This is a genomic window from Arthrobacter sp. Ld5 (assembly GCF_051172775.1).
Taxonomy (GTDB): domain Bacteria; phylum Actinomycetota; class Actinomycetes; order Actinomycetales; family Micrococcaceae; genus Arthrobacter_D.
This window is the reverse complement of sequence record NZ_JBPKBO010000021.1, coordinates 55,959-113,629: the sequence shown is the minus strand read 5'-3', so window position 1 is coordinate 113,629 and position 57,671 is coordinate 55,959. Positions and strand designations below refer to the sequence as shown.

The following is a 57,671-nucleotide window of genomic DNA, read 5'->3' as shown; positions in this document are numbered from 1 at the left end:
TACCTGCTGAAGTCCGCGGAACCGGGTGCGGACGGCCAGCCGGTGCCGGTGGACCAGGCGGGCTACTTCGACCACGTGCCGGGCGGTGTGGCCCAGGACTTCCGGCGGACGGCCGTGGCGATGCTCGAGTCCGTGGGCATCTCCGTCGAGTTCAGCCACCACGAGGCGGGTCCCGGGCAGAACGAGATCGACCTGCGGTACGCCGATGCACTGCAGACCGCCGACAACATCATGACGTTCCGCACCATCATCAAGGAGGTCGCCCTGACCTCCGACAGCTACGCGACCTTCATGCCGAAGCCCTTCTCGGAGCACCCCGGGTCCGGGATGCACACGCACTTCTCGCTGTTCGAGGGCGACGCGAACGCCTTCTACGAGGCCGGGGCCGAGTTCCAGCTGTCGAAGACCGCACGTCAGTTCATCGCGGGCATCCTCCGGCACGCCCCCGAGTTCACCGCCGTGACCAACCAGTTCGTCAACTCCTTCAAGCGGCTCTGGGGCGGCGGCGAGGCGCCCAGCTACCTGTCCTGGGGCCACAACAACCGCTCCGCCCTGGTCCGCGTGCCCCTCTACAAGCCCAACAAGGGCCAGTCGGCACGCATCGAGTACCGCGGGATCGACTCCGCCAGCAACCCCTACCTCGCGTACTCGGTCCTCCTGGGAGCGGGGCTGAAGGGCATCGAGGAGGGCTACGACCTGCCGCCGGCCGCCGAGGACGACGTCTGGAGCCTGACGGGGGCGGAGCGCCGGGCCATGGGGCACGACCCGCTGCCCGCCAGCCTGCACGACGCCATCCGGGTCATGGAGGAGTCCGAGCTCGTCGCGGACATCCTGGGGGAGCAGGTCTTCGAGAACTTCCTGCGGAACAAACGCGCCGAATGGCACGACTACCGGATCCAGGTGACCCCCTGGGAGGTGCGCCGGAACCTGAACATCCTGTGAGGCGCCCCGAGGGACATGGCTAGGGTTGGGACATGAGCCTTAACCGCAAGCTGATCAGTTATGGCTTCACGGACCTCGAGAAGAGCCGTCGTTTCCTCGACGCGCCGGAACTGCGGGGCCTCGACGACGACGACCTCTTCGCGGGTCTCGCGGTGTCCGCCAATCCGGACATGGCGCTGCAGTCCTTCGTGAGGCTGCTGGCCGTGGACCGCGCGGCGGTCGGGGCGGCTTTCTCCGACGCGGACAGCCGCGGCCCCCTGTTCCGGCTGCTGGGCGCCACCGAGGCGCTCGGGGAGTTCCTCATGCGGCACCCCGAGCACCTCGACGTCGTGAGCACCCGGCCGGCCACCCCGCCCGTCGTCGCGCCCGAGGACCTGCGCGCAGAGCTGCTCCGCTCCGTCGACGCCGACCCGGCCGGAGCCAATCCCGTGGCGGGTGTCGTCGGCGCCGACGCGTACTGCCGGCTCCGGGTCGCGTACCGGCGGCTGCTGACGGACCTCGCCGTCCGCGACCTCGGCCACTGCGCCCCGGTCGACTACCTGCCCGTCGTCGCGCGTGAGCTCGCGGACCTCGCCGCAGCGGCGCTGGAGGCCTCCCTCGCCGTGGCCCGGGCGGAACTGGGCGAGGTGTACGGGCGCGACGTCGTCGCCCGCGTGAGGCTCGCCGTGATCGCGATGGGCAAGTGCGGTGCGCGCGAACTGAACTACATCTCCGACGTCGACGTGGTCTATGTGGTGGAGGGGGACGGCCTCGATGAGACGACGCTCACCAGGATCGGGACGGGGCTCGCCTCCGGCATGTCCCGGGGCGTCTATTCGCCCGGCCAGGAGCCGGCACTGTGGGAGGTCGACGCGAACCTCAGGCCCGAGGGCAAGGACGGCCAGCTCGTCCGGACCCTGCAGTCGCACGTGTCCTACTACGAGCGCTGGGCCAGGAGCTGGGAGTTCCAGGCCCTCCTGAAGGCCCGCGCCGCGGCGGGGGACCCCGACCTCGGCCGCCGATACGAGGAGGCCATCGCCCCGCTGGTCTGGGCGTCGTCGCAGCGGGAGGGGTTCGTCGACGGCGTCCGGGCCATGCGCCGCCGGGTCACGGACAACATCGCACGGGACGAGGCGGCACGACAGCTCAAGCTCGGGCCGGGTGGCCTGCGCGACGTCGAATTCACCGTGCAGCTGCTGCAGCTCGTCCACGGACGGCTGGACGAGTCGCTGCGGGTACGTGACACCGTCTCCGCGATCGGCGCGCTCAGCGCCGCCGGGTACGTGGGGCGCTCCGACGCGCTGGACCTCGACGACGCCTACCGGTACCTGCGGGTCCTCGAGCACCGGATCCAGCTCATGCAGATGCGCCGGACCCATCTCATGCCCGAGGACGACACCGCGCTGCGCGCCCTGGCCCGGTCCTCCGAGGGGTGCAGGGTGACAGTGCGCCCGAGCGCCCAGAGCCTCCACGACAAGTGGCAGTCCACCCGCAGGCTCGTCAAGCGGCTCCACGAATCGATCTTCTACCGGCCGCTGCTCAACAACGCGGCCACCCTCCAGCCCGAGGACGTGCAGCTCACGGCGGAGGCCGCACAGGCGCGCCTCGCGGCACTCGGCTACCAGGACCCGCGGGGCGCGATGCGCCACATCGAGGCGCTCACGGGCGGGCTCCGGCGCCGTGCCCTGCTGCAGCGGCAGCTCCTGCCCATCCTGCTGGGCTGGTTCGCCGACGGCGTCGACCCCGACGCCGGGCTCCTCGGGTTCCGCCGGCTCAGCGAATCACTCGGCGAGAGCCACTGGTACCTGGGCATGCTGCGCGATTCCAACGCCGCCGCGGAACGGCTCTGCGCCGTCCTGTCGAGCAGCCGCTTCATCACCGATCTGCTGGAGGTGTCGCCGGAGTCGACGCAGTGGCTCGGCGCCGATGCCGAGCTCGTCCCGGAGACCTTCGAGGCCCAGTGGCACGAGATCCGGTCGAAGATGTCGCGGCACCCGGAGCCGGAGGAGGCCATCCGCCTCATCCGCCTCATCCGGCGGCGCGAGCTGCTGCGGATCGCCATCGCCGACAGTTCGAACCTGCTGTCCCAGGCTGAGGTGGGGGAGGCGCTGTCCGACGCCGACCGTGCGGCGGTCCTCGGGGCGCTGCACGTGGCGGAGAAGCAGGTGTTCGCGGGCGAGGACCAGCTCACCGACGTCGTCGTGATGACGATGGGACGCCAGGGCGGCCGCGAGATCACCTACGGGTCCGACGCCGACGTCATCTACGTGCACCGGCCGCGGCCGGGCGCGGACGAGCCGGCGGCGCAGAAGCAGGCGGAGGCGATCGTGGCCCGGCTGGTCGCGCTGCTCACGCAGCCGTGCAAGCCGGCGGTGCTTGCCGAACGGGTGCTGGAGATGGACGCGGCGCTCCGCCCGGAGGGCAAGCAGGGCCCCATGGTGCGTTCCATCGCCTCCTACCGCGAGTACTACCGCCGCTGGTCGCTCGTGTGGGAGGCGCAGGCGCTCCTGAGGGCCCGGCCCCTCGCCGGCGACGACGGCCTGGCCGCGGAATTCCTCGAGGTCATCGACCCCGTGCGCTACCCGCGGGAGCTCGCCGAGACCGACGTGCGCGAGATCCGGCGCATCAAGGCGCGCGTCGAAGCGGAACGGCTTCCGCGCGGCGCCGACCCGTCGCGGCACCTGAAGCTGGGGCGCGGTGCCCTCAGCGACGTCGAGTGGCTCGTGCAGCTCCTCCAGCTCCAGCACGCCCACGCGGTCCCGGCCCTGCGCGTCCAGTCCACGCTCGCCGCCCTGGACGTCATCGAGGCCGAGGGCCTGGTGCCGGCGGAGGACGTCGCGATCCTGCGCGGCAGCTGGACGCTGGCCACGCGCATCCGGGGCGCGAACGTCATCTGGAGCGGCCGCGGGTCCGACCTGCTGCCCTCCTCACGCCGTGACCTCGAGGCGGTGGCGCGGTGGTGCGGGTACGGCCCGGACAGCGGCTCGCACCTGGAGGAGGACTACCTCCGCATGACGCGACGCAGTCGGGGCATCTTCGAGCGGCACTTCTACGGGTACTAGCGGCAGGACCGTTCCTGCCGATACCTCAGTACCTGGTGATCGTCAGGCTGGAGACGGGGCACTGGTCGGCTATACGCACCAGGGCCGCCTTCTCGCGCGAATCGACGGTCATGCCCCAGCGTGCTTTCACGGTGATCCACTGTGCGACGTAGGAGCACTTGTTCTGGGGTGGCATCCAGTCCTCGGGGCCCTTGGCCTGTTTCTGCTGGTTCAGCAGCGTGGTCTGGGCGTTAAGGGCACCCGCGTAACCCATGTCGTTGTAGAACGCGACCCGGCGTGCCTGCGTCCAGTTCCGTGCCCCTGATCCCCAGCTCTCGGCGACCGGAACGGTGTGATCGATCTGTACGGTGGACGCCGAGGTGTGGACCTTGTTGTCGAAGGTCGTGGTCCAGCGCCCGGTCGCAACGGTGCAGCCGCGTGCCGTCGTGTAGGACGGCACGGCCTTCGACTCGGCGACGAGGACCTCGGCGCGAGTGTCCTGACAGTCCTTGTTCTGGTCGAGCCAGCCACCGAAGTAACGGTACCGGTCGTAACCCGCGTTGTTCTCGGTGGCGACGGGGAGCGCGCGTGCCGCGGCACGGAGATTCGTGACGTACGTCGCTCCCGCCTCAGCGGGAGCAGCGAGGCCGGTGAGAAGAAGGCCGGCGGTCAGGACGGCGATGAGACCCGATGTGCTTTTCATGTGTACCCCAGAAGTGGAAGGCATCCCCCATGGACGCCACAGGGAGTCTGCCACAATCGTCGATACATTCTTCCGCATCAGGACAAAGCTTCGCTCTTTCTTCGGAATTCCACCGGTCGGCATGTCTTCCTCATCCGACCGGGATGTCCCGCCGGCACGAAGGGCAGCCCGCGCACGAAAAAGTCCGCACGGACGGCCGGCACCGATGTGCCGGCCGCCCGTGCGGACTCCCTGCGGCTTGAAATCCGTTCAGCCGCGGTCTTCGGCTAGACGCCGTAGTAGAGCTCGAACTCGTAGGGGTTCGGGCGCAGCGAGAGCGGCATGATCTCCATCTCCCGCTTGTAGGCGATCCACGTGTCGATCAGGTCCTGCGTGAAGACGTCGCCGGCCTGCAGGAACTCGTTGTCCGCCTCCAGGGCCAGGAGGGCCTCCTCGAGCGAGCCCGGAGCCTTCTGGATGTCCTTGGCCTCCTCGGCGGGGAGCTCGTAGAGATCCTTGTCGATGGGATCCGCGGGCTCGATGCGGTTCTTGATGCCGTCGAGGCCCGCCATCAGCTGGGCGGCGAAGGCGAGGTAGGGGTTCGACGACGGGTCCGGCGCGCGGAACTCGATGCGCTTGGCCTTGGGGTTGGACCCGGTGATCGGGATGCGGATACCGGCGGAGCGGTTGCCCTGCGAGTAGACCATGTTGACCGGGGCTTCGAAGCCCTTGACCAGGCGGCGGTAGGAGTTCACCGTCGGGTTGGTGAACGCGAGGACGGCGGACGCGTGCTTGAGCAGGCCGCCGATGTACCAGCGGGCGGTGTCCGACAGTCCGGCGTAACCGCGCTCGTCGTAGAACAGCGGCTGGCCGTTGCTCCACAGGGACTGGTGGCAGTGCATGCCGGAGCCGTTGTCGCCGAAGACGGGCTTCGGCATGAAGGTGGCCGACTTCCCCCAGGCGTTCGAGACGTTCTTCACGATGTACTTGAACTTCTGCAGGTCGTCCGCCGCGTGCGTCATCGTCGTGAACTTGTAGTTGATCTCGGCCTGGCCGGCGCCGCCGACCTCGTGGTGGGACCGCTCGACCTCGAGGCCCGCCCTGTCCAGTTCGACGCAGATCGCGTCGCGCAGGTCGGCCTGCTTGTCGACCGGGGACACCGGGAAGTAGCCGCCCTTGAACGGCGTCTTGTTGCCGAGGTTGCCCCCGACCTCCTCGCGGCCGCTGTTCCAGGGCGCCTCGATGGAGTCCACCTTGTAGAAGCTGCCCTGCGGGGAGGACTCGTACTGCACGTTGTCGAAGATGAAGAACTCGGCCTCGGGAGCGAAGAACGCCGTGTCCGCGATGCCCGTCGAGGACAGGTAGGCCTCGGCCCGCTCTGCAACGCTGCGGGGATCGCGGTGGTAGGGGTCTCCGGTGCGCGGGTTCACGATGGAGAAGTTCAGCGCGAGGGTCTTCTCGGTGCGGAACGGGTCGATGAAGGCCGTCGTGACGTCCGGGATGAGCTGCATGTCCGACTCGGCGATGCCCTGGAAGCCTCGGATGGAGGAGCCGTCGAAGAGCTGGCCGTGGATGAAGAAGTCCGCGTCGACCGACTTCGCGGGGACGTTGAAGTGCTGCTGCACACCGGGCAGGTCGGTGAACCGGACATCGACGAACCTGATGTCTTCGTCGGCGATGAATTTGAGGACCTCGTCCGCATTCTTGAACATCGAATCGTGCTCCTATCGCAGGGCTGGGGAGGAAGACCGGGCACCAGCGCGTGCACCTGCACCGCGCGGGAAGTCGCGAGCTCCGGCGGAATGGAACGCTGCCACCGTCTCGCATCAACTGTAGGAGCGGGCAGTTTCTCGCTGGTGTCGCCGTTGTTTCCGGGAGGTTACATGAGGGGAAGTGCGTCTCCTACCCTAGCGTGTCCGCGAGGTCGGGGGGCATAATGCGGCCGCTCGCCGCCGGGTACGCTGGAGGAGTGGTGAGTAGAGATGACATCGGTTCGTGGATGGAAGGCCCCCCGCCGTCGGGCAACCAGCAATGGCCGGGGCAGCGGCTCGGGCGGCCCGCATCGGGTCCGGGATCCATCGCCAGGTTCGGACCGAGGGCTGCGGCGCTCCTGATCGACTGGGTCATCTGCTCGCTGATCTCCGCGGCGTTCTTCGACTACGACTCCTTTGCCACGCTTTACATCTTCCTCGTCGAACAGATCCTGCTCGTCGGCTTCTTCGGGTACAGCATCGGGCATCGCCTCCTCCGCATGCAGGTGCAGACGCTCGACGGGAAGCCTGCCGGCTACCTGACCGCGATCATCCGGAGCGTGCTCCTGTGCCTCGTAATCCCGGCCCTCATCATCGACGCGGACCAGCGCGGCCTCCACGACCGGGCGCGCGGTACCGGTCTCTTCCGCATCTAGCCGGGCCCCGATCCTGGGTGCTACACGAAGAGCCCCTCCCGACGGGAGGGGCTCTTCGTGTGCCTGCGGTCGTCGTGGGCTCAGCGCCCGCGCATCGCCTTGCGGTCGGGGCGCGCCTTGAACGGATCCACGCCCTTGGGGATGGGGAGTTTCGTGCCGAGGGCGCTCAGCCGCTTGTCGACGGCGGACACCTCCTGCTTGGTGAGCGTCTTCTTGAGCTTCTGCACCGTCTTCGGGAGCTTCGCCAGGGGGACCTGACGATCATCACGGCCGGTCTCGATGATGTGGACGGGCACGTTCGGGATGATGCGGGCCATCTTGCGCTTCTCGCCGTCGACGAGCTGCTTGACCCGGGTGGACGGGCCCTCCGAGACGAGGATGACCCCCGGGCGGCCGATCACGCGGAACACGGCGTCCTGGGTGCGTGGATTGACCGCGACGGGCTGTTCCTGGAGGATCCAGCCGCGGCGCAGGACGCTGAGCGCCGCCCCGGCCGCGCCGGGCTTCCCCTCGATCTGGGAGAACGCGGCGCGCTCGGCCCGGCGGGACAGGATGAAGATCGCCGCGAGGAACGCGAGCGGGACGGCGATGATCATCAGCGTGATGACGTTGTCGATCAGCAGCCCGATCAGCAGCCCGAGCGCGATGATGCCGACGAACGCCAGGAGCATGAACCAGACGACGCTCGGATCGTTGCGGCGCGTCATCTTGAAGACTTCGGAGACCTGCTTCATCCGCCCGGTCTTCTTCGGACCCTTCGCCGCCTTCGTCTTGCGCGAGAAGAGACGGCGTTTGGGCGTGGGGGAACCGGAGGGATCGATCGTGTGCGACATAGTTCTTCGATTCTACGGGATGGCGGGGGAGCGGCGGCCGGACAGCCCGCCGTCGTGAACGGCGGGTGCGTCAGCCCGCGAGGAGCGAGGAGGCTTCCTGCAGGGCGGTCCCGGACTCGTCCAGGTGGGCGAGCTCCGGCGGGAGCTCGAGGCCCTTCCGGCGCATGGCGCGCGCCCAGAGACGGCCCGCACGGTACGAGGAGCGCACGAGGGGGCCGCTCATCACGCCGAGGAAACCGATCTCCTCGGCCTCCTCGCTCAGTTCGACGAATTCGGCGGGCTTCACCCAGCGGTCCACGGGGAGGTGGCGTTCGCTCGGGCGCAGGTACTGCGTGATCGTGATGAGGTCGCAGCCGGCCTCGTGCAGGTCGCGGAGGGCCTCGGAGATCTCCTCCCGGGTCTCGCCCATCCCGAGGATGAGGTTCGACTTCGTGACCATGCCGCGGTCACGCCCCTGGGTGATGACGTCGAGGGAGCGTTCGTAGCGGAACGCCGGGCGGATCCGCTTGAAGATGCGGGGGACGGTCTCCACGTTGTGGGCGAAGACCTCGGGGGCGGCGTCGCAGATCGCCGCGATGTGCTCGGGGCGGCCCGAGAAGTCGGGGATCAGGATCTCGACGCCCGTGCCCGGGTTCATGCTGTGGATCTGGCGGATGGTCTCGGCGTAGAGCCAGACTCCCTCGTCGGGCAGGTCGTCGCGGGCGACGCCGGTGACGGTGGCGTAGCGCAGGTTCATGGACTGCACCGACTGGGCGACCTTGAAGGGCTCGCTGCGGTCGAGGGGCTGCGGCTTGCCGGTGTCGATCTGGCAGAAGTCGCACCGTCGGGTGCATTCGGAGCCGCCGATCAGGAACGTGGCTTCCCGGTCCTCCCAGCACTCGAAGATGTTCGGGCAGCCTGCTTCCTCGCAGACGGTGTGCAGGCCCTCCTTCTTCACGAGGTTCTTCATGGAGACGAATTCCGGGCCGATGTTGACCTTGGCCTTGATCCAGTCGGGCTTGCGCTCCACCGGTGTCTCGGCGTTGCGCGCCTCGACGCGCAGCAGTCGGCGGCCCTCGGGTGCAAGACTCACAGGGAAGCTCCTTCTGGCTGGTTCTGGGCCGGACCGGGCGTGCCGCCGGTACCAGCAGGGTCGTGGCGGGGTGCTTCGGTGTCGTCGTTGCCCACCAGCACTGCCTCATTCTTGCGCAGTTCCGCCTCGATCGACGAAACGAGATCCGCCGGTGTGACCGTGCGGCCGCATTCGGCGGAGATCGAGGTGACGCCGGCGTCCGCGATGCCGCACGGGACGATCTGCCGGAAGGGTGCGAGATCGTTGCTGCAGTTGACGGCGAAGCCGTGCATGGTGACCCGGTCCCTGACACGGATGCCGATGGCCGCGATCTTGCGGGCGGGTTGCGTGTCGGTCTCCGCGAGCCAGACGCCGGAACGCCCGTCGATCCGGATGCCGTCGATGCCGAGGGGGCGCAGGGAGGCGATGATGACCTCCTCCAGGGTGTGGACGTACTCGGCGACCCGCGCAGGGTCCCGCAGGGCGAGGATCGGGTATCCGACCAGCTGGCCCGGGCCGTGCCAGGTGAGCTTGCCGCCGCGGTCGACGGGCACCACCGGTGTGCCGTCGAAGGGCCGCTCGTGGTCCTCGGTGCGTTTACCCGCCGTGTACACGGCGTCGTGCTCGAGGAGCAGGACGGTGCTGGGTGCGGTCCTGTCCACGACCTGGGCGTGGAGTGCCTTCTGCAGCTCCCACCCCCGCGTGTACTCGATGTAGTCCGGAGCGAGGCCGACGCGCGACAGCACAAGAGTCATGCCTCAAGCCTAGTCCTGTGTGGGACACCTTCCTGCCGTCGGACTGCCTTGCCGGTCGGGGAGGTCGAAGGTCGCGCCGAGGCGGACCAGCCGCCAGTCGTCCCCGGTGCGGCGTACCTCGAAGTGGAGGATCGGGGAGGCAGGACCCGTCTGCGCCTGGAACCTCCAGAAGTCGGCACGCCACGGGTGGACCGGCCGCACCTCCTCCGGATCGTCCGGCGTCGAGGGCAGTGCCCGCCAGGTGGACCAGTGCCGGCGGGGTCCCACCACGTGCCAGAGCGAGCCACGCCAACGCAGCCGGAAGGGCAGCGGGCTGCCGTCGACGTCCTCGAAGGAGAGTGCTACGGCCTCGTCCACCGGACGCCAGGCCCCGGGTGCCTCGATGGGTGCGCGTGTCATGACCCCCCTGTCTCGTTCGGAACCGTGCGTTAAAAATAGAACATATGTTCTAGTGTGGCAATCGTGTCGGGGAGATGCGCGGGCCGAGCTGTGGATAACGCGGGCGGGTGGCTCGCGATGCCCTAGAACTGGACCATGGACGGCGACGCGGGACGAACCTCGGAGGGATCAGCAGCGGGCACGGCGGCGGATCGTCCATCGGGCGGCCCGTGGTGCGCCGACGTCGAGGACGGGGAGCGGCCGGTCGCCGACGGCCTGCGGGTCGGGCGCCTTCTGGGCCGCGGCGGCTCCTCCGCCGTGTGGCTGGTGACGGACGACGGCGGGCGGCGCCTCGCCCTGAAGGTGATCGCACCCCGTGCCGCCGGCCCTGCGGAGGGCCGGCCCGCCGGGCCCGCTGCCGTCCCACCCCACCGCGGACGGCACGCCGCCACCGGCACTGCAGCGGCCGGCGCCACGGCACTCCCGTCGTCGCCGGTGGCCGGGGGCGGCACGGACCCCGGCGTGCTCGTGCGCGAACTGAGGCTCCTGCAGCGGTTCACCCACGATCACCTCCTCCGGGTGCACGGGGTCGTCGAGACGGACCGGGGGCCCGGGCTGCTGATGGACCTCGCCCCGGGAGGCTCTCTCCTGGGGCTCGTGACGAGTCGCGGCCCCCTGCCGATCCCCGAGGTCGTGACGGCGCTGGTCCCGGTGGCGCAGGCGCTCGGTTCCCTGCATGCCGCCGGAGCCGTGCACGGCGATGTGACTCCCGGGAACATCCTCTTCACCGCCGAGGGCAAGCCGCTCCTCGGCGATCTGGGGACCGCGCGCCTCCTCGGCGCCGGGAGGCGCGGCGTCGCCGGCACGCCGGGCTTCCTCGATCCGCTCCACGACGGGTCGTTCGATGTCGGCGCCGACGTCTTCGCCCTCGCGGCGGTGGCCTGGTTCGCCCTGACGGGCCGCATCCCCGGGCCGGCCGAGCAGCGGCCTCCCCTCGCGCTGATCGTCCCGGAGGTTCCTTGGGAGCTCATGCACCTCATCGAGGACGCGCTCAGCTCCCGCCGGGACCGGCGCCCCACCGCTGACCAGTTCGCGCGGGGTCTGCTCTCCGGGTCGACGCCGGCACCCCTCGACCTCGTCCCGGCCGTGCATGCGAGTGTCCTGCCGGACCTGCTGACCCGGAGCGCCGACCCGCCTCCCGGCGCCCCGCCGTCCGGATGGTCCCGGCTGATCGACCACGGCTCCCGCACCGGCCGGGGAGTACACGGAACGGTGCAGGGACGGCCCACCCCGGGACGCAGCACGCCCGGACGGCGCCCGCTGGGAGAGCGCCTGCGGACGGCACCCCCGGGGCCGCAGGGGCCGACAGGAGGCCGCGCCGACGGATCCCGGGCACGAAGATCGCGGCGGGCAGGGAGCTCCTGGGGAGAGCGGTTTCCGGGTGCAGGGCCGGCCCCGGCCTCCCGCCGGCGAGCGGCCCCAATCCCGCCGCAGGGTGCGGACCGGGCACGCGCCGGGGAGCAGCGCACCCGGGGTGTGCTGGCCCTGCTGGCCGGAGTGGCCGCCGTCGTACTGCTCGTGGCCGGCGTCGCGCTGACCGTCGACGCTGCGGGGTCCGCGGAGCCGGCAGTCGGTCGCACGCCCCCCACGGCGCCCGGTCACGCTCCGGGCACTGATCCCGGTGACGCTCCGGGCACTGATCCCGGTGACGCTCAGGGCACCGATCCCGGTGACGCTCAGGGCACCGATCCCGGTGACGCTCAGGGCACCGATCCCGGTGACGCTCAGGGCACCGATCCCGGTGACGCTCAGGGCACCGATCCCGCTGACGCGGACAGGGCCGTGCAGTCCGGTGATCCCGCCATCGCCCTCGACGGCCTGGCCGAGCTGCGGGCGCAGGCCTTCGTGGACGCCGACGCGGACCTGCTCACGTCGGTCGACGTCGAGGGGTCCCCGGCCATGGCGGCCGATCGCGAAGCGGTCGGAGCGCTCGCGGAGACGGGCAGGACCCTGCAGGACCTGTCGATCGACATCCGGGATCCGGTCGAGGTGACGGACGCGGAGCTGGCCGGTCTCCCGGCGCTCGCCCAGCTGCCGGCGGTGGCCGCCCCGCCTCCCGCGACCAAGGTCTCCGCGGTCAGGGCGACGGCGGTGCTGTCCTCCTACACCGAGGCGGCGTCAGATCCGTCGTCGCAGCGGACCGGGCCGACCAGGACCGGGTCGGCCGATCAGCAGGAGCTGATCTTCGTCCTGTGGACCTCCGGTGACGGATGGCGGATCCACTCGGTCGTGACGCCGCCCGCCTGAACGGTGCCGCAGGGTCAGGAGGTCGCGGTGCGGTGCACCCAGGCGGCCAGGGCCTCCGGTGTGGGCTGGTCGAAGGTGAAACCGGCCCTGGTGAGTGCGCGGGGCTCCATCCGCGAGCTGATCAGGAGGAGCTCGTAGGCGAGCTGCCCCATGGCGATCTTCAGGAGGGCGCCGGGGACGCGGAACCACACCGGACGGTGGAACGCCTCGCCGAGCTGCAGGGTGACCGTATCGAGGGTCGCGGGCACCGGAGCGCTCAGGTTGACCGGCCCGGACAGCGGGGCAGTGAGCAGGAACTCGAGCGCCCTGACCTCGTCGTCGAGGCTGATCCACGGCCACCACTGGCGGCCGGAACCGAGCGAGGTCCCGGCGAAGAACCGGATCGGGATCAGCAGCTTGGGCAGTGCGCCGCCCGCCTCCGACATGACGATCCCGGTGCGGGCGAGTACGACGCGGACACCCGCCGGTGCGCGCAGCGCCTCCGCCTCCCAGCGGCGGCAGATGTCGGCGAGCAGCGTCCCGCCGGAGGAGGAGCTCTCGGTCAGCACGTCGTCGCCGCGGTCCCCGTAGTAGCCGGATGCGGACTGGCTGACGAAGACCGTGGGCGGGGTCGCGGACTTCCCCATCGCCTCGACGAGCGTTCTGGTGGCCGTGATGCGCGAGGAGTACAGCGTCTCCTTGTAGCTCCTCGTCCAGAGCCCCCCGGCGATGCCCGCTCCGGAGAGGTTGATGACGGCGTCCGCCCAGTCCACGGCGTCGACGTCGAGGTCACCGGCCGCCGGGTTCCACCGGATCTCCTGCGGGCCCCGGGGAGCCCTGCGCACCAGGCGCCGGACCTCGTGGTTCGGCTCGAGCCGGCGGACGAGGGCAGTACCGATGGTGCCGGACGCGCCGGCGAGGAGGATGCGCATGCTCCCATCGAACCACTTGTTCCGGGGGAACGGTACCGGAGCCGACGAAGGACCCCGGACAGTGTCCGGGGTCCTCATGGTGCGGCGCGGAGGGGTTCAGCCCTGCAGCGTGGCGGTCAGGGAGATGTCCTTGACCGCAGCCAGCGCCTGCGACACCGGGCAGCCTTCCTTGGCGCCCTGGGCCAGTCGCTGGAAGTCCTCCTCGGACAGTCCGGGCACCGTGGCGTCGAGCGTGAGGCGGATGGCGGTGATGCCCGTGCCCGGCTGGAAGTCCACCTCCGCCTTCGTCTCGACCCGCTCCGGGGTCTTGCCCTCCTCGCCGACGGCGTGGCTGAACGCCATCGAGAAGCAGGCGGAGTGAGCGGCGGCGATGAGCTCCTCCGGGCTCGTCTTGCCCTCGGACTGCTCGGCGCGCGCCTTCCAGGTGACGTCGTAGGTGCCGAGGCCGGAGGAGTCGAGCGAGACCTGCCCCGAGCCGGAGGGGAGGTCCCCGCTCCAGACGGTGTGGGCTGTGCGTACGGTAGCCATGGTTCTCCTTGCTGTCGGAACGGACGCGGGGGTCGCATCCGGTGCTTCGGTCCCATCCTAGGGAGCGGGCGGAGAACAGGAGAAGCCGCCCCCTGACGGGAAGCGACTTCTCCTGTGCGCCGAGGGGACCGGGCGGCGTTACAGGCCGAGGTCGGCCTCGAACGCGCCACCCTCCAGGCGTGCCTTCAGCGTCTGCAGGAAGCGGCCCGCGTCCGCTCCGTCGACGAGGCGGTGGTCGTAGGTCAGGCTCAGGTACATCATGGAGCGGATCGCGATGGTGTCGTCCCCGTCGGGGCCGGTGATGACCACGGGACGCTTCACGATGATCCCGGTTCCCAGGATGCCGACCTGCGGCTGGTTGATGATCGGCGTGTCGAACAGGGCACCGGCGGAGCCGATGTTCGTGATCGTGAACGTCCCGCCCGAGAGCTCGTCCGGACCGATCTGGCCATTGCGGGTGCGTGCACCGACGTCGGCGATCTTCTTGGCCAGTCCTCCGAGGTTGAGGTTGCCGGCGTCCCTGATGACGGGGACGAGCAGGCCCTTCTCGGTGTCGACCGCGATCGCCAGGTGCTCGGCGTCGTGGTAGGTCACTTCCTTCTTCTCCTCGTCGAACGAGGCGTTCAGCTTCGGGTGCTGCTTGAGCGCCTCGGTGACGGCCTTGGAAAGGAAGGGCAGGAAGGTCAGCTTCGCGCCGTTCTGCGCCAGGAAGGTGTCCTTGGACGCCGCCCGCAGCTTCGCGATGCGGGTCATGTCCACCTCGATCACCTGGGTGAGCTGGGCGGACACCTCGAGCGACTCGCGCATGCGCTTGGCGATCGTCTGCCGGATACGGGGGGCCTTCTCGACGGTGCCGCGCAGCTTCGAGGGCTCGACGGCGGGAGCCGCGGGCTTCGACGGCGCGGCCGCCGGAGCGGACGCTGCTGCGGGCTCCGCCTGCTGCGCCTTCCGGGCCTCCGCCGCCTCGAGGACGTCCTGCTTCCGGATGCGTCCTCCGACGCCGGTGCCCTTGACGGTCGAGAGGTCGACGTCGTTCTGGTTGGCCAGGCGGCGGACGAGAGGCGTGACGTAGGCTGCGGCGTCCGAGCCGCCGGACGCCTCCGCGGGCTTGTCCTCGGCCGCGGGCTTCTCCTTGGCCGGCGCGGGCTTTTCCTGGGCCCGCGCGGGAGCGGCGGGCTTGTCCTCGGCGGGCTCGGAGGTCTGCTGGGCGCGGTCTGCCTCGTGCCCGGAGCCGGCCTTCTCGGTGGGGGCATCGGCGCGTTCCTCGGCGGGTGCCGCTGCCACCGGTTCGCCAGACGCGGCTTCGACCTTCTTCGGGGCCGCGGCCCCCGAGCCGATCACGGCGAGCACCGCACCGACCTCGGCGGTCTCGTCCTCGTTCACGCGGATCTCCTGGAGCTTGCCCGCGACGGGGGAGGGGATCTCGGTGTCGACCTTGTCGGTGGAGACCTCGAGGAGGGGCTCGTCGACCTCGACGTCGTCGCCGACGGCCTTGAGCCAGCGGGTCACGGTGCCTTCGGTGACGCTCTCGCCGAGGGCGGGGAGGGTGACCTCGGTGCCCTCGGACGACTCGTCCGAGGACCCGGTGGAGGACTCGGCCTCCGCAGGAGCGGCCTGCTCCTCGGGCTCGGGCTCGGCGGGAGCCTCCTCGGCCGGGGCGGGCGTATCGGCGGCCCCGGCGTCGTCTCTGCCCGCGTCCGCACTGCCGGAGCCGTCGCCGATGCGCACGAGCGGGGCGCCGACCTCCGCGGTCTCGTCCTCGGCGACGAGGATCTCCTCGATCACGCCCGCGATGGGGGACGGGATCTCGGTGTCGACCTTGTCGGTGGAGACTTCGAGGAGCGGCTCGTCGACCTCGACACGGTCACCGACCTGCTTCAGCCAGCGGGTGACGGTGCCTTCGGTGACGCTTTCACCGAGAGCGGGCAAGTTCACGGATTCAGACATAATGCGCCCGTTTCTCCTTCGTAGATCGTTCCTGGGCAGCTGGGTGATGCGCGGGGCCTGCTCAGCTGGACGTGCTCGGATTTCCTGCTTCCGAGCTTAGTCCACGCCCTCCGGGCGTGGACCAAGCCGGTGTGGTGCGTGAGGTGTTGCGACTCAGCCGTGCAGCGGCTTGCCCGCGAGGGCGAGGTGGGCCTCGCCGAGGGCCTCGTTCTGCGTGGGGTGCGCGTGGATGAGCGGGGCCACGTCCTCCGGGTACGCCTCCCAGTTGACGATAAGCTGCGCTTCGCCGATCTGCTCGCCCATGCGGCTGCCGAGCATGTGGACGCCCACGATGGGGCCGTCCTTCTCGCGGACGAGCTTGACGAGGCCGCCGGTGCCGATGATCGAGCTCTTGCCGTTGCCGGCGAGGTTGTACTCGTGCGTCTCGACGCGGTCGTCGCCGAACTTCTCGCGCGCTGCCTTCTCGGTGTACCCGACGGACGCGATCTCGGGATCGCTGTAGGTGACCTTGGGGATGTTCAGGTCGGCGACGACGACGGGCTTCAGGCCGCCGATCTCCTCCGCCACGAAGATGCCCTGCTGGAATCCGCGGTGGGCCAGCTGCAGCCCGGGGACGATGTCGCCGATCGCGTAGATGTTCCCGACGCCGGTGTGGAGGCGCTCGTCGGTGATGACGAAGCCGCGGTCCATGGTGAGGCCCGCCTCCTCGTAGCCGAGGTCCTGCGTGACGGGACCGCGCCCGACGGCGACGAGCATGAGGTCGGCCTCGAACGTCTTGCCGTCCTCGAGGGACACCACGACGCCCTCCTCGTTCTGCTCCACCGACTTGAAGCGGGTGCCGGTGTTGAACTTGATGCCGCGCTTCTTGAACGCCCGCTCGAAGTTCTTGACGATCGACGCGTCCTCGTTGGGGACGAGCGACGGCAGGGCCTCGATGATGGTGACGTCCACGCCGAAGGACTTCCACACGGACGCGAACTCGCACCCGATGACGCCACCGCCGAGGATGATCGCGGTCTTCGGTACGAAATCCATGGTGAGGGCCTGGTCGGAGGTGATGACCTTGCCGCCGATCTCGAGGCCGGGGAGGCTGCGCGAGAAGGAGCCGGTCGCCAGGACGATGTGCTTGCCGGTGTAGACGGTGCCGTCGACGTCGATGGTGTTCTCCGACGCGAGCTTGCCCGAGCCCTCGATGACCGTGATGCCCTTGGACTTGATGAGTCCCTGCAGGCCCCGGTACTTGCCCGCGATGATGCCGTCCTTGTACGCGTTCACGGCGTTCATGTCGATCGACTCGAACGTGGCCTTCACCCCGTACTTCTCGGCGTCACGCGCGCCGTCGGCGATCTCGGCCGAGTGCAGGAGTGCCTTCGTGGGGATGCAGCCGTTGTGGAGGCAGGTGCCGCCGAGCTTCCCCTTCTCGATGAGCCCCACGGTGAAGCCCAGCTGCACCGCGCGGAGTGCCGCGGCGTAGCCGCCGCTGCCTCCACCGAGTACCAGGATGTCGAATTCTTGCGCAGTTGCCGATGCGGCCACTTGTACGCTCCCTCGCGTGGTCTGTCGACGCGCCGGGCGCGTCGGGTGATTGATCGGTGATGATTCGAGAACTGATGCGGTCGCGGTGCGGTCGCAGGTGCTTCGTACCCTTGTTTTTCACCCTAGCCCCAGTTGTGGCCTGCATCCACTTGGAATGCGGGCACTACGGGCGGGTTCCGGGCGTTGTGCGCTTTCTCACCCGTCTGGTGGACCGGTGGGGCGGCATCAGGGGGCACCGCGGTGCCCCCTGATGAGGTCACGCGGTCCGGGCGAGGACGTCCTCGACGTACGCGAGCAGCGTGCGGACCCCGACGCCGGTTCCGGCCTTCGGCGTGTAGCCGTACGGCGAGCCCTCGTTGAAGGCCGGCCCGGCGATGTCGAGGTGCGCCCAGGGGATCTTCTCGCCGTCGACCTGGCCCACGAACTCGCGGAGGAACACCGCGGCGGTCATCATGCCGCCGTTCCGCTCGCCGATGTTGGCGATGTCCGCGACCTGCGACTCGAGGCTGGGTCGCAGCTCCTCCGGCAGGGGCATGGGCCAGAACTGCTCGCCCGCGCGGTCCGCCGCGGCCTTCACGGCGTCCCGGACGCCGTCGTCGCCCATGACGCCGGAGACGCGTGTGCCGAGCGCGACCATCTGCGCGCCCGTGAGCGTCGCGATGTCGATGATGGCGTCGGGCGCCTCCTCGCTCGCGGCCGCGAGGCCGTCGGCGAGGACCAGGCGGCCCTCGGCGTCGGTGTTGAGGACCTCGACGGTCCGCCCGCCGTAGATCGACAGGACGTCCTCGGGGCGCTGCGCGGTTCCGGAGGGCATGTTCTCGGCCAGGCACAGCCAGGCGGTGACCTTGGCGGGCAGGCCCAGCTCGGCGACGGCGAGGAGCGTGGTGAGCACGACGGCGGCCCCCGCCATGTCCAGCTTCATGGTCTGCATGCCCGCGGCGGGCTTCAGCGAGAGTCCGCCGGAGTCGAAGGTGATGCCCTTGCCCACGAGGGCCAGGTGCACGGCGGACTTGGCGGGGGAGTACTCCACCTTGACCATGCGCGGGGGCCGGGAGGATCCCTTGCCGACACCGAGGAGGCCGCCGTACCCGTCGCGCTCGAGGCGCTTCTCGTCCATCACGGTGACCTTGACGGGAAGGCCCCGCGTGAGGTCCTTGGCGGCCTGCGCGAACGTCTCCGGGTAGAGGTGGCTCGGCGGCTGGTTCACGAGCGTCCGCGTGGCGTTGACGTTCTTGCCGAGGACGACGGCGCGCCGGAACGCGGGCGCCAGGTCGGCATCGGCGGCAACCGGCGTGTACACGACGACGCTCCGGACGGCTGCGCTGTCCTTCGGCGGTGCGACCGTACCGTCCGCCGTGATCCCGGACTTGTGTCCCTCGTAGCTGTAGGCGCCGAACGCGGCCCCCTCGGCGACGGCCGTCGCGGCTGCGACTGTCCCGGCCGGCAGGGCGAGGACGACGGTCTCGAGCCCCTTCAGCTGGCGAATCGCCGCCCCCGCGGCGCGGCGGAGGGTCTCGGGTGCGAGCTCCTCACCGGCGGACACCGGTCCGACGCCGGAGAGCACCAGCGAATCGGCACCGGTCTCGGGGAGCCCGGGGAAGCGGCGCACCTCGTCCGCGGCACCCGTGACGCCGAGGACCTGGAGGGAGTCCCCGAGGGCGCGCGCGGCCTTCGCGGGCAGGGGGCTCTCGAGCAGGACGGGCCCGTCGGCCCCCTTGGCGACCGCGATCACGAGCGCGTCGCTCGGAATCTTCTTGAGGTCCTTCGCGGAAGCGGCCAGGTGTAGTTCGGTGGTTCTGATCACGGAATCTGTCTCCTCGTGTCCGGCTGGGTTGTCCAGATCGGCGTTGCGGGTGGTCCCGGTGTCCGGTGGCCCGGGAACCGTCCTGTCGATCGTAGTCTCTACGCCCGGGCGGCCCGGAATGAAGCCGGCGCGGGTGGCGTTGACGAGAGCAGGACCTGACCGGAGGAGAGAGCCATGCTGGATCCACGAACCCTGTACACCACCGACCCCGACGTCTTCGACGACCCCGACAGCAGGGGACTGCCCCTGCTGGTGAGCCTGACCGGCTTCATGGATGCGGGCCAGGTGGTCTCTCAGGTCAGCGAGGAACTCCTCGAGGTCCTCGAGCACGAACCCGTCGCCACATTCGACGCCGACCAGCTCATGGACTACCGCGGGCGCCGGCCGAAGATCACGTTCGCCGAGGACCACCTCACCGACTACCGGCCGCACCGGCTCGAACTGCACCGCCTGGCCGACGGGCTCGGGGAGCCCTTCCTGCTCCTGACGGGCGCCGAGCCGGACCTGCAGTGGGAGCGCTTCGCGAGCGCCGTCGTCGGGCTCGTCGAGGACCTGGAGGTGACCATGACTTCGTGGGTCCATGCGATCCCGATGCCCGTGCCGCACACCAGGCCGATCGGGGTGACGCTGCACGGCAACCGGTCCGACCTCATCGACGGCATGAACGTCTGGCGTCCCACGGCGGAGCTGCAGGCGTCGATCGGGCACGTACTGGAGTTGCGGCTGATCGAGGCCGGACACGACGTCGTCGGGCACGTCATCCACGTCCCGCACTACCTCGCCGAGGCGGAGTACCCGCCCGCCGCGGTGGCCGGCCTCGAATATCTGGGTGCGACCGCGCGCCTCGTCCTCCCCACCGACCGCCTGCGGGAGACCGGGCGCGACGTCGAACGGCAGATCGCCCGGCAGGTCGGCAACTCCACGGAGGTGCAGTCGGTGGTCTCCTCGCTCGAGAAGCGCTACGACGAGTACGCGGACGGCACCGCGCGGAAATCGCTGCTGGTCAAGGACAACAGCGAGCTCGCCAGCGCGGAGGAGCTGGGTGCCGCGGTCGAGGCCTACCTGGCGAGCCCGCAGGCTGAGGAGGAGTCGACGCTGCTGTGGGACACGGAGTTCCTGGGGGCCCAGGCCACCGGCGACGAGCACCCGGCCGCCGGGACCGGCCCGGAGGCGGGCACGGCGTCGGAGCCGGGTGTCCCCGATGCGCACGACGACCGCCCGGGTGGTCCCTCCGCCACGGGATAATGGGCGGGTGAATTCTTCCCGGGCACTCCTGGTCTGGGCGGCGGGAGTCCTGGCCTACCTCGTCGCCGTCACCCAGCGCACCACCTTCGGTGTGGCAGGGCTCGAGGCGACGGACCGCTTCAGCGCCTCGGCCTCGCAGCTGTCGACCTTCACCGTCGTCCAGCTGCTCGTGTACGCCGGACTCCAGGTGCCGGTCGGCGTCCTCGTGGACCGGTGGGGCCCGCGGACGCTGATCGTCACGGGTGGGGTGCTCATGGCGCTGGGGCAGGCGCAGCTGGCCTTCGCGGATTCCGTGGGCGCCGGCATCGTCGGCCGCCTGTTCGTGGGGGCGGGGGATGCCATGACGTTCATCAGCGTGCTCCGGCTCCTGCCCGCATGGTTCGAACCGCGCCGCATCCCCGTCCTGACGCAGTGGACGGGGATCATCGGCCAGCTCGGACAGGTGGTCTCGGTCATCCCGTTCGTCGCGGTGCTGACCGCTGTCGGATGGCAGCCCGCGTTCCTCTCGGCCGCTGGTCTCTCCGTCCTCGCCGTCGTGCTCTCGGTCGCCCTGATCCGGGACTCGCCGGTCGCCGGGACCCGCACCGCCCAGACCATCCGGGAGACGGGCACCTCCCTCGCCGCAGCCTGGAAGCAGCCGGGTACGCGGCTGGGCCTGTGGACGCACTTCACCATCCAGTTCCCCGGCACGGTCTTCGTCCTGATGTGGGGCTACCCCTACCTGGTGCGCGCCGAGAAGGTCGGTGAGGGTGCGGCGTCGGCGCTGATGACCCTGTTCGTCGTGGTCGGCATCGCCTGCGGCCCTCTCCTCGGCCGCTACGTGGGACGGCATCCCCTCCGGCGCTCCACCATGGTGCTTGCGATCGCCGCCCTCATGGCCGCGGCCTGGCTCGCCGTCCTCCTCTACCCGGGGCCCGCACCCCTCCCGCTGCTGACCCTGCTCGTGGTGGCGCTCGCCGTCGGGGGACCGGGGTCCATGATCGCGTTCGACTTCGCCCGCACGTTCAATCCCGCGGCGCGCATGGGGACCGCCACCGGGATCGTGAACATCGGGGGCTTCCTCGCGTCCCTGCTGACGATGTTCGCCATCGGGACCGTCCTCGATGTCCTGCTCGCGAACGGGTTCTCCGACGGCGACCTGTACGCGCTGCCGTCCTTCCGCCTCGCGATGTCCGTCCAGCTCCTCGTCCTCGCGGGCGGCGCCGGCGCCGTCGTCGTCGCGCGCCGGAGGGTCCGGCGGAGGATGGCCGAGCAGGGGGTCGTCGTCCCGCCGCTGCGTGACGCCCTGGCCCGCGAGCGCCGGCGGCGTCGCGAGCAGAGGGCCCGGGCTCGGTAGGGCGGCTGCCGTCCGGTCCTGGGCGCGGTTGTCCACATAGGCCGGGAGGTTCCCGCGGTCCGTGCGCGACGCGAGGAGGCTGGCGCCATGTCATCCTCCACGAGCCCCGCGCCGGGCACCCCAGCGTCACCGTCCCTCGTCGTCACCTCGCCGGCCGACATCCTCTCCTATATCCTGCACGCCCTCGGATTCGTGCCGCACGAGAGCCTGGTGGTCCTGACGACCACGGGCAGAAGGCTCGGAGCCACGCTGCGGGTGGATCTCCCCGACGCCGGGGTGGACCCCCGCGGGTTCGCCGACGGCGTCCTCTCGTTCCTGCAGGGCGACGTCGAGGCCGACGGCACGCTCGTGGTCGTGTACACGGAGGAGTGCTGGGAGAGGCGGACTCCCGCGCCGCGCAGCGAACTCGTGCTGACCGTCGAGGCGGTCCTCGACGCCGCGGGTCTTCCCGTCCGCGGCGGCTGGCTCGTCTCTCCGTCCGGGTGGCGCGACCTCTTCTGCACGGAGGAGGAGTGCTGCCCGTGGCCGGGACAACCCCTCGACACCGTGGTGCACAGCGCGCTCAATGCCGAGTTGATCTTCGGCGGGAGTGCGTTCGACGCCTCCGCACCCGACGCCGTGCACCGCTCCGCCCCCGCCGTCGCTGCGCGGGACCTCCCTGGGCCGGCTGCCCCGGACCCGGCGGCACGGGCCGTGGAGGATGCGCAGGCGCACTATGCCGCGTGCGGCGCGGGCCGGTGGACGGCGCCCGCGCAGTTCCACGCGACGTCCGGGCTGTGGGACGCCGTCCTGGCCACTGCCCGGGGATGGGACGTGCAGACGGAGCCCGACGTCGCGGGGTTCCTCCTGGCGAGCATCGAGTCGCGGGCGGTCCGGGACTTCCTCCTCGCCAGTGCGTGCCTCGGGTCCGCCGCAGCCCTCGACGGCGCCGCGGCCTGCGGGCTGGTCGCGCCGGATCCGCCGGACGCGCCCCCGACGGCTGGGAGGGCCTCCGGCGCCGAGCGGATCCTGCCGGAGGTGCGGAGTGTCGCTCCGCTCCGGGACGCCGTCGCCGCGCTCCGGGCGGGCGGTGCCCGTCCGGGGCGCGACGACGGTCGCGCAGGGAGACCGACAGGGGATCGCGCCGATGATGACGGCCGCGCGGTGCTGTACGCGGAGGTACTCGCCGGCAGCTACTCCGGCATGATCGCGTGGGACCGCGTCGACGCGATGAGCCGGCTCCTCGCGCGGCTCGCGGCGGTGTCGGACGGCGAGTCCCGTGCCGCGGCCCTGACCATGAGCGCCTGGTTCGAATACGCGCGGGGTCGGGGATCACGCGCCGCCGTCTTCCTCGACGCGGCGGAGCAGGCCGTGCCCGGCTACCGACTCGCCCGTCTGCTGCACGAACTCCTGCGCCGCGGCGGTCTCCCGGCCTGGGCCCGGAGCCGTGCGACGGCGTGGACGGCCTCGGGGTCCGCCGGTGCTGCATGACGCGCGCGGCCCCGCGGACCGGAGGCTCCCGGGGCGCCGGCGGGGGACGCCGCCGCCCCCGGGTGATTTCCGGCGCGGCGACGAACCGTGAGACAATGAAAGTTGAGACCCGGTTGGGTCCGTGCACCAGAACTTCACCGAGCATTTCCAGGCAGGTTCCCGCCGAAAGGCGGTTCCGAGGGAATAGCGAGGGCTGCGGGATCGTTCCTCTGGGACTGACCCGGGCAGCATTCATCTGGTAACGAGCGCGGACTTGACAGGGTCATAGTGGTGTTGTCCCTCTGACGATGCCGCACACCGCCGTACGAAAGGTTCTCTGTGTCGGTCAAGAAGACAGCAGCACCGGCGTCGCCAGACGCTGGTACCACCACTACCAAGCGACGGGTAGCGGCGAAGAAGCCCGCGACCAAAGCCGCTTCGACCGCCGCCGCCAAGGCATCGGCAGCGGACGCCCAGGGTTCCGTGGAGGCCGTCGACACTACGGATCCCGCCGTCGAGATCGACGCCGAGGAGGCGAAGCCCGAGACCCCCGAGGTCGGGACGAGCACCGGGTTCGTCTACTCCGACGCGGACGACGACGACGCGCCCGCGCAGCAGGTCGTGTCCGCCGGCGCCACGGCGGACCCCGTCAAGGACTACCTGAAGCAGATCGGCAAGGTCGCGCTGCTCAATGCGGAGCAGGAAGTGGACCTGGCCCTCCGCATCGAGGCCGGGCTCTTCGCCGAGGAGAAGATCGCCGCGGACCCGGACATGGATCCGAAGCTCAAGCGCGAACTCGAATTCGTGATCCACGACGGCAAGCGGGCCAAGAACCACCTGCTCGAGGCTAACCTCCGCCTCGTCGTGTCGCTGGCCAAGCGGTACACCGGGCGCGGCATGCTCTTCCTCGACCTCATCCAGGAGGGCAACCTCGGCCTGATCCGTGCGGTCGAGAAGTTCGACTACACCAAGGGCTTCAAGTTCTCCACGTACGCGACATGGTGGATCCGCCAGGCGATCACGCGCGCCATGGCGGACCAGGCCCGCACCATCCGCATCCCCGTCCACATGGTCGAGGTCATCAACAAGCTGGCCCGCGTCCAGCGGCAGATGCTGCAGGACCTCGGCCGTGAACCGACCCCCGAGGAACTCGCGCTCGAGCTCGACATGACGCCGGAGAAGGTCGTCGAGGTCCAGAAGTACGGCCGTGAACCCATCTCGCTGCACACGCCGCTCGGCGAGGACGGCGATTCGGAGTTCGGGGACCTGATCGAGGACTCCGAGGCCGTCGTGCCGGCGGACGCCGTGAGCTTCACCCTCCTGCAGGAACAGCTCCACTCGGTGCTGGACACCCTCTCGGAGCGGGAGGCCGGCGTCGTCGCCATGCGCTTCGGCCTGACCGACGGCCAGCCGAAGACGCTGGACGAGATCGGCAAGGTCTACGGCGTCACGCGGGAGCGCATCCGCCAGATCGAGTCGAAGACGATGTCGAAGCTGCGCCACCCCTCGCGGTCCCAGGTGCTGAGGGACTACCTCGACTGATCGTCGAGCCTCCTTACGATGAAGGGCCTCTCCTGCGGGAGGGGCCCTTCATCGTCGTGGGGCGGGAATCGGCGGCGGTCCCGGGCGAAATTCCCGGAACGAGGAAAGGCCCGCTCCGTCGGAGCGGGCCTTTCCTCGTGCGGGCGCCTGTACACGGGGCGCCTGGCGGGTCGGGGGTGGTGTTCCCTGCGGCGGTCAGTCGCCGACGAGGGCCGGCTTCTCGTGGAGCCGCTGGGTCTCGTCCTGCCACTCGGAAGTGAGCGGCTTGAGGTTCGCTTCGACGGCACGGGCGTGGTGGCCGCAGAACAGAAGCTCTCCACCGGAGGACTGAAGGACTGCCCGAACATAGGCCTGGGCGCCGCAACGGTCGCAGCGGTCCAGGGCAGTGAGCTCGCGAGTGGCTACTGCAGTGGTCATGAATGCCTCCTCATGTGGATCGTGTATTCATATAACCACTATTCGTCGCCGCTCCTTCGCAGGCTGGGCCCCCTTTCGCTGGCGGCGTATCAGGGGTATGGATCACATTCCGGCGTCGCGGTGCGGGGCGCCCGGCGCGGCTCCTGCCGGGTCCTGTCGGCGGGAGGTAATAAACTGGAGCGAACCATCCCGGCAACCACCCTCCTGACGCCTGTCCTGGATCGTGCCCGTTCCGCCAAGGAGACGAACTCACCGTGACCCCCACCTCGGACTACACCGCCCGGCACCTCTCGGTCCTCGAGGGCCTCGAGGCGGTGCGCAAGCGTCCCGGGATGTACATCGGGTCCACCGACTCCCGCGGCATCATGCACTGCCTGTGGGAGATCATCGACAACTCGGTCGACGAGGCGTTGGCCGGCCACGGCCAGAGCATCACGGTCATCCTCCACGGCGACGGTTCGGTGGAGATCCACGACGACGGCCGCGGCATCCCCGTGGACACCGAACCGAAGACCGGCCTGACCGGCGTCGAAGTGGTGTTCACCAAGCTGCACGCCGGCGGCAAGTTCGGCGGAGGCTCCTACACGGCCTCCGGTGGCCTGCACGGCGTCGGCGCCAGCGTGGTCAACGCGCTGTCCTCCCGCCTGGACGTCTTCGTCGACCGTGGCAGCAAGACCTACGCCATGTCCTTCCGTCGCGGGGAGCCCGGCATCTTCAAGGACGGCAGGACGCCGTCGCCCACCGCCCCCTTCGAGCCCTTCCTCGACGGGTCGCGCCTCGAGGTCGTCGGGACGGCCAAGCGGGGCGTGACGGGAACGCGCATCAGGTACTGGGCCGACCGGCAGATCTTCACGCCCGACGCCACCTTCTCCTACGAGGAACTGCAGACCCGCGCCCGGCAGACGTCCTTCCTCGTGCCGGGCCTGCGCATCACCCTCCGGGACGAGCGGAGGCTGCCGGGCACGCCGGCGGAGTCCGGGCCCGTGGAGGAGGTGTTCCAGCACGACGGCGGCATCTCCGAGTACGCGGAGTTCCTGGCCCTCGACGCAGCGGTCACCGATGTGTGGCGCTTCCACGGGTCGGGCCGCTTCAAGGAGTCCGTGCCCGTCCTCGACGAGCGCGGGCACAGCCAGATGGCGGAGGTGGAGCGCGACTGCGAGGTGGACATCGCGCTGCGGTGGGGCATCGGCTACGAGACGACCGTCCGCAGCTACGTCAACATCATCGCGACGCCCAAGGGCGGTACGCACCAGAGCGGCTTCGAGCAGGCGCTGCTGAAGACCTTCCGCAAGGTCATCGAGGCCAACGCCCGCAAGCTGAAGGCGGGCAGCGACAAGATCGAGAAGGACGACGTCTTCGCCGGGCTGACGGCCGTCCTCACGGTCCGCCTCGCCGAGCCCCAGTTCGAGGGCCAGACCAAGGAGATCCTCGGGACCTCCGCCGTCCGGGCGATCGTCGCCAGGGTCGTCGAGAAGGAACTGCAGGCGAGGCTCTCGTCCTCGGCGCGGACCGACAAGGCGCAGTCGGCGCTGCTGCTGGAGAAGGTCGTCGCGGAGATGAAGTCCCGCATCTCGGCGCGGGTCCACAAGGAGACGCAGCGGCGCAAGAACGCCCTCGAGACCTCCTCCATGCCGGCGAAGCTCGCCGACTGCCGCATCGACGACGCGGAACGGTCCGAACTGTTCATCGTCGAGGGCGACAGCGCGCTGGGCACCGCGAAGAACGCCCGCTCCTCCGACTACCAGGCGCTGCTGCCGATCCGGGGCAAGATCCTCAACGTCCAGAAGGCGTCGGTGGGGGACATGCTCTCCAACGCCGAGTGCGCGGCCCTCATCCAGGTCATCGGTGCGGGCTCCGGGCGGAGCTTCCAGCTGGACGCGCGACGGTACGGCAAGGTCATCCTGATGACCGACGCCGACGTCGACGGCGCCCACATCCGCACGCTGCTCCTCACCCTCTTCTTCCGGTACATGCGGCCGCTCGTGGAGGCCGGCCGTGTGTACGCCGCGGTCCCGCCGCTGCACCGCGTCGAGGTGATCAACGGGGGCTCGAAGGCCAACGAGATGATCTACACCTACTCCGAGGCGGAACTGACGCGGCTCCTCGCCGCCATGGAGAAGCAGGGGAAGCGCTACAAGTCGCCCATCCAGCGCTACAAGGGGCTCGGGGAGATGGACGCGGACCAGCTCGCGGAGACGACCATGGATCCGCGCCACCGGACGCTGCGCCGCGTGCGCATCCAGGAGGCCGAATCCGCCGAGCGCGTCTTCAACCTGCTGATGGGCAGCGACGTCGCCCCGCGCAAGGACTTCATCGTCGCCGGCGCGGCATCCCTCGACCGGGACCGCATCGACGCCTGACGGGCGCTCAGCCGAGCAGCTCGGGGGCCACCAGGAGCAGCGGAGGCACCACCAGCAGCAGCCCGGCCGACGACAGGGCCAGGCCCTGCTGAAGCCGGCCCAGCGGCGGCAGGGGAGCGAGCAGCCGGCGCAGGCGCGGGACGGTCGACGCCACGTCGGCGGTCCCGCCGGTCACCGCCGCCCGCGCGGTCGTCGTCAGGGGGATTCCGCTCTCGTCGGCCAGCGCGTCGTCGAGGGCGTCCGGCGAGGACGGTGCGGCGCCCGCACCGACGATGGCGATCGCGCGGACGAGCGTCGGCTCGTCCACATGGCGCAGGGCCTCGTCATCGGCGAGCATCTCGATCAGCTCGCTCACGGCCTGCTGGGCGAGGCGGGAGGTGGGCAGCCAGGGCAGGGCGGACCGCCAGGCGGCGAAGGCCCAGAGCAGCAGATGGTGCCGCTGGTGCAGGTGCGCATGCTCGTGCGTGAGGACGGCGTCGAGCTCCTCCTGACTGAGCAGGTCCATCAGCCCGTCCGACATGACGGTGACGGAACGGGCACCGCCGGGCAGGCAGTAGGCGACCGGCGCGGGATGCTTGATGACGAGCGTCGCGGGCTGGCCGTCCGCGGGGGAGCTGAGGAGGGCGAGCATCTGCCGGTGCCGCCGCCGCTGCCGGTGGATCCTCACGAAGGTCAGGGCCAGGGTGAAGACGAGATGCCCGAAGAGCAGGATCGCGGCGCTGATCGCGAAGACGTGGACGACGCCGAGGGACTCGGCCGAGCCGCCGTCGAGCAGGATGTCCCGGAAGGCCGCCGAGGCCTGGACGAGGTTGTCGCCCAGGGGCTCGAGGCCCCAGACCAGCATGGCGCCGATCATCGACAGGCCCCCGGCCAGGGCGATCGACTGCCACAGCACCATGGCCGTGAAGGGCGCCCTCGCCGGCCAGTCGGCGCGTGAGAGGGCGATGGGTGCGGGCCACGCGAGGATGATCGCGAGAGCCGCGAGCAGGTAGGAGGCCCAGAACACGGGGCCGGTCAGCTGCCGCCGAGCAGCTTGCGCAACGTCTGGGCCTCGGCGTCCGACACGCTGCCGATGAAGCGGGCCAGGACGGCGTCGCGGTCCGGCGCGGTCACGAGCACCTCGTGCATGAGTTCGGCCGTGTGGTCCTCGCGGCTGGTGACGGACATGTACCGGTGGGGCCGGCTGTCGCGCTCCCGCGTGACCAGCCCTTTCTTCTCCAGCCGCGACAGGACGGTGAGCACCGTCGTGACGGCCAGTTCGCGCCCCTCGGCTCCGGACGGCGCCTCGGCGATCGCGTCCCGCAACTCGTTGGCGGTCATCGCCTCCGGTGTCGTCCACAGCAGGTCCATCACTGTGCGTTCCAGGTCTCCGAGCGTTGCCATGTTCTTTCCTTCGATCAATCGCGATCCGCGCCCGCCGACGGACGGCGGCGCACTCCCGGGAGAGGAGCACGGAAGCGTGGTAGGTCCAACGTACAACCTCCCAGCGCACAATTCTACTCCACGTAGAAGTTGTTCTACGATATGTAGAAGAACTTTTTCTACGTCCCGTAGAAGATCCGTCGTCATGGACGCACCGCACTGCTGAGAGGGCCCGATGGAAGCCTTGGAGATTGCCCGGTGGCAATTCGGAATCACGACCGTCTACCACTTCATCATGGTTCCCCTGACCATCGGACTCGGACTGCTCGTCGCCGTCATGCAGACGCTCTGGTACCGCACCGGTCGGCAGCACTACCTCCGGATGACGAAGTTCTGGGGCAAGCTCTTCCTCATCAACTTCATCGTCGGCGTAGCCACCGGCCTGGTGCAGGAATTCCAGTTCGGTATGGCGTGGAGCGAGTACAGCCGCTTCGTCGGTGACGTGTTCGGCGTGCCGCTCGCGATGGAGGCGCTCCTGGCCTTCTTCGTCGAATCCACCTTCCTCGGCCTCTGGATCTTCGGGTGGGGACGGCTTCCGCGCCTGGTCCACCTCCTGTCACTCTGGATCGCCGTGCTCGCCTCCGTCTTCTCCGCCTACTTCATCATCGTCGCGAACTCGTGGATGCAGCATCCCGTGGGGGTGGAGATGATCGACGGCAGGCCGGTCATGGTCGATGCCTGGGCGGTCTTCACCAACAACACGGCGCTCGTCGCGTTCCCCCACACCCTCTTCGGCTGCCTCGCCGTCGCCGGCGCGTTCCTCCTCGGCATCAGCTGGTACCACCTGTGGAAGAGGCGCCACGACGGACTCGACACCGTCGGCGCTGACGGCAAGGTCGTCGTCGGCCCGGGCGGCGGCGCACGGGACGCAGCGGATCACACCGTGTGGCTCCGCTCCGCCCGCGCCGGCGCCATCGTCGCGATGATCGCGTTCGCGGGCACGGGCATCACCGGCGACCTCCAGGCCAAGCTCATGTTCGACCAGCAGCCCATGAAGATGGCGGCCGCGGAAGCGGCGTGCCACGACGGCACCGGCTTCTCCATCCTCTCCGTCGGCAACCTCGGGTCGCAGAGCTGTGACGACATCACCGCGGTCATCGAGGTCCCCGGCGTGCTCTCCTTCCTCGCCAACGGCGACCTCACAACCGAGGTCAAGGGCGTCAACACCCTCCTGCCGGAGTACCAGGAGAAGTACGGCACCCACCTGCCGGACGACCCCATGTACGGGGACCTCGCGGGCACGGAGATCGACTACCTGCCGGTCATGGAGGTCACCTACTGGGGCTTCCGCATCATGATCGGGTTCGGGGCGATCGCCGCCGCGGCGTCGGCCGCGGCCCTGTGGGTCCTGCGGAGAGGTACCGTGCCGGAGTCGCGCTGGCTCATGCGGCTGGCGGTCTTCGGGATCCTCGCGCCGTTCGGGGCCAACATCGCGGGCTGGGTCTTCACCGAGATGGGCCGGCAGCCGTTCGTGGTCGCACCGAATCCGGACCCGACCGGCGTCGACGGCGTCTTCATGTTCACCGCCGCGGCGCTCTCACCGGGCGTGTCGGTCGCCGAACTGATCACGTCGCTCGTCCTGCTGACCCTCGTGTACGCCGCCCTCCTCGTCGTCGAGGTGAAGCTGCTCTTCACCTATGTCCGCGGCGGCACCGCTTCCGCGATGCCCGAACTCGCGCACCCCGACGACGCCGAGGGATCCGATGCCGGCAAGAAGGACGACGGCGATGTCCTGGCGTTCGCGTACTGACGGGCCCGCCGGGCCCCCGAGCGGGGGCCGCCGGCGCCGCACCCGGCACGCCCATCCCGATTCCCCGTCGACGACACCCCGGAAGGTAACCCGATGACCGAGGCCCTGCCCACCCTCTGGTTCGTACTGATCGCCGTGCTGTGGTCCGGTTATCTCTTCCTCGAGGGTTTCGACCTCGGTGTGGGGATGCTGATGAAGCTCATGGCCCGCACCAACACCCAGCGGCGGGTACTGCTCAACACCGTGGGGCCGGTGTGGGACGGGAACGAGGTGTGGCTCGTGACGGCGGTGGGCGCCACGTTCGCGGCCTTCCCCTTCTGGTACGCCTCCCTGCTCTCGGCGCTCTACCTGCCGTTCCTGCTCGTCCTGCTCGGCCTGATCTTCCGCGCCGTGGGCTTCGAGTGGCGGGGCAAGCGGCACAGCGACGCCTGGCGGGAGGGCTGGGACTGGGCGATCGCGCTCGGGTCCTTCGTCGCGGCAGCCGGCATCGGAGGGGCGCTCGCCCTGACGACGACGGGCCTGCCGCTGGACGAGAACGGCGACCGCGTGGGCGGCGTCTTCGCCTGGGCCACCTGGCCCGCGCTGCTCGGCGCGGCCGCCGTCGTGCTGTTCTGCCTCGTCCACGCCGCCGCGTTTCTCGCCCTCAAGACCGACGGCGTCGTCCGTGTGCAGGCGGACCGCCTGTTCCGCCGCCTGCTGCCCGTGGCGATGCTCCCGTTCCTCGGCTGGGCGCTCCTGGTCCAGCTGGACACGGGGTCGGTGCTCACCTGGCTCGCCGTGACCGTCGCCGCGGCCGGGCTGACCGCCTCCTACCGTTTCTCGGCGATCGGCCGTGACGGCCGTGCCTTCGCGGCACTGGGTGTGGCGATGCTGGCACTGGTCGGATCGATCTTCGGCGCCGTGTTCCCCGTGGTCCTCCCGTCGACCATCGACCCGGCGTTCGACCTGACCGTCCAGAACGCGTCGTCCTCGCCCTACACGCTCGGCCTGATGAGCGTCGTGGCCTGCTTCGGGGTGCCGCTCGTCCTCGCGTACCAGGCCTGGACCTACTGGGTCTTCCGGCGGCGGGTCTCGGAGTCGAGCATCCCGGCGGCACACGCCGTCACCGCCCTGTGAGCGGCGTGCTCGGCACCGCCGTCCCGCGGCCGGACGCCGGCCCCGCTCCGGCGGCACGGCAGGAGGGCGACGCCGCGCCGCCGGCCCGGAGTGCCTCCCCGCCGGCCACCCTGAGGGCCGGCGGTCCCGCGGGCGCCGCGGGGTCGCCCGCGGCGCTGTACCTCCTGGGCGTCCTCGCGGCCGTCCGCGCCGCAGGGCTGGTGCTCGTGGCGCAGGCCCTCGCCCTCGGCATCGGATCCCTCGCTGCCGGGGCGCTCGACGTCCGCGGCGTGCTGCTGCAAGGGATCCTCGGTGCGGCGCTGCGCACCGTCGCGGCGTGGGGGCAGGACGCGACCGCCGCGCGCCTCGCGCTCGGCACCCGGGAGCGGATGCGCGAGGCCGCGCTCCTGCGCCTGCTCGACGACGGCGGCACCACGCGCGCCGCGGCCGGCAGCGGCACGGGCTCCCTCGCGGTGCTGCTCACCCGCGGGCTCGACGGGATCGACAAGTACTACACGCAGTACCTGCCCGCGCTCATCACGTGCGCCGTGGTCCCGCTGCTCATCGGCGCGCGGATCCTCGCCGCCGACTGGGTGAGTGCGCTCATCATCCTCCTCACGGTCCCGCTTGTGCCCGTGTTCATGGTGCTGATCGGCCTCCACACGCAGGAGCACACGCAGCAGGCCACCACCGCGCTGGGCCGCCTCTCCGACCACCTGCTCGAACTCGCGCGAGGCCTGCCCGTCCTCGTGGGACTCGGCCGCGCCGCCGAGCAGACCCGCGCCCTCCGGGACATCGCGGGCACCTACACCTCGCGCACCATGACGACCCTCCGCACGGTCTTCCTGTCCTCCCTCGCCCTCGAGCTCATCAGCACCATCTCCGTCGCGGTCGTCGCGGTCTTCGCCGGCGTCCGCCTGATCCACGGCGACCTGGGCCTCGAGACAGCGCTGATCGCCCTCATCCTCGCGCCCGAGTGCTACGGTCCGCTGCGCGACGTCGGCGCGGCCCACCACGCCAGCGAGGACGGGGAGGAGGCCGGGGCGCGGGTCCGAGCGGTCATCGAGGCCCCCGGGGCACCGGCGGACGGCTCGCCGGTGCGCGTCGGACCGGCGGCTCCGGGCGCGGGCGGGCCGGGCGGCGTCCGCGTCGAGGACCTCACCGCCCGGTACGACGGCGTCCTCGAGCCGGTCTTCGCCGGCGTCGGGCTCGTCCTGGAGCCGGGGAGCATCACCGCGCTCCGGGGCCCGAGCGGTTCCGGGAAGTCCACCCTGATGCGTGCCCTGGCCGGGGGAGCGGCCGTGCCTCCCGGTCTCCGCCTCACGGGTCGTGTGGCAGGGCTCGGGGCCGACGCGGTCGCATGGGTCCCGCAGCACCCCGAACTCCTGATGGGAACGGTCCGCGCCGAACTCGCCCTCTACGCCGGGCTTCCCGCCGGGTCGCCCGCGCTCGACGCACAGCTCGCCGCCGTCGGCGCCGACGGACTCGCCGACCGGCGCAGCACCGAGCTCAGCCCGGGCGAGCTGCGGCGCGTCGCCGTCGCCCGCGCCCTCCTGCGCGCGCAGGACCCCTCGGTCACGCTCCTCCTCCTCGACGAGCCGACCGCCCACGTGGACGACGACGCCTCCCGCGCCATCCGGGCCGCCGTGCGGGGGCGCCGCGACGGCCTGACCGTCCTCCTCATCGCGCACGACGACGAGACCGCGCGCCTCGCGTCGACCGAAATGCACCTGGGCGGGCCGGCTCCCGCCCACGCCGCGGCAGCCGACACCGTCCGACCGGCGGCCCTCCCGACGGCGGGACGGCCCCCTGCCGGGACGCGTCCCGCGCTTGCGGATGGCGACGCGGCTGACCGGCCCGGCGTGCCGGTCAGCGCCGATCCCCGGACGTCCGGCGCCGCCGGGACCTCCGCTGCCTCCGCCGATGGGATCGGGCGCCGGCTCCACGATCCCGTGCCCGCGTGGCTCCGCTCCGCCCGCGACGTGCTCGCGCTGGTCCGGCCGTGGGACCGTCGCTTCCTCGCCGCCGCCGGGCTCGGGCTCGGCGCGTCGGTGTTCGCCGTCGCCCTGACCGCGCTCAGCGGCTGGCTGATCGTCCGGGCCGCCGAACAGCCGCCCATCCTCTACCTGCTCACAGCGATCGTCGGCGTCCGCTTCTTCGGCATCGGGCGCTCCGTCCTGCGCTACGCGGAGCGCCTCTGGCTGCACCGTGCCGTGTTCCACCGCGCGGACGACACGCGGCTGCGCCTCTGGACCGGACTGCTCGGCGCCGGACGGTCGTGGCGGACCATCGCCCGGGGGTCCGGGGGGATCGAACGGCTGGTCGGGGACATCGACGAGCTCCGCGACCTGTCCGCGCGCGCCCTGCTGCCCGTGGTGACCTCGGTGCTGACCGGCATCGCCGCGCTGGTCACCACGGCGGTGCTGCACCCCGCCGCCCTCGGGTGGCAGGCCCTGTCCGTCGTCGCGGCCCTCGTCATCGCACCCGCCGTCGCCGTCCTCCGCGAGCAGGCTGCGGGCGCCGCCGCGGTCCGGCTGCGGGCACAAGGCCTGGAACGCGTCACCGGCCTCCTGCGGGCCGCCCCGGATCTCCGGGTGAACGGTGTGCACCGGCCTGCGCTCGCCGGGACGCGCGACCTCGGGGGTGCGGTCGCGGCAGCCGCGCGGCGCTCGGCGTCGGCGGCCGGCGCGTCGACGGCGGTGATCGTCGCCGCGTGCTGCGCGGCCTCGCTCGGCATCCTGGTCGGCGCGGACGGCCTGCGCGCCGACGTCACGGCCGTCCTCGTCCTTCTGCAGCTCGCGCTGATCGAACCGTTCGTCGCCGGCACCTCCGCCGTGCAGCACTGGGGGCCCCTGGCGGCCGTCACGCGCCGCATCGTCCCGCACCTCAGCCCGGCCGGCTGGGAGGAGGACCCGGAGCGCCCGGGGCCCGGGCTACCCGGTGGCCCGCCCGCGCCCGCCGCCACCCGATCCGTCGCCCGGTCCGCCTCGCTGCGGGGCGCGGGCATCGGCTACGAGCCGGGCCGTCCCGTGGTGACCGGCGTGGACCTCGAGCTGGCACCGAAGCGCTGGACCGGGCTCACGGGCCCCTCCGGCAGCGGGAAGTCCACCGTGATCGGCGCCCTCCTCGGCTTCCTCCCGCTCGAGCACGGGATGCTCCTCGTGAACGGCCATCCCGGGGGCGGCGGGCAGACGCCGCGCATCGCCTGGTGTCCCCAGGAGAGCCATCTCTTCAATTCCAGCCTGCGCTCGAACCTGCAGCTCGCCCGGCCGCCCGGCGACCCGGCCACGGACGCCGAACTGCGGGCCGTCCTCGGCGCCGTGGGACTCTCCGGGCTGGTCCAGGGGCTCGACGGCGGGCTGGACGCCCCTGCCGGGGCGGGAGGCTCGCGCCTCTCCGGCGGGCAGCGGCAGCGGCTCGCCGTGGCGCGCGCCCTGCTCACGCGGTCCGGCGTCGTCCTCCTCGACGAGCCCACCGCCCATCTCGACGCCGACGGTGCCCGGTCCCTGCTCGTGGACCTGCGCCGCGGTCTTCCGGACACTGCGGTGCTGCTCGTGACGCATGACCCCGCGGAGGCGGCGCTGTGCGACGACGTCGTGGCACTGGACCCGCGCGTTCCCGACCCGCTACCCGATCGGACACCCGACCGAGCCGTGCCGGGTACCTGACGGGCAGGTGGGGCCCGCCCGCCGGACCCCGGACCGGCGGGCGCGCCACGGTCGGCTCCGTCCCGCCGCGGTGGGGGTCGGCGCGCCCGGCAGCGAATAGGCTGGGACCATGACCAACCCCTCCGGCCCCGATGCCGCCACGGCCGGCCAGGCGCCGACCGCCCCCCCGCTGCCCGACGGGCTGCTGTGGCGGCCGCTGACGTACGCCGACATCCCCCGCTGGCATGCGCTCATCCAGCGGATCGCCGCGGAGGACCAGCCGGACTGGGTGGAACAGCGCGCAGACCTCGAGCAGGCCCTGCGGGCCTCGAAGAACGATCCCCGCAGGGACACCATCGCGGGGTTCGACGCCGACGGTGAACCGCGTGCCTTCGGGCGCCTGTCCCGGAATCCCGGCTCGTCGCTGATCCACGGCGCCGGCGGCGTCGACGCCGCGTGGCGCGGTCGCGGGATCGGCCGGGCCGTCCTCGGCTGGCAGGCCTGGCGCGCGGAGATGCGCCTGCGGGAGACCGGTGCCACCGAGGGGGTCTTCCGGAACTACGTCGAGGAACGCAACCCCTCGCACCTGGCGCTGCTCACTGCGAGCGGCAGCAGGATCGTCCGCTACTTCACCGAGATGACGAGGCCGCTGGACCAGCCGATCCCCGACCTGGCCTTCCCCGACGGGCTGGAACTGGTCACCTTCGCGGAGGGCGCGGACCGGGGCATCTCCGAACTGGTCCGCCTGGCCCACAACAACGCCTTCCAGGACCACTGGGGGAGCGAGCCCCGGGACCAGGAGTCGTGGCAGTTCACCGTCGGCCACCCGGAGTTCCGGGCGGACTGGAGCCTCGCCCTCCTCGATCCGTCCTCGGGCGAGGTCGCCGCCTACCAGCTCGCCAGCTACGACCCCGATTCGGAGCGGCTACTGGGCCGGACGGAGGGCTACACCGACCTGCTCGGCGTCCGGCGGACCTGGCGAGGCCGCGGCCTCGCCCCGGCCCTTCTCGCCGAAGCGATGCGGCGCTACCGGGCCGCGGGGATGCAGAACGCCGGGCTCGGCGTCGATACCGAGAACCCCTCCGGGGCGCTCGGGCTGTACGAGCGCATGGGGTACGTCCCGACCCAGCGGTCGATCGTGTTCGACCTGCCGCTGCGGGTGGGCTCCGCCTGACCCCTTCCGTTCCCCGGGCGGACTGTGGTTCACTCGTAGGTACGGAGGGGAGTACCCCCACATCTTGTTCGTCGTCATTACGAGGGTCCCTGCACCCTCCGGCGGACAGGGCCACCCCGGTGGCCGGGAGAGACCTCCAGTTGGTAATCACTGACTGGAAGGCAGCACTTACGTGAACGTCCCCCTCTGGGTCTGGCTGGCCGTCATCGGCTTCATCCTCCTCATGCTCGTCGTCGACCTCGTCGCGCACCGGCACGCCCACGTCATCAGCGTCCGCGAGGCGGCCGTGTGGTCCGGCATCTGGGTCTTCTTCGGCGTGGTCTTCGGTGTCATCGTGTGGCGCGTCTGGGGAGCCGAGTTCGGGCAGCAGTACTTCGCCGGCTACCTCATCGAGAAGTCCCTCGCCGTCGACAACGTCTTCGTCTGGGCCATCATCTTCACCTTCTTCGCCGTCCCCCGCGAGTACCAGCACCGCGTCCTGTTCTTCGGGGTCCTCGGTGCCCTGGTCTTCCGCGGGATCTTCATCGCCGGCGGAGCGGTGCTGATCCAGAACTTCTCCTGGATCCTCTACGTCTTCGCGGCGTTCCTGCTCTTCACCGGTGTCCGGATGCTCTTCCAGCGCAACGAGCACATCGATCCCGAGAAGTCCCGTGCGCTGAAGCTCTTCCGCCGGTACGTGCCCATGACCGACGCCTTCCACGGCCAGCGGTTCCTCGTCCGGAAGAACGGGATCCTGCTCGCCACGCCCCTGCTCGCCGTCCTCGTGCTGGTGGAAGTCACCGACATCGTCTTCGCCGTCGACTCCATCCCCGCGATCTTCGCCGTGACCGACGAGGTGTTCCTCGTCTTCACCGCCAACGCGTTCGCCATCCTAGGCCTGCGCGCCATGTACTTCCTCCTGGCCGACCTCATCCACCGCTTCGTGTACCTGAAGATCGGGCTCGCCCTCGTGCTGGTCTGGGTGGGCATCAAGATGGCCCTCAAGATCGACCTCTACTACATCCCCACGCCGATCTCCCTCGCCGTCATCACCACCATCCTCAGCGTCGCCGTGGTCGCCAGCCTGATCAAGACCCGCGGCCAGGGACGGCACGAACCGCCCGCACCCGCCGTCGCGCCCTTCCGCACCGCCGGGGCCGAGGAGATCGCCGCCCTGCAGCCCGTCTGGGGTGGGCGCCGTGCCGCGGCGCGCGGCCGGGCCGCCGACGCCGGGAGCAGCGGGCTCGGTGGGTCCGCGGACGACGACGCGCAGCGGGCACCGCTCCAGGACCGCGTCGGGGGCGAGCCCGCCGATGACGGGACGAGCCGGGTGGACCGCCGGCCATGACGGCGGAGCGGGGGTCCGTCGACCGGGGCCGGGTCAGCCCGCCGCGGAGCCGCGTCCGGGCCGGCAGCAACCGGGAGCTCATGGCCTGGCTGTTCATGCGGTGGTCCGGTGCGCTGCTGGTGGTGCTGATCTTCGTCCACCTGTTCGTGAACCTCATGCTCGGGGACGGCATCAACCAGATCGACTTCGCCTTCGTCGCCGGGAAGTGGGCGAATCCGTTCTGGCAGTGGTTCGACCTCGTCATGCTCTGGCTCGCCATGCTGCACGGGACGAACGGGCTGCGGGTCATCATCGACGACTACGCCGACGCCGCCCGGACACGCCTGTGGCTCAAGGTCGTGCTGGTCGCGTGCTCGACGGCGATCATCGCGCTCGGGACGCTGGTCATCTTCACCTTCGACCCCTGTCCGACAGGCGCCGCGGCGTCGTCGCTGCCCTCGTTCTGCGCGACGGTCGGTCCCTGACCCGTCACCCGCGGGCCGAGCCGCTCGCGGACCCGGCCGTCGTCGTCGTCCCGCCTCTCCCGGCGGCCGGCCACACCGCGAAGCCGACGACGGTCCCCGCGAGCGCGAGGCCCGAGAGGGCGAGCGCGGATGCCGCCTGCCCCGCGGCCGCCCCCACCCATCCGGCCACGGGGTAGGTGAGCATGAAGCAGGCGTGCGAGAGGGAGAACTGGGCGGTGAAGAGGTGGCTCCGGGTGGTGTCGGTGGCGGTGCGCCGCAGCAGCCGTGCGGACGGCGTGCTGATCATCGAGGTGCCGATGCCGAGGACCACCCACAGGCCGAGCAGGAGCGCCCACGGCCCCCCGGTGGGGGAAGCACCGCCCTGCCCGGCCAGGGCGAGGAGGGCAGCGACCGGCAGGCCCGCGGTGAGTACCACCGCACCGGCCAGCATGAACGTCCGGTCGGGTGTGCGCTCCAGGACCCGGGGGGCGAGGAACGCGACGAGCATCGAGCCCCCACCGTAGAACGCCAGGGCCAGGGCCACGTCGGTGTTCGATCCGCCGAAGAGGGCGCGCGCGTAGACGACCGTGTTGACCAGCACGAGGGCCGTGGCGGCCGCGACGACGAGGTTCAGGGCCAGGAGCCCGCGCAGGGTCGGCTCGCGCAGGAAGATCCGGCCGCCGAGGGTGGTGCGGTGCAGCAGGGAGCCCTGCTGCACCGGTGCCGGGATCACCGGGAACCTGGTCCCGAGGACGATGGCGGCGGACACCAGGAAACCGACCATGGTTCCCACGAACAGGTCGGAGAAACTCACCACGGTCAGGAGGACGGCAGCGAGCAGCGGGCTGAGCAGGGACTCGAGGTCGTAGGCGAGGCGGGAGAGCGAGAGCGCCTTCGTGTAGTCCCGCTCCCCGGGCAGCACCACCGGGATGAGGGCCTGGAACGCCGGGGTGAAGGTCGCGGACGCGGACTGCAGGATGAACACCAGCACGTAGATCTGCCACACCTGGTCGATGAACGGCAGGCTCAGGGCGATGCCGGCGCGCACCAGGTCCGCGCCCACGAGGACCGCTTTCCGCGGGAGGCGGTCCACGAGCGCCGCCATGACGGGTGCCACCACCACGTAGGCCACCATCTTGATCGTCAGCGCCGTGCCGAGGACGGCGCCTGCCCGGCTGCCCGCCAGATCGAAGGCGAGCAGGCCCAGCGCGATCGTCAGCAGCCCTGTCCCCAGCAGGGCGACGACCTGCGCGGTGAAGAGCTTCCGGTAGGCGGCGTTGCCAAGGACAGACAGCATGGGGAACCCGTCTCGAGCAGGAATACGTCCCGCCACTGTAGACGCACCGGCGCGCAATCACCCCGCGGTGCGTCGCCGGTGGACCGCTCAGTTCTTCGGGGCGAGGTCGCGATCGCGCATGAGGCCCAGCGCCAGGGCGCCGCCGGCCGCGACGGCGGCGATCAGCCACCACAGGCCCTTCACGTCCACGCCGTCGCTCGTGACCGTCGGCGCCACGCCCATGGGTGAGAGCCGGACCGCCCAGTCCGGGAAGCCGAACAGCGGCCCGAACAGGCCGAGCACCATGCTGACCAGCACCAGCGCCCACCCGAGCGGGATGGTGGCCCGCGGTGCGACGACGAAGACCAGCGCGGTGGCGACGATGAACACGGACGCCGCGGCGACCTGCCCTGCACCGGTGACGGCCACGTCCCCCAGGAGCGCCCAGTCCCCGTCCCGTGCGGCGAGTCCCGCGGCTGCGCCCGCGAGGGCGGCCGCGATCACCACGAGGACACCGACGAACGCGACGAGGGCGAAGCTCGCCAGCCACCGGACGCGGTCCACCGGCGCGCTCAGCGTCAGTTCCGCCGTACCGTGCGTCTCCTCCTGGCGCGCCCGGCAGACGGTCTGGACCGCGCAGCACGCGGCGAGGATGCCCAGCATGGTGAAGAAGACGACGACCGTGCCCTGTTCCATGTCCGTGCCGCCGGCCATCGCCTGCATGATCCGGTCGAGGGCGGGGTTGTCCGTCCCGATGTCGCGGATCACCGATGCGAGGGTGGTCGCCAGGATCCCGGTGATGAGACCGCCGACGCCCCACCCGATGATGGAGGGCCGGGCCAGGCGCACGACGAGCCCGAGCGGGGTCGACAGCAGTGCCGACGCCTCGGCCCTGCCGTGCCGCTCGGGGACGAAGCTCCCGCCGAGGTCCCGCACCGACTGCAGCGCGACCGCGAGGCCGGCCAGCAGCAGCCCCAGGGCCGCGCACAGCACGATGGGGCCCATGTCGTCCTCGGCGAACGGACGCGTCTGCTCCGCCCAGCCGAACGGCGACAGCCAGGTGAGCCATGAGCTCTCGATGCGCTGCAGGTCGCTGCTCGGCGTCCCGAGGGCGTTGCCCAGCCCGGCCGTCAGGAACAGGAGCATCAGGAGCCAGGTGGCGAGGGAGTTCGCGCCCGACGAGGTCTTCATGAGCTGGGCGGAGACGAGGCCCACGCCGAGGAAGGTCAGCCCGACGGCGCCGGCCGCCAGGCCGGACACGACCGATCCCTTCGCACCGAGACCGGTGGCCATGAGGGCGACGACGATGAGGGACGCGAGCAGCACGTTGGCCAGGACGCCATGGGTCAGCGTGGCCAGGAGGGGTGCCCGGCGTCCGGCGCGCGTGGCGGCCACCAGTTCGGCGCGGCCCACCTCCTCGTCGCCGCGCGTGTGCCGTACGGCGAGGAACGAACTCATCAGGGCGGCGAGGAGCGCCAGGAACGGGAAGATCAGGAACAGCATGAACGCGCCCTCCCCGGCTCCCGACGGCAACCCGCGGAAGAGCAGGATCACGGGATTGGCCATCACCACGGCAAGGATCGAGGCGCGGGACTGCTCGGTGCCGTACGCCTGCGAGACACTCACGTAGGTGAGGTAGGCCAGCAGCGCTGTGCCGAGCGTCCACAGCAGCAGCTGCACCCCGTCACGCCGCAGTCGCTGGCGCAGGAGCGCGGGGAACGCCGTCATCGCGTCGCGGCCTCGCGCGGCTCGCTGCCCGGTGCGTCCTGTCCGCCCGCGGCGAGGTCGTCGCCGTAGTGCCGGAGGAACAGCTCCTCCAGCGACGGCGGTTCGATGCGGAGCCCCTCGACGTGCAGGGCCGTCAGCGCCGGCAGCACCGAGGAGACGCGGTCGCTGTCCACGGTGAACCGAGCACGGCCATGCTCGAACCGCACATCGTGGGCGTGCGGGACGGATTCCAGGGCGAAGGCGTCGGCCGCCGCGAACGAGACCTCGGTCCGGGTCAGGTGGCGGAGGTCCGCGAGGGTGCCGGACTCCACCACCTTCCCGGCGCGCACGATGCTGACGACGTCGCAGAGCTGCTCGACCTCGGAGAGGATGTGGCTCGAGAGCAGGACGGTGGCGCCGCCCTCCCGCACCCGGGCGATCTCCCGCTGGAACACCATGGCCATGAGGGGGTCGAGCCCGCTGGTCGGCTCGTCGAGGATGTACAGGTCGGCGGGTACCGCGAACGCGGCGATGAGCGCCAGCTTCTGCCGGTTGCCCTTGGAGTAGGCGCGACCCTTCTTGCGCGGGTCGAAGAGGAAGACCTCCATCAGCCGTTCCCGCTCGAGGCGGTAGGCGCGCTCGTTGCGGCGGACACCGCGCAGGCGGGAGACGAAGTCGATCGTCTCCCCACCGGACAGGTTCGGCCAGACACTGACGTCGCCGGGGACGGACGCGATCCGGCGGTGGAGGGCAGCGGCCTCGCGCCAGGGATCGGCCCCGAAGACCGTGGCGATACCCGACGTCGCGCGGGCGAGTCCCAGCAGCACGCGGGTCGTGGTGGACTTCCCCGACCCGTTGGGACCGAGGAATCCGTGGATCTGGCCCTCCTCGACCTCGAGATCCAGCCCGTCGAGTGCATGCACCCGTCCGTAGTGCTTGGCGAGGCTCCGGGCCGAAATGACGTTGGCCATGCAGGGGAGCATACGCCGCCTGCCTCACCGTGTGAACGGCCCTCCGGCCCGGCGTCGAGCCTAGAGCAGCGTGCCCTGGGCGTCGTCGTCCGGGTGCACGCCGCGGGCCGGGCCGCCGGACGGCGACGGCGAGCCCGCCGCTCCTCCCACCTCCGGCACCACCGGTCGCGTCGCCTCGATGAGCCCGACCAGGTTCGGTCCGACGGCGTCGATCTGCTGGGTGAGCGGGACCCCCGAGCCGTCACGCCGACCGTGTTCGGTGGGCAGCGCGCGTGCCACGCCGTTCGCGGACGCAGCACGGGCAGGGCCGTGACCGGCCCAGGCCAGCGAGAGCGACTCCTCGCCGCGGAGGAAGCGGTGCGCGCGGACGCCCGCGGTGGCGCGGCCCTTGGCCGGATACTCGGAGAACTCGGTGACCTTCACCGATCCCGCCGCCGTCCCAGGCAGCGCATCGCCCGCCGCCGCCGCGACGGTCACCACCACGCCCTGGCCGTCCGCGGAGGACACCGTCCCGAAGTGCAGCACCGCGTCACCGGGCGCGAGCTTGATGCCGGCCATCCCGCCCGCCGTCCGGCCCTGCGGCCGCACGGCCGAGGCCGGGAAACGCAGGAGCTGGGCCAGGCGGGTGATGAAGACGAGGTCGTCGGCGTCGGACGCAGCGGCGATCCCCACGACCCTGTCCTTCGGCTTGAGCGAGATCACCTCCCAGTCGTCACGGTTCAGCGGGTAGTCGGGCTGCACGCGCTTCACCACGCCCTGCTCGGTGCCGAGGGCGACGACGGCGCCCAGCGGGGCGAGCCCCACGAGGCGCTCGCCGCGCTCGAGCGTGATGAACTCCGACGACGGCACGCCGCCCGCCAGGTTCGGGACGCCGGCCGTGGGCGGCAGGGCCGGCATGTCCATGACCTGGAGCCGGATCATCCGGCCGGCCGAGGTCACGGCTCCCACCTCGCCGCGCGCGGTGGCGGCGAGGACGGACCGGAAGGCGTCGTGCTTGATCCGCTGTCCATCCCCGAACGGCTGCCGGTCGGAGGTCCGGGCGAGCTGGCCGGACGCCGAGAGCAGCACCCAGCAGGGGTCGTCCGCGATCTCGAGCGGCAGAACCGCCTTCGCGCCCTTGGCGGCCGGCGCGGGCAGAGTGGAGCCCTTCAGCGGGGCGGCCGCCTCGGACTCGAGCAGGACGGTGCGCCGGGGCGTGGCGAACTGGTCCGACAGGGCGGCGAGCTCCTCCGAGACGAGGGCGCGGAGCCGTTCCTCCGACCCGAGGACGGCGTCGAGCTCGGCGATCTCGAGGCGGAGCTGGTCCTGCTCCTTCTCGAGCTCGATGCGCGAGTACTTGGTGAGCTGGCGCAGCCGCAGCTCGAGGATGTAGTTCGCCTGCAGCTCGGACAGGTCGTAGATGGACATCAGCCGTTCCCGCGCGGCGGCGGACTCGTCCGAGGAGCGGATGATCTGGATGACCTCGTCGATGTCGACGATCGCGACGAGCAGACCCTCCACGAGGTGCAGGCGGTCGCGCTTGCGCTGCAGCCGGTAGGAGGTGCGACGGCGGACCACGAGGATCCGGTGGGTGATGTAGACCTGCAGCAGCTCCAGCAGCCCGAGCGTGCGCGGCTGCCCGTCGACGAGGGCCACGTTGTTGATGCCGAAGGAGTCCTCCATCGGCGTGAAACGGTACAGCTGGGCGAGGACGGCGTTCGGGTTGAAGCCGTTCTTCAACTCGATCACCAGCCGCAGGCCGTGCTTGCGGTCGGTGAGGTCGACGATGTCGGAGATGCCCTGGAGCTTCTTGGCGGTGACGGCGTCCTTGATCTTCTCGATCACCTTCTCCGGGCCCACGGTGTAGGGGAGTTCGGTCACCACGAGGCCGGTCCGGCGGGCGGAGAGCTGCTCCACCTTGACCGTGGCCCGGGTCTTGAAGGAGCCGCGCCCCGTCGCGTAGGCGTCCCGCACGCCATCGAGGCCCACGATCTTCCCGCCGCTCGGGAGGTCCGGCCCGGGCACGAAGCGCATCAGGTCCTCGAGGGAGGCGTCCGGGTGCGCGATCAGATGCCGGGCCGCGGCGACGACCTCGCCGAGGTTGTGCGGCGGCATGTTCGTCGCCATGCCGACGGCGATGCCGCTCGCGCCGTTGACCAGGAGGTTCGGGAAGGCGGCGGGGAGCACCTCCGGCTGGGTGAGCTGGTTGTCGTAGTTGGGGACGAAGTCGACGACGTCCTCGTCGAGGTGGTCGGTCATCGTCAGGGCGGGGGCCGCCAGGCGCGCCTCCGTGTACCGGGCCGCCGCGGGCCCGTCGTCGAGCGAGCCGAAGTTGCCGTGCCCGTCGATCAGCGGCAGGCGGAGGGAGAAGTCCTGGGCCATGCGCACCATCGCGTCGTAGATGGCGCTGTCGCCGTGCGGGTGCAGCTTGCCCATCACCTCGCCCACCACGCGCGCGGACTTCACATGGCCGCGGTCCGGGCGCAGGCCCATGTCGGTCATCATGTAAAGGATGCGCCGCTGGACGGGCTTCAGGCCGTCACGGGCGTCGGGGAGCGCGCGCGAGTAGATCACGGAGTACGCGTACTCCAGGAAGGACTCCTCCATCTCGGCCTCGACGTCGATATCGATGATCTTCTCGGTGAAATCCTCCGGCGGAGCGGAGTTCTGGCGCCTGGCCATGTGCGTGGCAGTTCCTCAACAACTCAGGGGTACGGTTCGGGGCGGTCGGCGGGCATCCGCGACCCGGGCGCGGTTCCGACCGCGGTCCCAGCCGGGCCGGGGGGATGCCGACTACCCTGAGTCTATGGTGGCAGACGGACAATACCCCGAATACTGGGAGGCTGATGTCGTCCTGCGCGACGGCGGGACGGGCCACCTGCGGCCCATCTCGCCCGCCGACGCCGACGCCGTCCAGGCGTTCCACGTCCGCCAGTCGCAGAACTCCATCTACCTGCGCTTCTTCACCTACAAGGCACGGCTCAGCGCCAAGGAGCTCCGGCGCTTCACCGAGGTGGACCACCACGACCGGGTCGCGTTCGTCATCACCCGGGGCGGGGACATCATCGGGATCGGCCGCTACGACCGGCTCGACGACCCGCTCGAGGCCGAGGTGGCGTTCAACGTCTCCGACCACCACCAGGGGCGCGGCGTCGGCTCCATCCTGCTCGAACACCTCGCGGCCGCGGCCCGCGAGAACGGCATCAGGCGGTTCTCGGCGGAGGTCCTCCCCGAGAACCGGAAGATGATCACGGTCTTCGCCGAGGCCGGCTACGAGGTGCAGCGGCACTTCGACGACGGCGTGGTGGTGCTCAGCTTCGACATCGACCCCACCCGCAGGTCCCGGGCGGTGATGGAGTCGAGGGAGCACCGCGCGGAGGCCAGGAGCATGGCGGAACTGCTCACGCCGTCGTCCGTGGCCGTGATCGGCGCCAGCCGCGAGTGGGGGACCGTGGGCTACGAGCTGCTGGACCACCTGGTGGACGGCGGGTTCACCGGGCGCGTGTACGCCGTGAACCCGGAGGCCTTCGAGCTGCACGGCATGATCTCCCACGCCTCCCTCGCGGAGATCCCCGAGCCGGTGGACCTCGCCGTCATCGCCGTGCCGCAGGACCAGGTGGAGGCCGTCGTCGACGAGTGCGGCCGCGCCGGGGTCAAGGGCCTGCTCGTCGCCACGGCGGGCTACGGCGACGACGACGGCGACGGGCTCGCGCGCCAGCGCGCCCTCGTGCACAAGGCCCGCGCGCAGGGGATGCGCGTGGTCGGGCCGGCGTCGCTCGGCCTCGTGAACACGGATCCCGCGATCCGGCTCAACGCCTCGATGGCGCCCGGACTGCCGGCGCGCGGCGCGTTGTCCCTCTTCAGCCAGTCCGCAGGCCTCGGCGTGCTCCTCTACGCCAGCGCGCACCGGCGCGGACTCGGGGTCTCCTCGGTGATCTCCGCGGGGAACCGGGCCGACGTCTCGGGCAACGACGCCATGCAGTTCTGGGAGGACGACCCGACCACGCGCGCCGTCGGCCTGTACTTCGAATCGATCGGCAACCCGCGGAAGTTCTCGCGGATCGCCCGCCGCCTGGCCCGGACCAAGCCCGTGATCGTCGCGAAGTCCGACGTCACGGGACTGCAGCTCCCGCCGGGCCACGCCGTCCGCACCAGCCAGGCCCCGCCCGGCGCGCTCGACTCCATGCTCCGGCAGTCCGGGGTGATGCGGGTCGAGACGACGGAGCAGCTCATGGACATCGCGCAGATCGTGGCGAGCCAGCCCCTGCCCCAGGGGCCGGGCGTCGCGGTGTTCAGCAACTCGTCCGCCCTCGGCAAGGTGGTGGCCGACGGCGTCGTGTCGCAGGGCATGACCGTGGCACGGCTGGAGGCCGGACTGCAGCTCGACACGGGGCAGTCCGTGGCCCTGCCCGCCCTCGCCGCGGCCGTGGCGGACGCGCTGCGCGACGAGGCGGTCCACGCCGCGATCGTCACCACGCTGCCGGCCCGCGGGCTCACCGCCGAGGCGGTGGCCGCGTGCCTGCAGCGGTGCGCCGAAGCGGCGGGCAAGCCCGTCGTCGCGTCCTTCACGGGCATCCTCGACGCCCGGGTCCAGCTCGACGGGCTCGTGGCTGCGCCGTGGTCCGGTGACGCGCCCGCGACACCGCCTGCCACACCGGCCTCGACACCGGTCGCGCCGGCAGCACCCGGCACAGCCGGCGGGAGCGACCCCGCCCTGCCGCTGCAGCGCGGACTGCCCTGCTTCCCCAGCCCGGGCGCGGCCCTCGCCGCGCTCGGCGCCGTCGTCCGGTACTCGCACTGGCGCTCCCGCGACCACGGCGAGTTCGTGGACCCTGCGGGCGTCGACGTCGACGCCGCGGCGCGGCTGCTGGCGGACGTGCGGGCCAGGGTGGCCGACGTCGAACTCACGCGCCTCACCGCGGAGGAGAGCGCCGCGCTCATGGACTGTTACGGCATCGCCCTGCAGCCGTCCGCCCGCTTCGCCTCCGCCGACGAAGCGGTCGAGGAGGCGGGGCGCCTGGGCTGGCCGGTGGCGCTGAAGACCATGGACGAGCACCTGCGGCACCGGCTCGACCTCGGCGGCGTGCGGCTGAACATCGACGACGCCGGGTCGCTGCGCAGGAACATCACCCTGATGGAGAAGGTGCTCGCCCCCTTCGGCAGTTTCGGCATGGAGGTGCAGTCCATGGCGCCCTCGGGCCAGGCCTGCAGCCTGCGGGCCATCGAGGACCCGCTGATGGGCCCGGTGGTCTCCTTCGGCCTGGCCGGTGACGCCGTCAACCTGCTCGACGACTGGGCGCATGCCGTCCCGCCCCTGAGCACGGGCGACATCGCCGACCTCGTGCGCGCGCCGCGCGCGTCCCGCAAGCTCTTCGGTTACCAGGGCCTGCCGCCCGCCGACGTCGCAGCCATCGAGGACCTCGTGGCGCGCGTGGCGCTGCTCAAGGACAACCACCCGGAGATCGCCCGGCTCGAGTTCAATCCCGTGCTGGTCGCCGCGTCCGGCCTCACGGTGCTCAGCGCCGCGATCGACGTCGGCAATCCCCAGCGCCGCACCGACAGCGCGCGGCGGGCCATGCGCGACTGACCGCCCCGGCGTGCTCGCGTTGGTTAGGCAGGAGGCGGGCCGGTGGGGGAAACTGGGACCATGACCCCTTCGCTTTCCGCACAGTGGCGCGACCTCGATGCATCGCTCGAGCGGGCGGGCTTCTACCCCAGGCTCGTGGCCGACGTCGTCCACGACGCCCTCGACGGCCGGGAGCCGCTCTCGCACGTCGCGCACCTGGAGACCCACTTCGAGCGCACCGAGGTGCACCGCCACATCACCGTCCTGGTGCTCACCGAGGACATGCTCGTCATCACGCACGTCGACGACCAGCAGCTCGACGACGCCGGGGAGCAGGTGATGGCGCAGATCTCCACGGAGTCCGTGCCCGTCAGCCAGATCCGCTCCGTGGTCCTCAGCTACCTGTACGCGCAGCCCCAGGACTACAAGCCCACCGATCCGGTCCGCGAGATGACGCTGGCCATCGCGTGGTCCGGCGGGCAGCGGCTGGACATCGGCCCCGCCAGCTGCGGCGACCCGCAGTGCGACGCCGACCACGGCCTCACGGGGACGATGGCGCAGGAGGACATCGTCCTGCGCGTCAGCGCCGAGGCGGACGGCGCGCAGGCGGTGCAGAACGCCAAGGGGTTCGCCCGGGCGCTGCGCAAGGTCAACACCGCGAGCCCCGTGGCCGGCGGGTACATCGCCGCACCGGACCTGACGTCGCGGCGCCAGCCGGGCTTCGGCGGCCGGTTCACCAGGCAGCACCACCAGCGGTAGCGCTCGATGCCTTTCCTCCACAGGGAACCCCTGCCCGCTCCGCCTGCCTACGGCACATCCACAGTGGCCGAGGTGATGACCAGCGCGGCCGCCGCGCTCGGCGCGGACGGGTTCACGAACGCCCTCGGCCTGCCCGCCGCCCGCCGCGTCGCCGTCGTCATGGTGGACGGCCTCGGCATGGGGCTGCTCCGGAAGTACGCGGCGCACGCCCCGTTCCTGCGGGAGAACCTCGCGTCCGCGCGGATCCTCTCCTCCGCCTTCCCCTCGACGACGGCGGCCTCGCTGGCGAGCCTGGGCACGGGCCTGGCCCCCGGGCAGCACGGCATGGTGGGCTACGACGTCCTCGACCCCGCGCAGGATGCCGTGGTCAACATGCTCGGGCGGTGGGACGCCGCCGTCGACCCGCTCGTCTGGCAGCCCCACCCGACGGTCTTCGAGCGGGTCGCCGAGCAGCTGCCGGTCGTCACCGTGAGCCACCCCCGGTTCGAGACCTCGCCCATGACGCGCGCCGCGCTGCGCGGCGGGGCCTTCGCGGGGGCGGATGCCATCCACGCGCAGATCGACGCCGCCGCCCGCCACCTCGCCGCGGCGCCCACCATGCTCATGTACTTCTACGTCAACGACCTCGACAAGGCGGGCCACCGGTGGGGCATCGACTCCCCGCACTGGCTGCGTGCGCTCGAGGACCTCGACGCCGCGCTCAGGCTCCTGGCCCGCCGCGTCCCGTCCGACACGCTTCTCCTCCTCACCGCGGACCACGGCATGGTGGACGTCCCCGCGCCGCAGCGGATCGACTACTCCGCGCGGCCCGACCTCCTCGAGGGGGTCGCCCACACGGGCGGAGAGCCGCGGATGCTCCATCTCTACCTCGCCCCCGGCGCCGGTGCCGTGGAGCGCGACGCGCTGGCACTGCGCTGGCACGAGGCCTACGGGTCCCGGGCGTGGGTCCTGACGCGGGACGAGGCCGTCGAGGCGGGCTACTTCGGGCCCGTGCGCGAGGAGGTGCTGCCCCGCATCGGGGACCTGCTGGTGCTGGCACGGGAGGGCATCGCCCTGCTCGACGGCCGCCGCGTGCAGCCCGCCGCGTTCGAGATGGTGGGACAGCACGGCTCCCTCACCCGGGCCGAGCGTGACATCCCCCTCATCACCCTCGCCACGCCCGCCGCGGCCGGCGGCACCCGGGGCCGCCGCGGGAAGGGGGCACGCCGTGGCTGAGCTCCTGTTCTTCTCCGGCACCATGGACTGCGGGAAATCGACCCTCGCACTGCAGATGGACCACAACCACAAGGCCCGCGGCCGCCGGGGCGTGCTCTTCAGCTCCCACGACCGGGCGGGGGAGTCGATGATCTCCAGCCGCCTCGGTCTGCAGGTCCCGGCCGTCGAGGTCCTCCCGGACACCGACTTCTGGACCGAGCTCTCCCTGCGGCAGACCATGGGCGCGCGGATCGACTACGTGATCTGCGACGAGGCACAGTTCTACACCATCGACCAGATCGACCAGCTGGCGCGCGTCGTGGACGAGATGGACATCGACGTCTTCGGTTTCGGCATCACCTCGGACTTCCGCACGCGGCTCTTCCCCGGATCGCAGCGCCTGATCGAACTCGCCGACCGCGTGCAGGTGCTGCAGGTCGAGGCGCTGTGCTGGTGCGGCAAGCGGGCCACCCACAACGCCCGAACGGTGGACGGCGTCATGGTGGTCGAGGGGGACCAGATGGTGGTCGGCGACGTCGACCAGCCGATCGACGACGACGCCCCCGCGATCGACGGGCGTCCCCCGGAGGGCCTGCTCTCCGACGGGCGGGATCGGGACCCCGTGGTGGGCTACGAGACGCTGTGCCGACGGCACCACATGCGCCGGCAGACCTCCAGGACCTCGCCGTCGCTCTATTCCAACGAGGTACCGCTGCCGTTCGAGGCGCGGGTCCGCGAGTCCGACCTGATCTGACCCGCGGGCGGGACCGTCCGCCCGGGCGAGCTGCGGGTCAGTCGCCCTTCCGCCCGAAGACGATGTCGTCCCAGCTCGGCACGCTGGAGCGCTTGGGCTTGGCCCGACGCTCCGCCGCGGTGTCCGCGGCATCCTTGCCGGTGTCCTTTCCGGTGTCCTTGGCTGTGTCCCTGCCGGGGCCCTTCGAAGGACCGCGGACCGCGTCCCGGCCGGGACGGGCAGCCTGGCCGTCCTCCCGTCCCCCCGCGGGCGGCGGGAGCCGGCGCGACGGCTGCGCGAAGATGCTGATCTCGCGGGTGTCCGTGCTGACCCCGTCGTAGAGCCTCGGCGTGCCGTCCGCGTGCTGGGCGGATTCCTCCCCGGGCCCGGCGTCGCCGTCAAGCAGGTCGTCGCCGGGGTGCGGGGCGAGCGCCAGTCCGGGGGCAGCGGCCTCCCGGTCGGGATCCCCGTCGGTCCGGTCCTCGCCGTCCGTGCCTCCGCCGTCCGGGGTGTCGTCCTCGGCCCTCGGATGGGCGGCAGGGATGCTGCCCCGGGTGAGGAGTTCCGCGAGGGCGTCGTCGCCGTCCTCGTCGGCGCCGAGGCGCTGGCCGCGGCGTGAGCGCAGGATGGTCAGCAGGCCGTCCTGATCGTCCGGGGCCGCCTGGGGCGCCTCGTCGGCGTTCTCGGCCTCGAAGTCGAAGACGCGGTCGGCCACGGCGCTGAGCCGGCGGGCGGGGAGCGGGCCGTCGAGGGGCTCGAGTTCGCTGAGGACCTGCGCCCAGCGATTGCCGTTCACGACCGTCTTGCGGGTGGGGTTGTAGGTCCACTGCGCGGGTGGCTGCTCGCCGAGATCCACGGTCGAGCCCTCGGGCAGGTCGAACGAGGCCTCCACGTGCCAGGAGCCGTCCTGGCGCCGCCACGAGTCCCATTCGAGTGACGCCGGATCCACCCCGTAGCTCTGGACGCGGTAGGCGACCATGTCGCCGAGGAGGGCCGGGTCGTCGCCGAAAGCGGACCGGTAGCCGTCGTGGCTGGGGAGCGGCGTGGCAACCTCCACGCGCTGCGCGAGGTAGGCCAGGTAGTCGCGCTCGGCGCGCACGGGGCCCTCGTAGCGCTGCACGTGGGCGAGGTCGAGGCCCGATTCGGCGGCGACCTGCTCCGCCGTCGCGCCCGTCCGGATGCGGGCCTGGATGTCGCGCGGGGTCAGCGGGACCGGCGGTCGTGCCGGCTTCGCCCGGACCTGGGGCGGCGCTGCATCCCGCGGCACGGCTGGTGTGTCGGCCGGGGTGCTCGCACGGCGCAGCGCGTCGTCGATGGGCAGCCGGTAGGACGTGCCCTCCTCGCCGCTCAACAGCAGATGTCCGCCGTCCTCATGGACACCCACCAGGCGTAACTCCTGCATCAAATCCTCCAGCCGACAATGATTCCTACCTGAAACTGTGCCACTGAATGGCGGTCATTCCTACTACGTCCCCGGGTGTGGCGGGCCGCGGCGCTGCAGCGGGCACAAATCGGGAGGCCGTAGCGTTGTGGCAGCCGTGGGCAGACGACCCGCGGATGGCCGGAGAGGAATCCGGATCGTATGGAGCGTGAGAAGGCGGATATGGCAACGGACTACGACGCGCCGCGGGCGACGGTCGACGACGACACCAGCAGCGACGACCTGAAGGGACTCGGTGTTCGGCCGGCGCTGCAGACGGCGCTGATCGACGAGGAGGAGCTCGAGGCCGCCGACTCCTTCGACCTGCCCGGGGCGGATCTCTCCAGCGAGGAGATCGCGGTGCAGATCCTCGCGGCGCAGGCCGACGAATTCACCTGCGCCTCCTGCTTCCTGGTCCGGCACCGCTCGCAGATAGCCCTCGACCGGGACGGACAGCTGTACTGCGTGGACTGCGAGGGCTGACCTCAGCCCGCCAGGGCGGCGGCGAGGTGCTCGGGGCGCCGTGAGGACGCGAGCCAGTACGGGGTGCGGTCCTCGGGGTCCGTGACCTCGATCTTCACGACCGGGGAGATCCAGCCCCTGATGCACAGGTAGGCGAGGCCGTTCAGTCCCGGGCCGCGCTGGTAGGTGGCGTCCTCCCCGGCGAACCACTCGACCGCCCCGAGGTACTTCCGCTCGATCGTCGCCCGGCCCACCGTCAGGGTGGTGGGGGTGACCGTGATCCGCGGCGTGGACAGGATGAGCAGCGTGAAGACGATGATCGCGACGACGACGGCGACCGCGTAGCCGACGAGCATCGAGATGGGGGCGAACATGATGATCGTCGCCGCGGAGAACCCTGCCGCGATCAGCCAGATCCAGGGTGAGGGCCACAGCCGCTCGTCGTAGAGGACGGTCTGGTCGGGTGTGTTCTGGGGTGCTTCCCCGGGCGCGCTGGACATGACACCAGCATTCCACCCTTTGGCCCCGGTCTCATCCCGGCCCCCGGTGCCGCCCCGCGTCCCGGAGGGTGCCGCGACTGTCAGGTGGGGTTCGGGCAAAGGCGCTAAAGTGGGGTGCTGGCCACCGGATAGCTCGCGTTGGAGATGCAGTTCATGGGTACACCTCAGGACCTCCCGGTCCAGATCTTGATGCTCGACGACGGCCTCGAGCCCCCCGCGTACGCCACCGACGGCGACGCGGGCGCGGACCTGCGCACCGCCGTCGATCTCGTCCTCGCGCCCGGCGAACGCGCGCTCGTCCCCACCGGCGTGTCCATGGCGCTCCCGCCGGGCTACGTGGGCCTCGTGCACCCGAGGTCCGGGCTCGCCGCGCGGCACGGGCTGACGATCGTCAACGCCCCGGGAACCGTCGACGCCGGCTACCGCGGAGAGATCAAGGTCTGCCTCCTCAACACCGACCGGCACGACCCGGTCCGCCTCTCGCGGGGGGACAGGATCGCCCAGCTCGTCATCCAGCGCGTGGAGCGTGCCGCCTTCGCCGTCGTCGACCGCCTGCCGGACAGCGCGCGAGGTACCGGAGGCTTCGGGTCCACCGGTGGCTTCACGACGCCGGATGCGCCCGTCGCAGCGCCGGCGGGCGGCTGACGCCCCCACCGTGGCGCGGCAGCGACCACCGAAGATTCCACCAACTCGACCACGCCACCAGGAAAGGAGCCCGGACATGGCTTTTGGGCGCCCCAGGAAGAAGAAGCAGGACGACGTCGCCGACGCGCCGGCGCAGCAGGAGGCCACGGCCATGCCGGGCGCCCAGGAAGAGGGGCCGACACCGGGTGACACCGCCGACACCGGTGCGGCCGCTCCCGGCGTCCCAGATGCTGCCGCCCTCGTGTCCAGCGCGGACTACGAGCGCAACACCCGCGGTCCCTTCGACCTCTCCGAGCAGGACACGACGAACGGCTACATCGATCTCGGCGCGCTGCGGATCAACGCGGCCGAGGGGCTGCAGCTGCGCCTCGAGGTCGAGGAGCGCAGCAAGCGCGTCATCGCCGTCACCCTCGACCTGGGCGGGTCCACCCTCCAGCTGCAGGCCTTCGCGGCCCCGAAGACGGAGGGTCTCTGGGACGAGATCCGGGAGCAGATCGGCACCTCGGTGGGCTCCCAGGGTGGCACGGTCGAGGAGCGGCCGGGCAGGCTCGGCACCGAACTCTTCGCCAAGCTGCCCGCGCAGACGCCCGACGGCCAGGCCGGCTACCGGGTTGCGCGGTTCGTGGGCATCAACGGCCCGCGCTGGTTCCTCCGGGGGGTCTTCGGCGGTCCCGCCGCCCTGGAACCGACCGCCGCAGCACCCATGGAGCGTCTCTTCCGCAGCGTCGTCGTCGTGCGCGGCGACCACCCCCTCCCGCCGCGCGAACTGCTGCCGCTCCGGCTGCCCAAGGACGCCGCCGCGGCTGCTCCCGACACCCCGGCTCCTGCGCGCCCCGACCTGAATCCGCTCGAGCGCGGCCCCGAGATCACCGAGACCCGCTGACCGTCGTGTCCGCCCTACCGCACGGGCGAGGTCCCGCCGACCCGGACGGAGCGGGGTACGCCCCCGCCCCGGTGCCGGCCACCCTGCCGTCGCGCGGCAGGATCAAGGCCCGCGGCGTCGTGACCAGCCTCACCCTCGTGCCGGTCACGGCCCCGCCGTCCTTCAGCGTCCTCACGCGGATCGACTGGCACGGCACATGGACGACCGTCCGGATCATCTGGATGGGCCAGCGGCGCGTGCCCGGGGTCGACGCAGGAGTGGACCTGCGGTTCGAGGGGATGCTCACCACGGTGGACCACACACCCACCGTGTACAACCCGCGCTACGAGATCATCGGCCACCCGGACGAGAACGGATGAGGAACCCCCTATGAGCCACCCGATCGAGGATCCCGACGCCCCCCGGACGCGGGCGGACGAGGGCGCCCGTCCGTCCGGCGAGCAGCCGGCCGGGCCGACGGCGTCGGACCTGGCCATGCAGTACGCCGCGAAGTCCGGGGTCCGGCGCACCGAATCGGGCCAGATCGACGTCCTGTCCTCCGTCGGTGGTGTCCAGGGGCTCGCCGAGAGCATCGCGCCCGGACTGGTCTTCACCATCTTCTTCACGCTCACGCGGGACCTCACGGTCTCCCTCGTCGCCGCGCTGGCGGTCGCCGCCGTCTTCACCGTCCTCCGCCTCGTCTCGAGGACGCCGCTGACGCAGGCCCTCGCCGGACTCGTCGGCGTCGCGTTCTGCGCCATCGTGGCCCAGCGCACGGGCAACGCGGAGGACTTCTTCCTCCCGGGCTTCTTCATCAACGGCGGGTACATCATCGCGCTGGCCGCCTCGGTGCTGTTCCGGTGGCCGTTCGCCGGGCTGCTCTTCGGCTTCATCCGCAACGAGGGCATCGACTGGCGGAAGGACCCCGCACGCGTCCGCGCCTACGCGACCGCCACGTGGATCATCGTGGCGGTGCTGGCGCTGCGCCTCGCCGTCCAGGTACCGCTCTACCTGGCCGGGAACGTCGCGGCGCTGGGTTCCACGCGCGTGGCGATGGGCCTGCCCCTGTACGCGCTCGGCCTGTGGCTCGCCTGGATCATCTCGCGTCCCCGGACGGTCACCAGCGAGGAATCGTCCGGATCAGGGTGACGCGGAGGTCCTCGCCCCGCGTCATGACGCCGTGAACTCGCTGAGCGCGGCCAGGAGGCGGTCGACGTCGTCGTCGTCGTTGTAGGGCGCCAGGCCGATCCGCAGGGCGGCGGTGTCCTCGAGATCGAGGCGGCGGAAGGCCTCGTACGCGTAGAAGGAGCCGGCCGGCGCGAGGATGTTCCGCTCCGCGAGGAACCGGTAGGCGTTCGCGGAGGACCGGTCGGGGAACGTCACCAGCAGTGTCGGTGTACGGTCCCGGGCTCTCGAGTGCAGCGTGACGGCGTCGCCCAGGTCGGCCAGCCCTGCCTCGAGGCGGGAGCGCAGGGCGAGCTCGTGCCCGTCGACCGCGTGCGCGGAGGCGAGGAGGCGGGCGCGGCGGCCGGTGGCGTCGCCGGGCGCGATCGCCGCGAGGAAGTCCACGGCCGCCGTGACCCCGGCCAGGATCTCGTAGGGGAGGGTGCCGAACTCGAACCGCTCGGGAACCTCGTTCGTGGAGGGCAGCAGCTTGTCCGGCTGCAGCGACTCCAGCAGATCCGGCTCGGCCACGAGGACGCCGCAGTGGGGCCCGAGGAACTTGTACGGCGAACAGGTGAAGAAGTCGGCCCCCAACGCCTTCACGTCGACCGCCGCGTGAGCGGTGTGGTGCACCCCGTCCACGTAGACCAGTGCGCCGGCCGTGTGGGCGGTATCGGCGATGCGGCGCACCGGCGGTCTGGTGCCGAGCAGGTTCGACGCGGCGGTGATCGCCACCAGCTTCGTGCGCTCGGTGATCGCGGCCGCCACGGACGCGTCGTCGATCTCCGCGGTGTCCGGGTCGAAATCGATCCAGCGCACGGTGGCGCCGGCCCCGGCGGCGGCCTGGACCCAGGGGCGGATGTTGGAGTCGTGGTCCAGGCGCGAGACGACGACCTCGTCGCCGGGCTGCCAGGTCTTGGCGAGGTGGCGGGAGAAGTCGTAGGTGAGCTGCGTCGCGCTCCGCCCGTGGACGACACCCCGGGGCTGCGCCCCCAGCAGGTCGGCCATCGCCGCCCGGAATCCGCCGACCGCCGCTTCGGCGTTGCTCTCCGAGCCCGTGCCGGGGCCGCGGTTGGACAGCGGCCCGGTGATGGCGTCGGCGATGGCGGCTCCGACGGCGGTGGGGGTCTGCGTTCCGCCGGGGCCGTCGAAGTAGGCGGTCCCGGTGAGCAGGGCGGGGAAGTGCGCGCGGAAGGCCGCGATGTCCAGGGTCATATCGCTACCCTCTCAGGTGGGGTCCGATCCGGAAAGGGACACGCGCTAGGCGTCGGCCCGGTCGTCCTCCGCCCGGTCGTCCTCGGTCCGGGCGGCGAGCGCCACCCGGAGCTCGTCCTCGGCCGCGATGGCCGCGAGGAAGAACAGCTCGTCGCCGCCTTCGACGAGGTCGTCCGGGCTGGGAGTGATGGGGGAGTCGTCCCGCAGGATCGCGACCACGGCGCAGTCCTCCGGGAGGCTGAGGGAGCCGATCGTCCCGCCGATGAGGGGGGAATCCTGGGGGACGGTGAACTCCACGATCGAGGACACCCCGGTCTGCAGCGTCAGCAGGCGCACGAGGTCGCCGATCTCCACGGCCTCCTCCACGAGGGCCGTCATGAGCCGGGGCGTGTTCACGGCCACGTCGACCCCCCAGGAGTCGTCGAACATCCAGTCGTTCTTCGGGTTGTTCACGCGCCCGACCGTGCGGCCCACCCCGAACTCGCTCTTCGCGAGCAGCGACACCACGAGGTTCACCTTGTCGTCGCCGGTCGCGGACACCACGACGTCGGCCTCGTCGAGCCGGGCGTCCTTGAGCGTCGTGAGCTCGCACGCATCCCCGATCAGCCACTTGGCACCCTTGAGCCCGCTGCGGCCGATCACCTCGGGCTTCTCGTCGATGAGCAGGATCTCGTGCTTGTTCCCGAGTAGTTCCCGTGCGATCGACGAGCCGACGCTCCCGGCCCCGGCGATGACGACCCTCATTCGTTCTCCTCCTTCGGTGCGGCGGCGAGGATGCGCCCGATCTCGCCCGTCGCCGTCGTCCTCATCATGGCGTGCAGGATGTCTCCCTGCTGGTAGCTCGTGTCATGGGCGGGCAGGATGCCCTCGCCGAAGCGCGTCAGGTACGCGATGCGCACCCCGCTCGCGG

46 protein-coding genes and 1 pseudogene (2 of these 47 cut by a window edge) are annotated in these 57,671 nt (G+C 71.3%); 24 read left to right on the top strand and 23 right to left on the bottom strand.

What is annotated here, in order from left to right; all coding sequences use genetic code 11:
- Window positions 1-942: the 3' portion of a type I glutamate--ammonia ligase gene (gene glnA / locus ACSGDB_RS10690; RefSeq protein WP_434994662.1), read on the top strand. 399 nt of this gene lie to the left of the window's left edge; only the last 942 of its 1,341 coding nucleotides appear in the window; the start codon falls outside the window, past its left edge; its stop codon occupies window positions 940-942.
- A 32-nt stretch (window positions 943-974) separates the two neighbouring features.
- Window positions 975-3,983, top strand: coding sequence for a bifunctional [glutamine synthetase] adenylyltransferase/[glutamine synthetase]-adenylyl-L-tyrosine phosphorylase (locus tag ACSGDB_RS10685; protein WP_434994661.1), 3,009 nt, complete (start codon window positions 975-977; stop codon window positions 3,981-3,983).
- 25 nt (window positions 3,984-4,008) lie between these two features.
- On the opposite strand, the gene ACSGDB_RS10680 is transcribed toward ACSGDB_RS10685, so the two are convergent.
- Both ACSGDB_RS10680 and glnA (ACSGDB_RS10675) read right to left on the bottom strand, forming a co-directional pair.
- Entirely contained in the window at window positions 4,009-4,665 is a 657-nt protein-coding gene (locus ACSGDB_RS10680) for a GmrSD restriction endonuclease domain-containing protein (protein ID WP_434994660.1), read from the bottom strand.
- A gap of 266 nt (window positions 4,666-4,931) precedes the next feature.
- Entirely contained in the window at window positions 4,932-6,356 is a 1,425-nt protein-coding gene (glnA, locus tag ACSGDB_RS10675; RefSeq protein WP_434994658.1) for a type I glutamate--ammonia ligase, read from the bottom strand.
- Window positions 6,357-6,613: 257 nt separating this feature from the next.
- Between glnA (ACSGDB_RS10675) and ACSGDB_RS10670 the strand changes: the two genes are divergently transcribed.
- Window positions 6,614-7,051: an RDD family protein gene (locus ACSGDB_RS10670; protein ID WP_434994657.1), complete on the top strand. Its 438-nt coding sequence runs from the start codon at window positions 6,614-6,616 to the stop codon at window positions 7,049-7,051.
- An 80-nt stretch (window positions 7,052-7,131) separates the two neighbouring features.
- On the opposite strand, the gene ACSGDB_RS10665 is transcribed toward ACSGDB_RS10670, so the two are convergent.
- The 4 genes from ACSGDB_RS10665 to ACSGDB_RS10650 form a co-directional block, all read right to left on the bottom strand.
- Entirely contained in the window at window positions 7,132-7,884 is a 753-nt protein-coding gene (locus ACSGDB_RS10665; protein ID WP_434994656.1) for a DUF4191 domain-containing protein, read from the bottom strand.
- A 70-nt stretch (window positions 7,885-7,954) separates the two neighbouring features.
- Window positions 7,955-8,956: a lipoyl synthase gene (gene lipA / locus ACSGDB_RS10660; protein ID WP_434994654.1), complete on the bottom strand. Its 1,002-nt coding sequence runs from the start codon at window positions 8,954-8,956 to the stop codon at window positions 7,955-7,957.
- Window positions 8,953-9,690, bottom strand: coding sequence for a lipoyl(octanoyl) transferase LipB (gene lipB, locus ACSGDB_RS10655; RefSeq protein ID WP_434994652.1), 738 nt, complete (start codon window positions 9,688-9,690; stop codon window positions 8,953-8,955). The genes lipA and lipB overlap by 4 nt, the downstream gene beginning before the upstream one ends.
- Window positions 9,691-9,699: 9 nt before the next feature.
- Window positions 9,700-10,089 carry a hypothetical protein gene (locus ACSGDB_RS10650; RefSeq protein WP_434994651.1) on the bottom strand — a complete coding sequence of 130 codons (390 nt, stop codon included), beginning with the start codon at window positions 10,087-10,089 and terminating at the stop codon, window positions 9,700-9,702.
- A 135-nt stretch (window positions 10,090-10,224) separates the two neighbouring features.
- On the opposite strand from ACSGDB_RS10650, the gene ACSGDB_RS10645 reads away from it, so the two are divergent.
- Complete coding sequence (locus ACSGDB_RS10645; RefSeq protein ID WP_434994650.1) at window positions 10,225-12,375, top strand: protein kinase domain-containing protein; 2,151 nt, start codon at window positions 10,225-10,227, stop codon at window positions 12,373-12,375.
- 14 nt (window positions 12,376-12,389) lie between these two features.
- On the opposite strand, the gene ACSGDB_RS10640 is transcribed toward ACSGDB_RS10645, so the two are convergent.
- The 5 genes from ACSGDB_RS10640 to ACSGDB_RS10620 all read right to left on the bottom strand — a co-directional run bounded on the left by ACSGDB_RS10640 (window position 12,390) and on the right by ACSGDB_RS10620 (window position 19,101).
- On the bottom strand, window positions 12,390-13,286 hold the full coding sequence (locus ACSGDB_RS10640) for a TIGR01777 family oxidoreductase (protein WP_434994648.1): 897 nt from the start codon (window positions 13,284-13,286) through the stop codon (window positions 12,390-12,392).
- A gap of 96 nt (window positions 13,287-13,382) precedes the next feature.
- Window positions 13,383-13,814 (bottom strand): OsmC family protein, encoded by a 432-nt coding sequence (locus ACSGDB_RS10635; RefSeq protein WP_434994647.1) that lies wholly within the window; start codon window positions 13,812-13,814, stop codon window positions 13,383-13,385.
- A gap of 138 nt (window positions 13,815-13,952) precedes the next feature.
- Window positions 13,953-15,761, bottom strand: a complete 1,809-nt coding sequence (sucB, locus tag ACSGDB_RS10630; protein WP_434994646.1) for a 2-oxoglutarate dehydrogenase, E2 component, dihydrolipoamide succinyltransferase — start codon at window positions 15,759-15,761, stop codon at window positions 13,953-13,955.
- 153 nt (window positions 15,762-15,914) lie between these two features.
- The gene (gene lpdA / locus ACSGDB_RS10625; RefSeq protein ID WP_434994645.1) at window positions 15,915-17,297 is read right to left on the bottom strand and encodes a dihydrolipoyl dehydrogenase; all 1,383 of its coding nucleotides are present in this window, start codon (window positions 17,295-17,297) and stop codon (window positions 15,915-15,917) included.
- A 256-nt stretch (window positions 17,298-17,553) separates the two neighbouring features.
- On the bottom strand, window positions 17,554-19,101 hold the full coding sequence (locus ACSGDB_RS10620; RefSeq protein WP_434994644.1) for a leucyl aminopeptidase: 1,548 nt from the start codon (window positions 19,099-19,101) through the stop codon (window positions 17,554-17,556).
- 174 nt (window positions 19,102-19,275) lie between these two features.
- Here ACSGDB_RS10620 and ACSGDB_RS10615 point away from each other — a divergent pair.
- The 4 genes and pseudogenes from ACSGDB_RS10615 to ACSGDB_RS10600 all read left to right on the top strand — a co-directional run.
- Window positions 19,276-20,169 (top strand): annotated as a pseudogene (locus ACSGDB_RS10615) (proteasome assembly chaperone family protein); the annotation flags it as partial.
- 184 nt (window positions 20,170-20,353) lie between these two features.
- Window positions 20,354-21,682, top strand: a complete 1,329-nt coding sequence (locus ACSGDB_RS10610; RefSeq protein WP_434994643.1) for an MFS transporter — start codon at window positions 20,354-20,356, stop codon at window positions 21,680-21,682.
- An 87-nt stretch (window positions 21,683-21,769) separates the two neighbouring features.
- The gene (locus ACSGDB_RS10605) at window positions 21,770-23,152 is read left to right on the top strand and encodes a DUF4192 domain-containing protein (RefSeq protein WP_434994641.1); all 1,383 of its coding nucleotides are present in this window, start codon (window positions 21,770-21,772) and stop codon (window positions 23,150-23,152) included.
- A gap of 318 nt (window positions 23,153-23,470) precedes the next feature.
- Window positions 23,471-24,673 (top strand): RNA polymerase sigma factor, encoded by a 1,203-nt coding sequence (locus ACSGDB_RS10600; protein ID WP_434994640.1) that lies wholly within the window; start codon window positions 23,471-23,473, stop codon window positions 24,671-24,673.
- Between the two features lie 195 nt (window positions 24,674-24,868).
- Here ACSGDB_RS10600 and ACSGDB_RS10595 read toward each other — a convergent pair whose 3' ends face one another.
- Window positions 24,869-25,090 carry a DUF7455 domain-containing protein gene (locus tag ACSGDB_RS10595; protein ID WP_434994639.1) on the bottom strand — a complete coding sequence of 74 codons (222 nt, stop codon included), beginning with the start codon at window positions 25,088-25,090 and terminating at the stop codon, window positions 24,869-24,871.
- A 254-nt stretch (window positions 25,091-25,344) separates the two neighbouring features.
- Here ACSGDB_RS10595 and ACSGDB_RS10590 point away from each other — a divergent pair, with 254 nt between their 5' ends.
- Complete coding sequence (locus ACSGDB_RS10590; protein ID WP_434994637.1) at window positions 25,345-27,450, top strand: DNA gyrase/topoisomerase IV subunit B; 2,106 nt, start codon at window positions 25,345-25,347, stop codon at window positions 27,448-27,450.
- Between the two features lie 7 nt (window positions 27,451-27,457).
- On the opposite strand, the gene ACSGDB_RS10585 is transcribed toward ACSGDB_RS10590, so the two are convergent.
- Together ACSGDB_RS10585 and ACSGDB_RS10580 are read right to left on the bottom strand one after the other, a co-directional pair.
- A complete protein-coding gene (locus ACSGDB_RS10585; RefSeq protein ID WP_434994635.1) occupies window positions 27,458-28,456 on the bottom strand; it encodes a M56 family metallopeptidase in 999 nt (332 codons plus the stop codon).
- 8 nt (window positions 28,457-28,464) lie between these two features.
- Complete coding sequence (locus ACSGDB_RS10580; RefSeq protein ID WP_434994634.1) at window positions 28,465-28,833, bottom strand: BlaI/MecI/CopY family transcriptional regulator; 369 nt, start codon at window positions 28,831-28,833, stop codon at window positions 28,465-28,467.
- Window positions 28,834-29,047: 214 nt separating this feature from the next.
- Between ACSGDB_RS10580 and ACSGDB_RS10575 the strand changes: the two genes are divergently transcribed.
- The 6 genes from ACSGDB_RS10575 to ACSGDB_RS10550 all read left to right on the top strand — a co-directional run bounded on the left by ACSGDB_RS10575 (window position 29,048) and on the right by ACSGDB_RS10550 (window position 38,329).
- Entirely contained in the window at window positions 29,048-30,622 is a 1,575-nt protein-coding gene (locus tag ACSGDB_RS10575; RefSeq protein WP_434994633.1) for a cytochrome ubiquinol oxidase subunit I, read from the top strand.
- A gap of 93 nt (window positions 30,623-30,715) precedes the next feature.
- Window positions 30,716-31,738 carry a cytochrome d ubiquinol oxidase subunit II gene (gene cydB, locus ACSGDB_RS10570; RefSeq protein WP_434994631.1) on the top strand — a complete coding sequence of 341 codons (1,023 nt, stop codon included), beginning with the start codon at window positions 30,716-30,718 and terminating at the stop codon, window positions 31,736-31,738.
- On the top strand, window positions 31,735-35,385 hold the full coding sequence (gene cydC / locus ACSGDB_RS10565) for a thiol reductant ABC exporter subunit CydC (RefSeq protein WP_434994630.1): 3,651 nt from the start codon (window positions 31,735-31,737) through the stop codon (window positions 35,383-35,385). Before cydB ends, cydC begins: the two co-directional genes overlap by 4 nt.
- Before the next feature lie 109 nt (window positions 35,386-35,494).
- On the top strand, window positions 35,495-36,538 hold the full coding sequence (locus ACSGDB_RS10560; protein ID WP_434994628.1) for a GNAT family N-acetyltransferase: 1,044 nt from the start codon (window positions 35,495-35,497) through the stop codon (window positions 36,536-36,538).
- A 172-nt stretch (window positions 36,539-36,710) separates the two neighbouring features.
- Window positions 36,711-37,865: a TerC family protein gene (locus ACSGDB_RS10555; protein WP_434994627.1), complete on the top strand. Its 1,155-nt coding sequence runs from the start codon at window positions 36,711-36,713 to the stop codon at window positions 37,863-37,865.
- A complete protein-coding gene (locus ACSGDB_RS10550) occupies window positions 37,862-38,329 on the top strand; it encodes a succinate dehydrogenase hydrophobic membrane anchor subunit (protein WP_434994626.1) in 468 nt (155 codons plus the stop codon). Before ACSGDB_RS10555 ends, ACSGDB_RS10550 begins: the two co-directional genes overlap by 4 nt.
- 4 nt (window positions 38,330-38,333) lie before the next feature.
- Here the strand turns inward: ACSGDB_RS10550 and ACSGDB_RS10545 are convergent, their stop codons facing one another.
- From ACSGDB_RS10545 to ACSGDB_RS10530, 4 genes are all read right to left on the bottom strand, one after another.
- Window positions 38,334-39,605: an MFS transporter gene (locus tag ACSGDB_RS10545; RefSeq protein ID WP_434994625.1), complete on the bottom strand. Its 1,272-nt coding sequence runs from the start codon at window positions 39,603-39,605 to the stop codon at window positions 38,334-38,336.
- 87 nt (window positions 39,606-39,692) lie between these two features.
- Window positions 39,693-41,312, bottom strand: coding sequence for an ABC transporter permease (locus ACSGDB_RS10540; protein WP_434994624.1), 1,620 nt, complete (start codon window positions 41,310-41,312; stop codon window positions 39,693-39,695).
- Window positions 41,309-42,262 (bottom strand): ABC transporter ATP-binding protein, encoded by a 954-nt coding sequence (locus tag ACSGDB_RS10535; protein WP_434994623.1) that lies wholly within the window; start codon window positions 42,260-42,262, stop codon window positions 41,309-41,311. Before ACSGDB_RS10535 ends, ACSGDB_RS10540 begins: the two co-directional genes overlap by 4 nt.
- 60 nt (window positions 42,263-42,322) lie before the next feature.
- The gene (locus ACSGDB_RS10530) at window positions 42,323-44,923 is read right to left on the bottom strand and encodes a DNA gyrase/topoisomerase IV subunit A (protein ID WP_434994621.1); all 2,601 of its coding nucleotides are present in this window, start codon (window positions 44,921-44,923) and stop codon (window positions 42,323-42,325) included.
- Window positions 44,924-45,047: 124 nt separating this feature from the next.
- Here ACSGDB_RS10530 and ACSGDB_RS10525 point away from each other — a divergent pair, with 124 nt between their 5' ends.
- From ACSGDB_RS10525 to ACSGDB_RS10510, 4 genes are all read left to right on the top strand, one after another.
- Window positions 45,048-47,828, top strand: coding sequence for a bifunctional acetate--CoA ligase family protein/GNAT family N-acetyltransferase (locus ACSGDB_RS10525; protein WP_434994620.1), 2,781 nt, complete (start codon window positions 45,048-45,050; stop codon window positions 47,826-47,828).
- A 60-nt stretch (window positions 47,829-47,888) separates the two neighbouring features.
- Complete coding sequence (locus tag ACSGDB_RS10520; protein WP_434994618.1) at window positions 47,889-48,566, top strand: DUF5998 family protein; 678 nt, start codon at window positions 47,889-47,891, stop codon at window positions 48,564-48,566.
- Window positions 48,567-48,641: 75 nt separating this feature from the next.
- A complete protein-coding gene (locus ACSGDB_RS10515) occupies window positions 48,642-49,781 on the top strand; it encodes an alkaline phosphatase family protein (RefSeq protein WP_434994617.1) in 1,140 nt (379 codons plus the stop codon).
- Entirely contained in the window at window positions 49,774-50,514 is a 741-nt protein-coding gene (locus ACSGDB_RS10510) for a thymidine kinase (RefSeq protein ID WP_434994616.1), read from the top strand. Before ACSGDB_RS10515 ends, ACSGDB_RS10510 begins: the two co-directional genes overlap by 8 nt.
- Window positions 50,515-50,551: 37 nt before the next feature.
- Here the strand turns inward: ACSGDB_RS10510 and sepH are convergent, their stop codons facing one another.
- Entirely contained in the window at window positions 50,552-51,895 is a 1,344-nt protein-coding gene (sepH, locus tag ACSGDB_RS10505; RefSeq protein WP_434994615.1) for a septation protein SepH, read from the bottom strand.
- Window positions 51,896-52,096: 201 nt separating this feature from the next.
- On the opposite strand from sepH, the gene ACSGDB_RS10500 reads away from it, so the two are divergent.
- Window positions 52,097-52,396, top strand: a complete 300-nt coding sequence (locus ACSGDB_RS10500; RefSeq protein ID WP_434994614.1) for a DUF4193 domain-containing protein — start codon at window positions 52,097-52,099, stop codon at window positions 52,394-52,396.
- 2 nt (window positions 52,397-52,398) lie between these two features.
- On the opposite strand, the gene ACSGDB_RS10495 is transcribed toward ACSGDB_RS10500, so the two are convergent.
- The gene (locus tag ACSGDB_RS10495) at window positions 52,399-52,875 is read right to left on the bottom strand and encodes a DUF3093 domain-containing protein (RefSeq protein WP_434994613.1); all 477 of its coding nucleotides are present in this window, start codon (window positions 52,873-52,875) and stop codon (window positions 52,399-52,401) included.
- Between the two features lie 144 nt (window positions 52,876-53,019).
- On the opposite strand from ACSGDB_RS10495, the gene dut reads away from it, so the two are divergent.
- The 4 genes from dut (at window position 53,020) to ACSGDB_RS10475 (ending at window position 55,531) form a co-directional block, all read left to right on the top strand.
- On the top strand, window positions 53,020-53,520 hold the full coding sequence (gene dut / locus ACSGDB_RS10490) for a dUTP diphosphatase (RefSeq protein WP_434994612.1): 501 nt from the start codon (window positions 53,020-53,022) through the stop codon (window positions 53,518-53,520).
- Window positions 53,521-53,596: 76 nt separating this feature from the next.
- On the top strand, window positions 53,597-54,403 hold the full coding sequence (locus ACSGDB_RS10485) for a DUF3710 domain-containing protein (RefSeq protein ID WP_434994611.1): 807 nt from the start codon (window positions 53,597-53,599) through the stop codon (window positions 54,401-54,403).
- Window positions 54,404-54,408: 5 nt separating this feature from the next.
- The gene (locus ACSGDB_RS10480) at window positions 54,409-54,762 is read left to right on the top strand and encodes a hypothetical protein (RefSeq protein ID WP_434994610.1); all 354 of its coding nucleotides are present in this window, start codon (window positions 54,409-54,411) and stop codon (window positions 54,760-54,762) included.
- A 10-nt stretch (window positions 54,763-54,772) separates the two neighbouring features.
- Window positions 54,773-55,531 (top strand): DUF3159 domain-containing protein, encoded by a 759-nt coding sequence (locus ACSGDB_RS10475; protein ID WP_434994609.1) that lies wholly within the window; start codon window positions 54,773-54,775, stop codon window positions 55,529-55,531.
- Between the two features lie 21 nt (window positions 55,532-55,552).
- Here the strand turns inward: ACSGDB_RS10475 and ACSGDB_RS10470 are convergent, their stop codons facing one another.
- The 3 genes in view from ACSGDB_RS10470 to ACSGDB_RS10460 are tightly spaced (at most 45 nt apart) and all read right to left on the bottom strand, a layout consistent with a single transcriptional unit that may run on beyond the window.
- Window positions 55,553-56,761, bottom strand: a complete 1,209-nt coding sequence (locus ACSGDB_RS10470; protein WP_434994608.1) for a cysteine desulfurase-like protein — start codon at window positions 56,759-56,761, stop codon at window positions 55,553-55,555.
- 45 nt (window positions 56,762-56,806) lie between these two features.
- Window positions 56,807-57,505 (bottom strand): potassium channel family protein, encoded by a 699-nt coding sequence (locus ACSGDB_RS10465; protein ID WP_434994607.1) that lies wholly within the window; start codon window positions 57,503-57,505, stop codon window positions 56,807-56,809.
- Window positions 57,502-57,671, bottom strand: partial view of a potassium channel family protein gene (locus ACSGDB_RS10460; protein ID WP_434994605.1) — the end only. Its footprint extends 505 nt past the window's final position; 170 of the gene's 675 nt are visible here — the last part of the coding sequence; the start codon falls outside the window, past its right edge; the stop codon is at window positions 57,502-57,504. The genes ACSGDB_RS10465 and ACSGDB_RS10460 overlap by 4 nt, the downstream gene beginning before the upstream one ends.

Coding starts and splice junctions, on each gene's coding strand:
- ACSGDB_RS10685 (WP_434994661.1), top strand. CDS start 975: ATGAGCCTTAACCGCAAGCTGATCAGTTATGGCTTCACGGACCTCGAG.
- ACSGDB_RS10680 (WP_434994660.1), bottom strand. CDS start 4,665: ATGAAAAGCACATCGGGTCTCATCGCCGTCCTGACCGCCGGCCTTCTT.
- glnA (WP_434994658.1), bottom strand. CDS start 6,356: ATGTTCAAGAATGCGGACGAGGTCCTCAAATTCATCGCCGACGAAGAC.
- ACSGDB_RS10665 (WP_434994656.1), bottom strand. CDS start 7,884: ATGTCGCACACGATCGATCCCTCCGGTTCCCCCACGCCCAAACGCCGT.
- lipB (WP_434994652.1), bottom strand. CDS start 9,690: ATGACTCTTGTGCTGTCGCGCGTCGGCCTCGCTCCGGACTACATCGAG.
- ACSGDB_RS10650 (WP_434994651.1), bottom strand. CDS start 10,089: ATGACACGCGCACCCATCGAGGCACCCGGGGCCTGGCGTCCGGTGGAC.
- ACSGDB_RS10645 (WP_434994650.1), top strand. CDS start 10,225: ATGGACGGCGACGCGGGACGAACCTCGGAGGGATCAGCAGCGGGCACG.
- ACSGDB_RS10640 (WP_434994648.1), bottom strand. CDS start 13,286: ATGCGCATCCTCCTCGCCGGCGCGTCCGGCACCATCGGTACTGCCCTC.
- ACSGDB_RS10635 (WP_434994647.1), bottom strand. CDS start 13,814: ATGGCTACCGTACGCACAGCCCACACCGTCTGGAGCGGGGACCTCCCC.
- sucB (WP_434994646.1), bottom strand. CDS start 15,761: ATGTCTGAATCCGTGAACTTGCCCGCTCTCGGTGAAAGCGTCACCGAA.
- ACSGDB_RS10605 (WP_434994641.1), top strand. CDS start 21,770: ATGTCATCCTCCACGAGCCCCGCGCCGGGCACCCCAGCGTCACCGTCC.
- ACSGDB_RS10595 (WP_434994639.1), bottom strand. CDS start 25,090: ATGACCACTGCAGTAGCCACTCGCGAGCTCACTGCCCTGGACCGCTGC.
- ACSGDB_RS10580 (WP_434994634.1), bottom strand. CDS start 28,833: ATGGCAACGCTCGGAGACCTGGAACGCACAGTGATGGACCTGCTGTGG.
- ACSGDB_RS10575 (WP_434994633.1), top strand. CDS start 29,048: ATGGAAGCCTTGGAGATTGCCCGGTGGCAATTCGGAATCACGACCGTC.
- cydB (WP_434994631.1), top strand. CDS start 30,716: ATGACCGAGGCCCTGCCCACCCTCTGGTTCGTACTGATCGCCGTGCTG.
- ACSGDB_RS10560 (WP_434994628.1), top strand. CDS start 35,495: ATGACCAACCCCTCCGGCCCCGATGCCGCCACGGCCGGCCAGGCGCCG.
- ACSGDB_RS10550 (WP_434994626.1), top strand. CDS start 37,862: ATGACGGCGGAGCGGGGGTCCGTCGACCGGGGCCGGGTCAGCCCGCCG.
- ACSGDB_RS10545 (WP_434994625.1), bottom strand. CDS start 39,605: ATGCTGTCTGTCCTTGGCAACGCCGCCTACCGGAAGCTCTTCACCGCG.
- ACSGDB_RS10540 (WP_434994624.1), bottom strand. CDS start 41,312: ATGACGGCGTTCCCCGCGCTCCTGCGCCAGCGACTGCGGCGTGACGGG.
- ACSGDB_RS10535 (WP_434994623.1), bottom strand. CDS start 42,262: ATGGCCAACGTCATTTCGGCCCGGAGCCTCGCCAAGCACTACGGACGG.
- ACSGDB_RS10530 (WP_434994621.1), bottom strand. CDS start 44,923: ATGGCCAGGCGCCAGAACTCCGCTCCGCCGGAGGATTTCACCGAGAAG.
- ACSGDB_RS10525 (WP_434994620.1), top strand. CDS start 45,048: ATGGTGGCAGACGGACAATACCCCGAATACTGGGAGGCTGATGTCGTC.
- ACSGDB_RS10520 (WP_434994618.1), top strand. CDS start 47,889: ATGACCCCTTCGCTTTCCGCACAGTGGCGCGACCTCGATGCATCGCTC.
- ACSGDB_RS10515 (WP_434994617.1), top strand. CDS start 48,642: ATGACCAGCGCGGCCGCCGCGCTCGGCGCGGACGGGTTCACGAACGCC.
- sepH (WP_434994615.1), bottom strand. CDS start 51,895: ATGCAGGAGTTACGCCTGGTGGGTGTCCATGAGGACGGCGGACATCTG.
- ACSGDB_RS10500 (WP_434994614.1), top strand. CDS start 52,097: ATGGCAACGGACTACGACGCGCCGCGGGCGACGGTCGACGACGACACC.
- ACSGDB_RS10495 (WP_434994613.1), bottom strand. CDS start 52,875: ATGTCCAGCGCGCCCGGGGAAGCACCCCAGAACACACCCGACCAGACC.
- dut (WP_434994612.1), top strand. CDS start 53,020: ATGCAGTTCATGGGTACACCTCAGGACCTCCCGGTCCAGATCTTGATG.
- ACSGDB_RS10485 (WP_434994611.1), top strand. CDS start 53,597: ATGGCTTTTGGGCGCCCCAGGAAGAAGAAGCAGGACGACGTCGCCGAC.
- ACSGDB_RS10475 (WP_434994609.1), top strand. CDS start 54,773: ATGAGCCACCCGATCGAGGATCCCGACGCCCCCCGGACGCGGGCGGAC.
- ACSGDB_RS10470 (WP_434994608.1), bottom strand. CDS start 56,761: ATGACCCTGGACATCGCGGCCTTCCGCGCGCACTTCCCCGCCCTGCTC.
- ACSGDB_RS10465 (WP_434994607.1), bottom strand. CDS start 57,505: ATGAGGGTCGTCATCGCCGGGGCCGGGAGCGTCGGCTCGTCGATCGCA.